The organism is Bacillus cereus group sp. MYBK227-1, assembly GCF_051916325.1.
Taxonomy (GTDB): Bacteria; Bacillota; Bacilli; order Bacillales; family Bacillaceae_G; genus Bacillus_A; species Bacillus_A cereus.
The window spans coordinates 461,374-519,044 of sequence record NZ_JBQAGK010000002.1 but is presented as its reverse complement, the minus strand read 5'-3'; the positions used below and the strand labels follow the sequence as shown (position 1 = coordinate 519,044).

The following is a 57,671-nucleotide window of genomic DNA, read 5'->3' as shown; positions in this document are numbered from 1 at the left end:
GGGTAGTGTTATCGCATAATGTTCGTTTAAATAAATGATTATGCCGGCCATTTTGATACATTATTCGATAATCCAGATCAGCTACTACGGCAGGGAAAAATTTCATTACACTCGTCTTCTTAAACCAATCTCCTCCCATAATTTTTTTCGCTGAAACATTTGAAAATTTTTGTTTTGTAATAAAATTCAGTCCATCAGAAGGAATTTTTGTTATTTTACTTCCTCCACTATTCATAATTGCTTTCATAAATGGCATTGGAACAGAGATTTTTGGTGCCCTCATATTCATACTTTCCGACATAATACTTAATAATTCAGCAATGTTTTGATCGTGCTGTTTGTCTTCAACAAGTGTATATGTTTGAATAGTCGGTTGCTCCAATCTGAAAACCTGCACAATAAACTTCGCAAGCTCATCGTTTGAAATAAGTGGTAACCTATATCCCTTACCTCCAGGAATCACTGGCATGAGCCCTCTTCGCATACTCATCACAAGCAAACCTAATCCTGCTATCTGCTCTGTACTCCCTGTTTTACTACTACCGACTACAGTTGGCGGATTAATTACAGAAAGCGGATAACCTACTGCTGATGCCTGCTGACGGATATAAAGATCTGCTAAAAATTTTGTTCTCTCATATGGATTTTTTATTTTCAAATAATTGTTTCCTTCTTTAAACACATCAATTGCAATCTTGCTATTTTTATCATCAAAGGGACTCATATAACCTACAACATGAATAAATTGTTGCAAACCCTTCAATTGATGAATACTTTTAGCTAATTCACTAATATGTTTGGCACCATTTAAAAATACGGAAGCTGCCTCTTTACTTGTCGCTTGAATATCCATGGGGCCTCCTGCGTGAGTAATCACATCCGTTTTCAATACCCTCTCCTTATCTTCAGCACTTAGACCTAAATCTATTTTCGTCAAATCACCTTCAATAAAGTGCATAACTTCCTTTTTTAAGATGCCTCTTTCTTGAAAAAGGCGTGTTGCTTTATTTTTCGACCTCACTAAAAGAAGAATTTTAACATCCTCTTTGGCTAATTCTTTTACTAATTGTTTTCCAATAAAGCCTGTTCCACCAGTTAAAAATACTGTTCTCATATAAAATCCCCCTTTTAGTACTACTTAGTACTAATTTGATGTAAAAAAAATGCTTCTTTTATCGAAGCAATTTTAAAAAATGATCTGCTGTTTTCGTGATTACAGTTGCATCCTTCAATGTTTCTGAAATAAATAACGCTCCTTCAAGATTTGTAATAAAAAGTGATGCAACCTCATCAATATTAATCGTATTTCTGAATTCTCCATTCTCTACCCCTTGTTTAAGTAATAGAGAAACTTTCTTTTGTAATCCTGTAAAAAAAAGACCTATTTTTTCTTTTATTTGCGTGGCCTGTTTAGGACTTTGAATATAAAGAGTAATAAATGGACAGCTCCCCTTATACTCCCTCGACTGAACTCCTTGTGATAATTGCTTTAAAAACAGTTGGATACGATCTTCAACTAAAAATTGGTTCTGAGAAAGTATGTCATCAATTGCAGATTGATACATTTCAATCCAATAATCAACGACCCCTTCTAATAATACTTCCTTATTAGAAAAGTGATAATACACATTAGACTTTGAAACTTTGCTTACACGTACTAATTCATCCATACTTGTATAAGCAAACCCTTTTTCTAAAAATAATGTTGCAGCTACTTCAATCACACGTTTTTGATTCATTAATTTTATCTTTGTCATAACTAGAACTATATAGTACTAATTTAAATATTGCAAGTATTTATGTTAATTTTAAAAAAAGTTCCACTAACATTGATTTTACTGCAAAAAATCTTATTTTGAATAAAGTTGAACTGAACCCCGAAATTGTTCATTCACTATCGTCTAATCGGGGGCACCATACATACCCGTCAACTTAAGAAAAAGAAATGCCCCCTGATTCAAGTTGCCTAGCGAAAAAATCACGTTTTAATAGACTTCTTTAGTATGCCTATCTTTCTATAAATTACTAGATTAGCTTGATGGCTATGGAGTAGTGACCCTATAAACAAAACCCGCCAGAAACATCTAAAATCTGCCCCGTTACCCAGCGGCTATCAGAAGAAGCAAGGAATGCTACTGCATCTGCAATATCTTCAACTTGCCCTATTCGTCCGAACACAGATGAGTTGGTAGCAAAATTTCGTATTTCCGGATCATCTAGCAATTTTGCATTGATATCTGTCTTCGTATATCCAGGCATAATTGTATTCACTGTTATACCTCTTTCTCCAAGATGTTTAGCTAGAGGCAGTGTCATCGTATTAAGCGCACCTTTACTTAAGCCGTATGCAATTGAGCCTGTAAAACCAAGTCGTACTTCAGCTGATGAAATGTTAATAATGCGACCCTCTGCTCGTATTAATGGTAATGTTTGCTGGATTAAAAAGAATGGTGCTTTCATATTTACAGACATAATTTCATCAAAAACTTCTTCTGTCGTATTTTCAATCGTTCCTTGTGTACCTATCCCTGCATTGTTTACTAAAATATCAATCTCTGATGTACCAACTTTTATTTGTAATTCATGCTTTAACTGTTCTACTAGCTTTTTGACACCATCAATTGAATTGAGTTCAGCTTCAATTAAGAACGCTTTTCCTCCATTAGATTCAATCTCACTAATCGTTTCATCTGCAGCTGTTTTATTTCGACCGTAGTGAATCGCAACTAATGCTCCATCTTTCGCCAATCTCATCGCAATCGCACGGCCAATTCCGCGACTCGCTCCTGTTACTAATGCTACTTTTCCATTAAGATTCTTCATTTTTTCCATCCTTCCTAAATTTCCGTTTGATGAATGCTATACTTATATTTTCATGCAAAAACCAATCATTTTAAATATAGATTTATAGGTAATTTAGTTCGTTCACTTATGATATTATAGTTATAATTTATGATTCACTTTAGAAAACAAAACAAGGAGGCTACACAATGCAAAACACAGTAAAACTGGATGAAATCGATCATAAAATTATGAACTTGTTGTATGAAAATGCGAGAATTTCCGTTTCAGAAATAGGACGAATTATATCCATGACGCAACCTGCTGTAAAAGAACGTATTAACAAGCTTGAAGATCAAGGAGTTATAGCGGCTTATCGAACGAAATTTGAGCCTGCAAAAATTAATAAAAACATTCAAGCATTCATCATGTTTAAAACGAGCCAATGCTCTGATTTTATTCAATTTTGTAATGCCGCTCCTGAAGTAACAGATTTATTTCGAATTAGTGGGGAATTTAATTATATGATGAAGGTCATGAGCGATTCGATGGATTCCCTCGCTGCATTTTTAGACTCCTTAATGCAATTTGGCTTGTCATCTCCTTTAATTGTTTTAAAGAGTGAGTTTGAGGAGAAATTGTCGTTCTAATAAAGGGATACGTATTACCCTCCGCTAACAGTACAAGCTTTTCCTTTATGAGAAAATCCAACAGAATCAATGATTAGTAACCAAAAAAAGAACATTGATTTTCAATGTTCTTTTTTATATCTCTACTTATTAATTAGATTGCTATTCGAAAAAAGCACCTTAATCCCCTTACCCTTGATTCCTCTGCGCCTCTCTAAATTCCTCCTTGACCTTCTCTAACAACCCTTCTTCCGTAATTAATCGATATGCCGTATTTGCTAATGCTTTTGCCGATGTAATTAATGCTTTATCTCCAAGTTCTGAACGTGCTGCTTCTCTAAATTCATTCGTATGTGCAATTAAATCATCTGGTCCGATTTTAATGTACGGATGAATTGTCGGTACAACTTGACTTACGTTTCCTGCGTCGGTTGAACCGATTCCTACTCTTTCTTTACGATTTACATCTTCACCTAATAGTTCTAGTTCTTCCGCTACGATATCGTTATATGTTTTTGTTACGAGTAGTTCATCGATTTCATTTTGGAATTGATGGATTTTTACTTTTGTTCCTGTTGCTAACGCTGCTCCCTGCGCAATGTTTTTTACTTTTTCTGTTACTTCTGCACATCTTTTTCGCGTTGCTGCACGGATGAAGAATCTTGCTGCGGCGTAGTCAGGAATAATATTAGGTGCTTTTCCGCCTTCTGTAATAACGCCATGAATTTTCACGTCTGACGGAAGTTGTTGGCGAAGTGCGTTAATACTGTTATACAGCTGAATCACCGCATCTAATGCGTTAATCCCTTCTTCAGGTGATGCTGCGGCGTGAGCTGTTTTTCCGTAAAAATGAAAATCAAGTGGATCGACTGCTAGTGAAGGACTCGTTGTTGCTGTCTTTCCGCTCGGATGAATCATAAGCGCTGCATCAATATTTTTAAATAAGCCTGCCTTTACATAACTCGATTTTGCGCTACCGTTCGGTCCTCCTTCTTCAGCTGGTGTTCCGAAAACGACAACTTCCCCGCCAATTTCTTCAAGCGTTTCTGATAATGCGATCGCTGCTGCAACGCTAATTGTGCCAATTAAATTGTGACCACACGCATGGCCAAGTCCTGGTAAAGCGTCATACTCAGCTAAAAATGCGATTGCTGGTCCTTGTTTTCCAGAGCTTTTTCGCGCGATAAATCCCGTTTCATGTCCAGCTATATTGTGCTGCAACTGAAACCCTGCACTACCTAGTAATAAACTTAACGTTCTTGATGCGTAAAACTCTTGGTTTCCAATCTCCGGATTCGCATGAATATCATGACTTGTTTCTATGTACTTTTCCTTATTTCTTTCGATACTCTCTTCAATTGTTTTTCTTTGTGACGCTACTCCTGTCGCTCCCATTTTTCTTCCTCCTTTTATTTTCACGTAAAAAAGCCTCTTTCTAAAAGATAGAAAGAGGCTTTTGTATATACAGTCAAAATGAGCTTCTTTCTTATCTTTCAAGTTACCTTGCTGGAATTGGCACAGTATTCATAACGAATCCGCTGCCGAGGTATCATAGGGCCAGTCCCTCCACCTCTCGCGATAAGAATTTTCATAAAATTATATTAAATTATTTTTTATTCTAAGTTCATTCCAAGTAAAAGTCAAGGAATTCCTATCCGAATTTACCGAATATCTAAAAATCCTTTTAATACACCAATTGTCTCAGGTGCTTGCAGTCTTGCACATACGTACGGAAATTCCGTACTACCTTCAAACATCATTTGAGATGTGAGCGGTGCGCCTGCCCAGAAGATTTCATCATCAATTACGATAAACGGGAATGCTTTATTTTGTCTTTGTAACTTTACATTTTTCAGTGGAACTGGTCCATCACTATAAACTATTATCTGTGCATTTGTACGCATTAACGCTTGCCATACTCGCTTATCCACTTGTTTTGTACTTGGAAGTGAAATAATAATTTTTCGTTTTGTGGCTAAAATATCTTTCAATAACCCTTTCGGCTCTTCAAGATTCATTTCCATAAACCAGCGTAATCGTTTCGATATTTTTCGTTCCCACAATTGTCTTGATGTCGTGCGATCATACACATCTCCGTGACGTTCTATATGAGCTGTTAATTGTGACAACGCTTGTTTTCTTGAAAGATTTTTACGCATATAATGGCAATCTGATAATTGAATGAACTTCCCTCTCGCTCTTGTCACTGCTACATTGACGAGGCGATGGTTTTTATGGTCAAAGAATAATACGCCAGGTCGTTCTTGCGGATAACTGTCAACCGTATCAAAGATCATCATATCTCTTTCAGAACCTTGGAACTTATGAACTGTCGCCGCTAAAACTGGTATGTGTTGATATTTCGTTCTCTGCAACATTTCTCTAATACACGTCGATAAAAAGCGTGACTGCGCCCTGTAAGGTGTCACAACACCAATTGATTGAATACCGTCTAACAATCCGATTAACATCATTTGCATCGCTACTAAACCAGACATAATGTTAAAACGTGAACCAGAAGCAGCATCTTTTAACGAAAAAGCTCCCATTTGGCTCGTATCAAATAAAACACTCGCTTCATTTGCAAACGGCTGCAATTGCGCAAGTTCTTTACGCTCTGAAACAAACGGATGATCGTATACTCTATTTTTATAAATAAACGAATTCGTAAACTTCGATATATCCGCATGCATACGTCTTTGTTCCTGCAACATAAATAGATTTGGGTGTGCTTCTGATTTATTAACAGACTCCACAATCCCAGCATGGTAAAACATATCTTCCCCAAGCCATTTGCGAACGAGTTCATGATTTGCCATCGCAATTGGAGGTAACTGTAAAAAGTCACCGCAAACGACGATACGTTTTCCAAGTGAAGCAGCTAATGCAATTTGCGGAACGAACGCCATACTCACCTCATCTACGACAACTAAATCAAATGTACGCTCATAAATTAGCGCATCAATGGCACATTTCGATAAAGTTGCGCCGATTACTTTCGCATTTTCAATATATTCTTTTTCTACTTCTTTAATTTTAGCCTTTTGCTTTCGAAGATCACTTTCAATCTCCTGCATACGCTTCTTATCAGAGGACGTTGCCTTATACGATAAGATTTTTTCACGAAGCTCTTGGCGTGTCTCTTCTAAATAGAGTCTTTCCTCACCCCATGATTCGTTCGTCGTTTCAACTAACTTAGATGCAAGTAACGTTTCATGATTTCGTATATGTTCATGTTGACTATAACCGTAACGAACAATTTCGCCAGGCGTCCATTTCTTTTTCTTCTCAATTTGCTTCGTTACTTCACTCATTAATACGTCTACTGCCGCATTACTATGAGCTAACACAAGTACCGATTTTCCTTTTTGATAATGGGCCGAAATAATACGTGATAAATTGTAAGACTTCCCTGTTCCCGGCGGTCCCCATACGTACGTTGTCGGATTATAAAACGCGCGATATGCCAGTTCATTTTTTGGATTTTTCATCTTCTCAATATGTTTCGGGCTGCTCGTCCCATCAACAAGACGCTTTATACGATTACGTTTCAGCTTATCTTTACGTGCTTCTTTCAATCGCTCTTGCAGTTGCTCTAAAAGTTGCCACGGTTCACTGTATAAAACCGCTTCTCTTATTTCACCTTGTATATAATCATTTAATTTCAGTTCTATTTCTAATCCATGTACAGATAATACTTCTCCTGTCGCTTCCTCACCATCGAACTCAATTCGAATCGGTGAACCTTCAGGTAAGCTTACTTCCGAAATAAGCTGAAATACGTATACTGTACTTTCATAATCTGTATATAAAAAACGACCATTCATGATAGAAATTTTACTACCACCTATCGTTTTCCAATGTTTAATTTCATATGCTAATGCATAATGCCACTCTTTCATCGTTTCCGATAATGAAGGAGTTTGAGTAGTTGTATTCATCGTATAATCTCCTTCCTTCTCCCCAAACATACTTTCTCACTATACCATATAACACGCTAAAATTTGTAAGGTTTTTATCTTGCTTATTTTCTTAATTTTCAATAATATATTGTATATAATTTTCAGAAAGAAGGAATCTACATGCCAGTTAGAAGAATAGAACACGTTGGACTTATGGTTGCAAACTTAGAAGCATCTATCTCATTTTATGAAGAAGTAGTCGGCTTACAGCTCCTTAAACGTATGGGGCACCCGAACCCAGACTTAAAACTCGCTTTTTTAGGTGTGGAAGAATCGAAAGAAACGATACTCGAATTAATTGAAGGCTACAACTCTTCCCTTCCGGCAGAAGGAAAAGTACATCACATTTGCTTTAAAGTGGATTCATTAGAGGATGAAATCGAAAGACTAAAGAAACACGCAGTAACCTTTTTACTAGGAGATGAAATCGAAACATTACCAGATGGAACACGTTACATATTCTTCGCTGGCCCTGATGGGGAGTGGATTGAGTTTTTTGAGACGGAGAGATAGAGTGAAACTTTAGTCAGCCCACAATAAACGGGATAATAACTTTATGATCCACATAAGGAGTAGAAACTGATGAATATAGTTTTTTGGGTACTTATACTATTTCCACTTCTTAATATAATCCTGTTAAAGAGGTGGAATATAAGTCCCATTAATCTCATGGGGGTATTTGGTAATTTAAAAATGCTGTTTACTTATAGCACTTTTACGAATGCAAAAATAGCCAAAATACGCAAGCAGTTTCGCATAAAAACTTGCATATTTTAGGCTGTTTAATTGTACTCCTTATTTTGTTAAAGTTACCCGTCGGTTCAATTCCAAAGATCTCAGCTGACGATTAACTCAAGTACCGATTTCGGATGACCCTCATGTGATGAAGTTCGTGTTCTGTATCCGTTACACTATCTGTAGCAACAGTTGCTATCTCATTTTCTTCAACACTTGACAAGGTAACACCTTCTTTTCAAATTCAAAGAAAAGTTTTTATTTTTCAGCATAAAGCATTATAACTCAACTGTTTTCATACAAAATTTTATGCAAAAAAAGAAAAGCGAGGCTCCTTCATATCCCCGCTACATCAATGATGTATAAAATCCTATATAAGAGATACATAGACCAAAAAACAAGATCCCCTGTACATACAAGGATTCTATGAAATTATTTGCTATCGATAATGGGACGTTATGTTAACTATATACGAATATCATATTCATCCAAAATTGCCCTTATTGATGGTACAATTAAAGTCTTGGAGGGGGATTATGGGAATTATTTTATATTTTGCATTTTATTTTGGAGTACTGTTTCTTATAATTGGTACTGCATTAGTTTTATTTATTATGGCTGCATTACCAAAAATCTGGAGTAAAAATCTATCATTCGTAATGATCGGTTTAGGGATAAATATACTTACTATTCCGTTGTCTTTTTTTATAGGTGGGATGGCAACAGATTCTCCTGATAGTACTAGGTTAGATTTTTGGAAAGGATTTTTCTTTATTCAAAAAATACCGCTCTTTTTACTGAGTTTTTTATTATTTTTAACTGTGGTGTTGTGGTTTATTCGTAAGAACAAGAAAAAAGTAAACATATAGAATTTCAAAACGACTTCCAATAACAAGAATTATGTAAATAAGCTGTCCATGTGGACAGCTTATTGTTTTTTTTGCTTAGCGTGCAAAATTCGAGTCTTGTTGGCGGTACCCCATCGCTATCAAGCTAAGTTCATACAACATCAAAGTCATTACAGCTCCATGAGTGCCTAATACTACTTTCCTTTTAAACATATAATTACATTTCTATTATTTATTTTACCACTTGTACAGATGCTGGTTTCCACCCTTGATTCTCTACCCAATCAATATTAACCTTATATTTTTTATTACTTTGTTTATCTCGTACATTACCGTAGGCTTTATTATTACCATTATTTCCAATAAAATCGAAAATCAATTGGCTCTCTGGAACATCAACAGCATAAGAGATTGCTTTTTTCATCTCACTCCAATCTACTGTTCCTTCTTTAAATTTCATATCAGGTTTTGCTCCTTGCTCTGTACCAATTGGCTTCCATGAAGGATTAGTTTGAGGATCCTTTTCTTGAGATACCGTTTTTTCTTCCTCTTTATTTTCAGTTCCGTTCGTTTTTACCGATTTTTCTACTTTTTGTTTCCCTTCTAACTGTGCTGCTTCTTTATCTTCGCTTTTCTTTTCTTCTATCTTTGCTATTTCTTTATCTTCAGTTTTCTTCTCTTCTATCTTTGTTGCTTCTTTATCTTCAGTTTTCTTCTCTTCTATCTTTGCTGTTTCTTTATCTTCAGTTTTCTTCTCTTCTATCTTTGTTACTTTCTTTTCTTGAGCAATTGCTTTCGTTGATGTATTAGAAGGGGTAAACAATTGGTATGTCACTATACCAACTGTCACTAATACCAAAGTAAATGCAATATTAAAAATTGCCTTTTGACGACGATTCTGTTGTTTTTCTTGAAATCTGCTTACTTGTCCCATTCTTCAAACCTCCGTGTTTACTTTCTTCTCTACTCTTTATGTATTATCCCTAAAATTCTTAATATTTTTATTAAACAATAGAAATAAACTACACTTTCCATACAGGATTTCATATCATAATAAAATTTGTGTTTTTTCAAGTATCTGACATATGTTATTCAAAATAGTTTAATACATTAAAAATTGATAAGCTTCTGCACTTAAGAAACCTTCAATTTTATTCAAAGGTGATTCCAATTACGTCCACATTAGATCTCCTGTAGAAAGCTTTTTAACAATTAAACCTCTTCTTCCCTTATTAATAATTTTAAAATTAAATTTCCCTCTATAGTATAATAAAGATGTTTCGTTTTCTAATGGGGTATGTCGTAAAATCAAAAGAGATTTTATCTCTTTTACCTTCTTTTCAGAGTAAAGTTCACCACTAGGAAATTCTATTATTCCTAATGTAATCTTTAATTCGCTCTCATCAAAAGCCCACTCTTTATTAAGTTCTCTTATCTTTTGTATAAAGCTTCTTTTAGTTTGTCCTATATAGAGCAATGTTACATTCTTAGCATATACTCTAGAGATTGCAAATATCCCCTTCTTAGAAGCTTCTTCCCTATTATAAAAGTCATTTATACTATACATGCCATACCACTTAATATGTACTGTTTCTATGAATCTCACCTCGTTTTTAGACAATATTATAATTTCTTAATGTTCAAATTATTATGGATACATATGCTTGATTACTTGAATTATAAATTGTGCTTTTCAATAATACATTTTATTATTACTAATTTCAATAATGAAGAAAAAATACAATATTATAGTTTAATTACAAAGCTGTATAAAAACAAAGTGATGTCGTGCCACATATTTTCTTTTTTTACAATTTCAAACTATCGTGAACAAAATTTTAAAATTTATGGAATAAAAATATAATGTGTATGTACATACATTTCTATTAATTGAAGAAAAAGAGTAGAAATTTAATCTCTCTACCCTGTTAAAATTATTCAACTCCCAAAAAACTGTACATCTTCTAGAGATACTAATTTTCTAGTTTTGATGTTTTTATAGTGCTTGAGCGTGATATTATTCAAGTTTTTTCATTGATAATGCATAAATACAAACAAAACCAGTAATACATCTTTTCTGTACCGTACTGGTTTTGTTTAAGATCATCTTAAATTATAGCTAGTTCACCGAGATTGCAAATTCCGATTTCGGTGCCCCAGCGAATACGATTGTTCCGTTCTTCGGAAGTTCCACCTTGTTATTGCCACTCACAATGGTGAAGTTGACGCAAACTCCCTTCTCATCATACACCGCAAATGAACCATTTGATGGCAGCGTCACGGTCATCCTTTTGTCTGTTGCCGCTTGTGGAATTGTAAACCATTTCGCATGTCCATTTGCTCCCAGCGTAACTTTGGATGATTGGCCTACATCAATTGGTTTTACATTAGATTCACTTACGTATAACAATCCTGCCATCTCCATATATTCATTGCCGCCTTCTGTATAGAAATGCGTTTCCGTCGTATCACGACCATTCATCACGGGTACTTGGATCTGATGCACCGCGGTGTTCGGACCTGTAATTTTTCTGCCATCCCAATAGCCTGCTGGGCCTTCCTTGCGAGTAATTTGAGTACTAAGATGTTTCGACTGAACAAGATATTGAATAGAACTAAATTTCTCGTTTACACGATAAAACTTGACACCTTCCCTCTTTGCCCATGCAGCAGCGGTTTTCTTCGAAAGCACGTTGTCTTCTAGTTTCTCAGCTAAATAGTGGGTCATCACACTTTGCCCTAAACCTGGATAAGATTTATATGCGCTCTCCTTCAAATAAGTTCTTCCATTCTTCTCGGTTACGAAGTTGAGCTTGGAAGTACCCCCCTCATTAATAAAGCTGCCATCAGCAGTATATACATATTTTTCTTCTGGATTAGATGGTAAGAATAGTTCACCGTTCTTCGTAATTTCAATTTTGAAATGAGTTTCGCTATTGCCATAAAATCCTGCTTTCTTTGCTACGCCTTGAGGCATTTTGACTTTGACCGGCTTACCAAAGGATTTGTTCGGCTTGATTTCCTTAATAGTACCTTTTTCTTTAAGCGTAGCGAGCAGCAATTCAGTTGCCATTAGCTGATTTGTAGAGCTCCGTCCACCAGATGTCAATACAGCCGCTGCTATTTTCTGTTCCGGAAGCACGACTAATATAGCATGTTGCAATGCCGTATCGCTTCCCTTACCCAAAGCTTTGATCCCATATTCACTGAATGGGTATAGTTTCACACTATCCCAGCCAAGACCATAGTTAAAAATATTCTCGCCAGCCCCCGGCCACATTCCTTTTTTATATTCCTCTTGCTCCATTGCCTTAACTACCTTATCAGAGAGGATTCCTTTTCCCTGTCCCATAAATAGTTGTGAGAATCGCACCATATCTTCTGCCGTGGAAGATATACCTCCCGTACCAATAACATTCACCGATTCAATTGGAAGTTGCCCTTGGTACGCCGGGTAATATAGTCCAGCCCGATTTTCATCCCTCCATTTGTCCTGCGGCGTTTTCGTATGATTCATCTTTAAAGGCTCTGTAAAGTTTTGATGTAGAAATTCAGTAAAGCTCATACCACTAACTCTTTCCACCAAAATTTCGGCCAGCGTAAAACCATCGTTACAGTATACCGAGAAAGCACCAAGATCCGCCTTCAAGTTTTGATTTGACAATTGCTGTAACAAGGTATCATGGGCATAGGTATCATTATCGTTAAATAAAAATGCATTACCTAACGTAGAACCTTGCAATCCAGAGGAGTGATTCAATAACATACGCGGTGTAATACGTTTGTATCGACCGTCTTTCATCTTAAAATCAGGAACATAGCGGACAACAGGAGCATCCAAATCGACTTTTCCTTCATCGACCAATTTCATTACAGCCGCTGTTGCATACATTTTACTAACTGAACCAATCCCGTATAAAGTATCTTTGGTTAGCGGCTTTTCCCCTTCCATATCGTTCTTGCCAGCCTGACCCGACAAAATAAGTTTTCCATTATCAATTAGTGCATACTGCACGCTAGCTGCCCCATGGGACTTCGTAAGTAGCTCCGCCTTCTCTGCTGCAATCTTCTTCAGTTCCTGACTAGCTACTTCTTCACCAGTTACAACAGTAGTCTTACTTTCAGAAAATGCTTTCGCTCCGGTTGGTAGAATCATAGTTACCGCTAATGCAGTGGCTAACACACCAGTTAGCTTATTTTTCATCACGGAATTACCTCCTTAAATAATTGATCGTTTTCATCATTCATTTGTTTAACTATGAAACTATGATAAATTTTACCCGTTTTTACTTTTAGACTACTTGCTAAATTCAGCAAGTAAAATATTTTTAAAAGGATCAGGAGTATCAGCTTTAAGGCTGTTCAAATTGACTGCCAATGTATGCTTGCCTCCAAGTGTGCCTCCAGCAAAAGTTAAAAAGCCAGGAATGGTTCCTCCATGCCCCCATATCGATTCACTGTTTGAAAGCTTCATTTTGAAAATTCCAAGCCCGGAATCACCAAGCTCATCTACTCCTGTAGGGACTGTTGTAAGCATTTGCTTTAGTTGCTGTTCTTTCAATAACTTGCCCCCAAGTAAATAAGAAAAGAATTTGTTTAAATCATCAGCTGTAGAAATCATATCTCCGGCCGAGCTCCCCATACTTGGGTTATAATAAGTAACATCTTTTGGCTCACTTGCTCCGTCTAATTGGATATATCCACGGGCATGCTTGGTTCCTGGAATGACGCTTGAATTTCCAGGTAAGAATGTATTCGCTAATTCAAGTGGTTCAATAATTCGATTTTCAATCTCTTCCGCATAGCTGTTCCCAGTTACTTTTTCAATAAGAATTCCTAGTAATACATATCCTGTATTTGAATACGACCAGCTCTTTCCTGGAGCAAAATCTGGAGGCATGGATATTCCCATCTTTACTAATCCTTCAGCAGTATAAGATTTTTTTGTATCCATCATATTAAAATCCTTTGACCTTGTGTAATTAGCGATACCACTTGTGTGATTCAATAATTGCCGGATAGTAATCTGTTTATCATCATATCCATTTCCTTGAATGACACCAGGTATCCATTTTTCAATAGAATCGTCTAGATTTAAGCGGTTTTCTCCTGCTAATTGAAGTATAACTGTTGCAGTGAACGTCTTTGTCACGCTGCCAATTCGAAAACGAAAATCTCTTTTCATTGGTTTCTTAGTACTCAGATCAGCTACACCAGCCGCATAACTCCATGTTTTTCCACTCTCAGAAGTTTTAGCAAGTATCCCTGGATATCCTAGTTTCAATGTATCCCGCATTGCCTCTTTGACGGAATTATGATCTCTTTGGGTGCTTGTTTGTAACGAACTAGATACATTTTGAATGGACTCCGCTTTTACACTTGAGGTTGGAGTTGTATAAAACAGGGAACCTCCAGTTATTAAAAGGGCTAAACCTGTACATGTAATTTGGCGATGCTTTTTCATCAAAATATTCCTCTCCCCTATTCATATTGTATAAATGGTTATTTGCTGTTTGGAACTAATCACACAGCTTTCTTCTTACCCCACTGCAAAAGGACGATATTGAATCTGTAATGTCTCTTTTCCTCCAAACAAGTCTTATTAATTGATTTGTTTTTTATAGAAATATATAGTATTTTTCTCCTCTCACTCTTCTTTACATTTTCATCTTACACAAGGAAAATCTCTTTTTTCTTACCTCTTCCTTACAAATTCCTTACGTTCAAAATTACTTTTATAATTGATTATTTTTTATACGAGCCCCCTCACCATCAATTTAAGAATTAAAAAAGAGGGGATTATCCCCCTCCTTTTTACGCTTACTCCAACTTTCGAAATTATTTAATATACCCACGATTCAGTTCCGTTAACTTTTCATTGATGTTAAAAATTTTCACTCTAATATCTTTTACACCAGCTGCTTCAAGTCTGCTCTTGTGCATTTCCGCGTATTTTTCAGCATCTTGTTTTTCTTCAAATACATAAATGCCTCCAGCTTCTTTTGTTTCTTCATTCTCAGTCCATATTTTCCAATGGAATCCTTCTTCTTCGTTAATACTTTTTGCTAAATCCCAAAATCCTTTTTCCATTTCTTCACCAAAAGGACCTTCAAACGGAAAATCAACTTGTAATAAATATGCCATTTTCACTCACTCCTATTTTTAATATAAAATTCTTGCCATTCTTTTACTGATTATGATTCGAATGATAGTAATGTCTAAATCCATATTGCTATTATTATTCAAGCACTAATTGGAGAATCCCCCTATTTGTAACATAATCACAAAACGATAGTAACTTGAACGCATAAAGTGAAAGTTTAATAGTTTTCAGTTATGTTTAAAAAATGTGATACAAACTTATCCCTAAACTAAGGACAAACAAAACAAGTGCAGGTATTGCTTTCTTAAAGGGATCTCTCGCTAATACAATTAGAGTTAATGCGGCTGCAAGCATCGTACCGCCTAATAACAATCCTGCCCATAAAGCTACTACCGGAATCCAAATTCCTATCAACATTCCAATCGCTCCTACAATCTCAAAAGCTCCAGTTAAGAAATTAAAAAACGAAGGTAAACCAAATCGTTTGAATTCATCTGCCATTTTCCCGGATATAATTTTCGTTCCTGTCATTAAAAAGAACAGAAACAACACTACTTTTACAATATTGATGAAAATTAAAATAGTAATCACACCTTTCTTATTATTTAATAAAAACTCAGTATTATTCAGGTAGTAGTCACTACCTTTACCCTATTTCCTGAGATTACCCGTATGGAAGTCGCTTCAATTTACATTACCCTTTTCCATATTAAAGGGCTAGAAATTACATGCTATAGCATGTATAATACAAAAAAATTTGACTGGTACTAAGCAAAAAAGTGACCCTGAATCAGATATCATACAAAATAAAGTTATCTTCCCATTCTTCCAAATGAAAATTATATGCTACAGCATATATAATACCTAAAACAAAGTTTGTTCCTTATGAATAGCATAGCATCAATAAGGAACAAATATTAATAGCGTGTATCATACAATTTGTTTAATAACGATTGTAATACTTTAATTTCTTCCTCGCTCAAATTACTCGTAACGAAATGGTGAGCGTCTTTCACTACAGGCAAGATTGTTTTCTTTAACTCGTCACCTTTTTCAGTTAAAAAAAGGTTATGTGAACGCCTATCTTGGTCATTCAAAGCCTTCCTTACAATCCCTTTTCTCTCCATTGACTGTATCATTCTAACAACAGTAGTTTGATCTTTATCAATAGCTTCCGCCAACTCTTTTTGAGTAGTGCTCCTTTGGCTACAAAGAACACTAATAATCCCCCACTGCTCTGGCGTAACTCCATAAGGCTTTAATTTCTTCGTAAAATAATTGGTCATTTTCACATCAGTACGATGAACAAGATAGCCTATTAAATCATGTAAGTTCATATATCACCTCTATAAATTAAGATATAAAAGGATATAGCATACCAGTCAATCATTCACAATGAATGTATTTGTTTCACCATATATATGCTATGGCACATATAATAAAGTAGATTATTTTAATTGTCAAATGATTTACCTATTATTTTTCGAAAACAAAATCGCCCCCCCTTAGATTATAGAAGGAATGACTAATTTGACGTATTTCTCTGGCGATTTCTCCCTTATCATTTTATGATATGCTAATAACATTTGATAAAATATGGTATCTACAAATAGTCAAACACCTTTAAAGATACCTCATCCAGTTCTTGCTATTACAAGATAAACAGCATATAATCAGTTAACCACCCACATTAGCAACGAAAACATAAAGAAAAGGCATTCCAAATATGAAACACCTTCTTTCGTTTTATAAAACCATCCACTTAAATCTATTTTACAAATATAACATTCAACACGCTGAAATCTTCTATTTAACGTAATCACTCATTTAACTAAAAAACTTAGTTAATTGCACAATGCTCTTCTCACTTTTCTTGCAAAATTTAGTGGATCATCAACGTCCTCGATATTAACGTAAATCAAATTTGGATCATCACATAACCACTCATTGTGTATAGACGAAACGATTATTCCTTGTTTAATAATTGTCGCCACAAATTCAGTGACTTCTTTTTGTAAGAGTGCTACTCGGCCTAGGCATAATGCCCGTCCAGTTTTATTGTCTCGTGATTCGAATGAAAAAGAAGTGGTTACTCTAAAACGTTTCCCCAAGATTGTTGCTCGTATTTCATCCCTGTTTATTGTTGCCACGCATTTCCCACCGGCGAATCCTTCTTGTCCACCTATGATTCTTGCAAACTGTTGACAAATTAATTCATCATTAAACGCCATACCTTTAATCATTCCCCCTTTTACTGTTAGGTTATGAATGAATACATAGGTCTGAAACGGTAATGAATCTAATGTATTATAAAAAAATGATGACAATCTACCGAGAGCTATTAGCTCAATTATTCTTGATCGTATGAATTGTTATCAGAGTTTAAATGGTGCAGAATTTTCATTTTATGTTTAATGGGCATCGGAGACTGAAAGCAAAACTCAGCTATTATATGATAAGACATTTTTAAAAAGCATAAAAAAGACACCCTAAGGTGCTATCCTCCGACTTGAGAATCTTATCTATGTATGGAGAAATTTAGAAAAGACAAATACAAAAGAGAAAATTCTAACTATAATTTATAGAACTCTTATGCCATGAATTACTTACATATTTCCTTATTTACCAAAAGAAGAATCTCAGTTACATTATTTTCTGAACAGTCTCGTTAAAGCCATCCCAAGAAATCCAATGCCCATTCCTATTAGCCATCCAGTTTGGGCATTACCTAACATAGATCCCACTCCTCCACCAAGAAACATACAGCCAACGAATACTAATCCTCCAATTCCCCAATTTGGCCGTTCCATAATTCAATCACATCCTTTCAATAAAACATATGCGATTAGCTCCCTCAACTTTCTTCTATAGGATAGTTCATTATTTTGCTTAAGTTTAGCGCTTCAAGGAATTCATAAGATGTGAAGCTTGAGCCATTTATATAGATTGTAGAAGTATGAAGATTTTCCACATTTTAAAATAGTAAAGTATAAACATGAAAAAACTCCAAACAAATTTTGTTCGGAGTTTTTTCAAATACGCGATATTTATTTAATCTTCATTATCAATTTCTATTGTACCTGTCCTTGCACTAACTTTTAAAATATTTAACAGATTATCAGGTGTCTTGATTTCCACTTCATATTCAAATTTTGATTGTGCTAAGTTGTCATCTTCTAATTCGAATTCTTTTTTCACATTAATAATTTCTCCATTTGTATGAGCTAAAGAAATTTCACGAACTTGTTTCTCTGTGTAGTTTTCATTCTTTTTTGCATAATTGTAACCCATGCCATAATATCCACTAATAATAGCAATACCACTTACTAAAATAGCAATTACACTTATCATTATTTTCTTTTTATATTTTAACATTTTCATCCACTCCTTAATGATTAATCATCTATTCCAAATCTTGCTTCAAGTGCATTTTCTGCTTGCTCTAATTGATCTTCCAGTATATCGTGTTCTTTTTCTTGCGTTTGATATTGTTCAACAGTTATCGTTCCAGCGTGATAATCTGCTTCTAGCTGATTATCAGATAGATCTATCTTGTCATCCAGTTGGTCAATTTCTTTTTTTACTGCTAAGTACGTATTTAGGTTTTCTTCTTTTGCTCCAACTGGTTTCGTGTTATTTGCCTTTTCTACAATAGATGTGACTTCGTTTTTGAAATCTTGTGTTTGCTTCGTATCATTCGTAGCAGGCCCTATTTTGCTTGGTTCTTGTTGTAATTGAGCAACTTCTTTTTGTAATTTATCATTTTCCACTTTCAGTTGTTGTACTTCTGTATTGTTATCAGCTTGAGTAGAACAAGCTGTTAACAATACACAAGACATTGCTCCAATCAGCATCCATTTTCCCATTCTGTTTTCCTCCCTTTACATGTGCACCTTATCCTTGCCTTTATATTACTCAACAAACATTAAAGGAAGATTAATGTACAAAAAAATAAAGTGAAGGCTTTTACAAGTGGCCCGACTCCCCCCTCGCATTCGCCGAATTTTGAGGGAGGAGTCTTACTACCCGTTAATACGGGATAAAATGATATAATTAACTAGTTTCTAATCTTTCTTTAATGTTTCGGAATTATAGTGATACATATTAATAAGAAGAAAAGGAGAATGTTAATGCGAGTTCTTATTGTCGAAGATGAACAAGACTTACAAAATATATTGGTAAAACGATTAAATGCAGAACATTATAGTGTCGATGCATGTGGGAATGGTGAAGATGCCCTGGATTATATAAACATGGCTACCTACGATTTGATTGTACTTGACATTATGATTCCAGGAATAGATGGTTTACAAGTATTACAAAGATTACGCGCGGACAATAATACAACTCCTGTCTTGCTTCTTACAGCTAAAGATACAATTGATGATCGTGTAACAGGACTCGACTTAGGTGCGGATGATTATTTAGTAAAGCCGTTTGCTTTTGACGAACTGTTAGCAAGAATTCGAGTGTTAATGCGAAGAAAAACAGGAAATACATCTAATGTGTTTGAAATCGCTGACCTAGTGGTAGATTGCAATATGCATAAAGTAACAAGAGGAGACCAAGTTATCACTCTTTCCAGTAAAGAATTTGCTATTTTAGAATATATGATTCGTAATAAAGAAGTTGTGCTGACACGAGATAAAATTGAGCAACATGTGTGGAATTACGACTATGAAGGCGGATCGAATATTATTGATGTTTACGTCCGCTATCTTCGCAAAAAAATTGATAGCCAGTTTGAAACGAAGTTAATTCATACAGTACGAGGAACTGGTTACGTATTGCGAGTAGAATCATGAAAAGACTATCAATAAAAATGAGAGTAACTCTGTGGTATACGGGGCTAATTGTAATTATTATGGCACTCGTATTAGCTTTTATTTTAACTTCTTCAGATAAAGTTTTGCTTTTTAATATGAAAGATCAATTGAAGAACACAGTAAAAGAAAGCATGGAAGATATCGAATATAAGCATGGGCAGTTAAAGATTGACGATGATTTTGAAACCTTAGAAGATGGAGTAAATATAAGCATTTATAGTAAACAAGGTGAGCTGTTGGTAGGACATAGTCCAACAAGCTTTAATAAAAAGATATCGCTTAAATCCGATGAAATACAAACCATTAAAGACGGCAATAAAGAATGGATAGTATATGATTTTCTCCATAATGCAGGCGGCGATGAGCAAGTCTGGGTTCGTGGAATAATGACTATGAACCAATTATCCTCAACGATGAATACGCTTATCGTGGTAACAATCATCTCATTCCCATTACTTATTCTTATTGCGGCATTCGGAGGATATTTTATTACGCAAAGGGCGTTTCGACCTGTGCAACAAATGAGTGATTCCGCCAGTAAAATTGGTGATGGTAAAGACCTTTCGAAGAGAATTAATTTACAAGGTTCACCGAAAGACGAAATGTATCATTTAGCACAAACCTTTGACAAAATGTTTGAGCGATTGGAGACATCATTCGAAAGTGAAAAACAATTTACATCTGACGCATCTCATGAATTAAGAACGCCAACATCTGTTATTATTTCACAATGCGAATACGCTTTATCGCAGAGGAATAACCCGAAAGAAATGGAAGAATCGTTAGAAGTAATTTTAAAGCAATCACGTAAAATGTCCGCTCTAATCTCACAACTCTTATTATTAGCAAGAGCTGACCAAGGAAATCATAATACTTTCCAATTTGAATGTATCAATATGAGTGAATTAACGGAAATCGTTGTAGAAGAACTTTCATTAATGGTTCAAGAAAATTCGATTGAAATAACAACTAATATAGAGGAAGACCTATTTATTAAAGCCGATCAAACATTGATGATGCGTTTATTAATGAATTTACTAACGAATGCGATTGCTTATAGCAAAGCGAGCGGAACTGTGCATATGCAACTATTCCGTGATGAAACCAACATAATAGGTACAGTCTCCGATAATGGCATCGGCATCAGCGAGCAACATATTACTAAAATATGGGACCGCTTCTATCGAGTTGACGCAGCACGAACATCTTCAAACATCGGAAACACAGGTTTAGGATTGTCGATGGTAAAATGGATTGTCGAACTACATGGAGGAGAAATTACGGTTGAAAGTAAATTAGGAGAAGGCAGTACTTTTACATTTAAACTACCAATTGAAAAAAGAGCATAATTTATACGTGTCTGTCGCTTCAGAATAAAGATTGATTCAAAGGCTCTCTACAATCCTTATGTAAAAATAACTGACGCATTTTAAACATCATCGATTTTATCATTTTGGACAACCTATTCTGTTAAATTAATATACATGCGAAAAAACTATCAAAATAAAACCCCAGAAATCCAATGGTCTCTGGGGCTTCATTATATATTTAGCTCTTTTTGCTTTTTGTTTTGTTTATGTCTATAGAGCAATTTACGACTTATTAGAGAAATCACTAATAAGGTCAGAATTAATAAGATAAGTTGCATAAATGATAAATCAAAATATTTAGCACCTGTAACGATTAAAAGTGTAGAAATCGTGCCTTTTACAACGAAAAAAATAATAACCCATAATCCGCCTTTTTTCCAGTTCATTTTATATTACCCTTTCCTACGTTTAAATTCTTAAAATATTTAATGATAGTTCGTAAATATGACAACTTAATAGAAATCTATTATATTAACAAAAAATTCATGTCTAATTAAATGCGACGATTCTATATTAAGTGAAAATGATATTCATTGTCAATTTTATTGATTATTTGAATACTTATTCTTAATCTCTTTCTACTTTGTTTCTTATAAGCAATACACTTTTGTATTCAAACAAAAACACCTCCATTGCATTTGCACACTTAGTATGCGAATGCAAGAGGTGTTTTTTCATATACCATCAGATAAGATTTCCTGCTTTGTTTATTTCTTGATACGTAGCTATTTTCTAGTACACGATAACTGGATCATACGTGTTCAAACTATCATATACAGTTTTTGCAACATTAGGAAGAAGGTTCACACACCCACCTGATCCACCTGTTAAATAAGCGTTATTTCCCCAGTCTTTTCGCCAGCCGGCATCGTGGAATCCTTGACCGCTATTTGTGAATGGAACCCAGTAATCTACTTTAACCGCATAATCAGCTTTCCCTACTGCGCTACCTCTTAGCGTGTATGGTGTTCGTTTGTATAGAACGTACCAAACGCCTGGTGATGTATCTTCACCCGTGCTATGTTTACCCGTTACTACATTTGTTGTAACGACTAATTTTCCATCTTTGTAAATCCAAATTTGTTGCTCTGCAATTGAAACTTCCGCATACGTGTCTCCGATGCCATTATTCGCTGTTGTTTTATAACCGATACCTTCCTTCTCCCAACCATTTCCGTGAATGTTAGAAGCAGAAAGCGACTTTTCGCCTTTCTCAAAGGCTTGTTGAACTTGTTTAGTTTCTTTTTCAACATCTAGTGCCCAGCCGTAGCCTTGCCCTTTTACTGATATGACTGAACCAGAATGCGTTTTAAATGAGAAATCTTTATTTAATGTTGATTTGGCATTATTAATTTCAGTAATTTTCTTCTTAATGTCGCTCGCGTCAATTGTAACTTTCATATCCTTTGACATAGAAGCATTTTGAATTAAATCTTTTGCTTTTAAAGGATAAACTTCATTCTGCACTTTATACTCAACAGACTGCCCAAGAAGATTCTGTAGTGCTTTCTCCTCTTTTTTGACAATCGGATCGTCTTCTTTAATAGGTTTTATGTATGCAGACTTCAGATGAATTTCGCTTTTATATTTTTGCTTATCGTAATCTTTCAGTAGACTAGTAACGTCATACTGTTTTCCTTCAACACTTTTCGAAATAACAATTTTCCCTTGTTCTAGCTTCGCCATAGCATCTTGAGGCGCTTTTAATTTCTCATTCATAGAGATGAGCTTTTCTTCTACAAGTTTTTTCATCGTTTCACTACGATACTGATCTGCCTTCTCTGGTAGCAATGAATAATTTTCTCCCTTTGAGGAAGGGAAAAATGTCCACTGACTTTTTAATAGTTTCTTAACTTGAGGCAAATCTTTTTCCGTAAGTTCCGTTTTTGTATCTTTTTCATCTAAAATTTGTTGTTGATCAACATAGACTTTGTTTGCTAGTCCAGATGTCTTTAATTTCTGTATTGCCTGATCAGCGCTCAGACCACCAACTTTTGTGTCATTAATTGTAACATTCGAATTGAAGTGAGTTGCCTGATAATAACTCATTCCCCCAATAAGAAGTGCAATTACACCAATACCCGCTGCGATAAACTTCCAATTTGTATAACGTTTGTTTGATCTTACTCGTTTTTGATCAATTTCTTCAACTGATTCATTTGTTGTATTGTTGTTCATCAATCTTTCCCCCGTATGCATTAACGTCAAACGATTTTCAACTAAAATCATAGACTAGTGTACCTTATTTTTCCTAAAATTTCATTATTTCCGACCACATTTTATCGCAATTTAATGATTTAATTTAGATTTTTTAATAGTACGATGCATTGAACAGCCCTTTACAAGTCATAAAGTGAAACTTAAATTAACCGTCACACCAAGAGATTTAGCTTAATATTCTAGGGGGAAATTTTTCTCTTTACGTAAAATACGAATTATATTATCCATTTTTATGAACATCAATCCCTAATTTTGTCAAAAAATAAACGATAGTCCTTCTACATTTTTGATAAAAGGACTATCGTTTTTCAGTTAGAGTATTTGTATAATCGTTTAACTTTTTATTTCCTGAAGGTCAAACGTGATGAAGATGATGAAATTTCATCTCCAAGACTTTAAATGAAAACATTATGTTTTTTTATGGCAACCAAGTTTATTTTCTTAGCTTGATGACGATGGGATATCACAGCATGTCCAGCAGCCTAAGATTAAGTAAGAGTCCGTTCAACTAGATTTTTTCTAATATTTTTAGGAGCATCTTATTTCAGCCTCGTCATATTACACTAACTGAATTTAAAACACATCCGTATGCTATTTAGTAAAATTTACGATTCGAGACATAATTATTGCAGTAGCCAAGATAATAATAGCGGTTATCAAACCAGATTCTCCAATCCAAATCTCAGTTTGATCTCCTGTACTTGCACGTGCGAAAGGTCCTTGAATAATGGCATTCCAAGTAGTATGAATGATAACCGAAGGCCAAACGCTACCTGTGATAAGTCGTAAATAAGCTGTAATATAACTGAATGGCACAATACAAAAATAGATGCCAAGTACTGAAAGTAGGGCAGATGTTCCCTCTACATATAGACCAGCAATAACAATTGGAACATGCCACGTTGCCCAAATTAATCCGCTAATAAGGATTGGGCGTGAAAACTCTGCATCGATTAGTCTTGTAAGCATATAACCTCGCCAACCCATTTCTTCTCCCATAACTGGAATTAAGTTAAGCAAGCTACCTAAAACTCCGCTCAATACTACTATAAAAATGAAACTTAATGGTATCGGTAGATACTGAAATCCAAGTATATTGTAAATAGGTTCTAGCATACCACCTTGCGGGGGCTGAAACCTCGCAATTCCGCTCAACCAGGCGATAGAATAAGTAATTCCACAAATAATCATAGGTATTAGCAGAGCAAAACCAATCCCCTTCCATATCTTTAAGTTACCGAGACTAAAAGATACATCTTTAAACCCTTCTTTCAATATTATGCGAGTCAAAATAGAAGAAAATGCCGGGGTAAACATATATACCACAATAAGCGGCATACTTTTAGTAATCATTACTAGTACATTTAGGATAATAGAAGTAATAGTTAAGATACTTAGAAAAAGTTGAAGTCCTATTTTAGCACGATGGATTTTATCTTTATTGTGGAACGATTTTGCGTGTAATAACATTGTAATCCGCCCTTCCCCTTTATTCATTTGTTTATCAAATTTACTTCCTGTCATTTCAACAGCTACAACTTAGAATAAAAATATTTTGACATACAGATTATTCATCTTTAAAATCCCTCCCAAATTCATAATCTAGTCTTACTTGCGATTCAACAATTTAATTATTATTTATAAACTGTCATAGCCGATAGTACAAAAGTGTAATGATTAACCTATGACTTGTGTCAATTAATCTTATGACAATATGTAACTAGAAAATATGATATGGAATAAATAACAATTAAATTAAGGCAATTGATTCGTGCAAGTACATGAATCAATCTTGTTTATAAAAATAATTCAATTGAGGTGGGCAAAAATGAATAAGAAAAGAATGATTGCAATGGTTAGTACAGCTTTATTAGTCACAGGATGCGCGGAAGTAGGAAACGCTCAAACTGTAGCAGTCGAAAATTCAGGTCAATCAGTCCAAAAAAATATAGTTAAATCAATACAATCACAGGCTAACCCATTAAAAACGATAGAGCCGTCAAAACCATTTGAAGATTTAAAACCACTTAAGAAAATGATTGGGAACGCGCAATATGTAGGATTAGGAGAGAATACTCATGGAAGCTCTGAAATTTTTACTATGAAGTTTCGCCTTGTGAAATATTTGGTTACTGAAATGGGTTTTACGAATTTTGCAATGGAAGAAGATTGGGGAAACGGCTTAAAACTAAATGAATATATCCAAACAGGAAAAGGAAACCCTAGGGAATTTTTAAAATTGTTATATCCTACTGATGAAATTATAGCCATGATTGAGTGGATGAAAGATTATAATGCTGATCCATCCAATAAAAAAAAGATCCAATTTATTGGGCTCGACTTAAAGGCGTTGGACCAAGGTAGCTTTAATAAAGTAATTGATTATGTAAGGCTGCATCGACCAGATTTGCTGGCAGAAGTAGAAGAAAATTATAAAGAATTGTCTTCTTTTACTGGAAGTATACAGGAATATATGAAACTTGCTCCTGAAAGAAAAGAGAAGTTTAAAGCAAACGCTGAGAGAGTAGCCCGATTACTAAAAGATGAGAATGAGCAAGCCAACACAGAAATAATTCCATCCGAGTACATCTGGGCGAAAGCAACGGCAAGTGCAATAGAGAAATTTACCACAATGCTACTCCCTAACGACTATCCAAGTATAATAAAACTACATGAACAATACTTGGCCGATCATGCAATGTGGGTACAAGAGACATTTGGTGGTAAAACGATGGTATGGGCACACAATATTCATATAGCTAAAGGAATTATCGATGAGAAATTATACCCTTATGTTGCGGGGCAGTTTTTGAAGGAACGTTTAGACAATAATTATGTCACAATTGGTAGTACAACTACGGAGGGGAATTTTACCTTATACAGCGAATATGATCCTTCCACTGGAGGTAAGATTACAACCGACACTATTCCACAAGATGTAAAAAGTTTCAATTATACTCTCGGAAAAGTGCCATATAAAATGTTTTTATTGGATAACCGTCACCTTAAAGGACAAGCAGAAAAATGGGTTAAAGCAAAAAGACCATTACTAAGTATAGGGGGACAAATCCTCCCGAACAGTTCGGTGTATTTTGATACTTCATTGCTTGAGCAATTTGATATTATTTTTCATATTCGAAAAACAAGTCCATCTCATATTAAATAAAAGTACAAAGCAATCCCGTTCTTGCAGATGTAAGAACGGGATTGTTTTGTGGGAATTAATAAAGTGAAACTTTAATCAGCAGGTTTTTGTTCATCCCCCACTGATTATTAGCCTTCACCAATCGTGCGTTTACCGGCAGCCCTCCCCCCACCTAACGCTGAATTTTGAGGTGGGAGTCTTACTGCCCAGTAAATAGCGGGATAAAAGCATCTTTTTAACCAGATGTAAGCTGCTCTCCCCTTTTTAACATCATTTAGAACTGTCATATGACACTTTTACACTAGTGAGAATGACAAAAAAAGCAGTATGATTCGGTTATTACATAGATAGGAGCGATGAACTTTATGAAATCAAGATTCATCCAGAATGGTTATTTTTTATTGCTAACTTTCGGTACAGGATTGTTTTATTTTTGTTTTTATATAATAGCTCTGCTATTTAGTTTAACCCTTTCATTTACTGTTGTTGGGATTCCATTAATTATGCGCGTACTACAAGACTACCACACCCTTTATCCAATTCGAGCGCATACAGACGAAAATTTATACAGATATTTCAACAGACTCTTACGATAGAAGTATAACAATGGATACATCGAACTGGTCTCAGGTGAAATTAGTGCTAACAGATCGTCGCACTTGGTGTGCTGTCTATTGGTTAATGCAGAAATTTGCGATTGGCATTTTCAGTCTCATTAGTGCAATCATTTTTTATGTAATGCCACTTATGTTCCTGTTGGCACCACTACTGTATCGATACATCGATATGAATATTATATTTATACAAATAGATACTTTTGCCAAGTCACTCTTTGTAATGTTTATGGGTATAGTATTTACCGCCATAAGTATTAGAATAGTCGATGGTTTGACAAAGAAAATTGGGGGCTATACACGTAGTATGATTCGGCAACTAAATCAATAGAAGTTTGCAGTCTGTGAGTAGTATCGTAGTTTTAAATTAAAAAGTATAATAAGGCAGGAAGGATTAAATTATAATATAGGAAGTAAAATGGTAGGCTATTTAGGGGGTAAAGGACTTGTTAGATATGGTTAAGTATTGGTTTTGGTATGATTGGATTATGTTAGGGGTACGCCTACTTGCTAGTGTGTCTATCATTCTAGCTACATTAAATTTTCAGGATGGTTTAACATTACCACTTTGGATTATTATTCTTTGGGAAATTATTGCCTTCTCTGTTCCATGGGTAGCCTTACTATTCAATTATAAATATTATTTGTTCACAGAAATACTGCTGTATGGTGGACTATGTATATATTTAACCTCATTATTTCCAGGGGCTTACAACACATTTCTTATATCAGTGTTTCTAATTGCTGCGAATAGTAAGCATTTGTCCTATTATTGGACAGCTCCAATAACAGTTTTTGCAACAAATGGAATTTTCTATGCGGTTGCGCCAAGTAATAGCTATTGGGTTATGGTCACCTATTATGGATTCGCATATGTAATGGGCTTCGCTTTTCATTTATTAATCGTCAATCATAAACAAAATGAATCAATTCGTAAACAAAACGCGGTACTTGAGCAATATATGTCTCAGATTGAACGCATTACACTGGCGGAAGAACGAAACAGACTGTCGAGTGAGCTTCATGATACAGTTGGTCACGCTTATACATCTATTATTATGGGGATGGAAACGTTGCGCACCGAACTTGCTACTGAAATGGGTATACAGAGGCTAGATTCTCTGCTTGAAATGGGACGTAAAAGCATCGAGGACGTGAGAGGTTACCTACATCAAATGGAGTCTCCTTGCCAATCACCTTCCTTAATTCAATCTCTCCAAAATCTTGGAGCCGAATTTCAGGAGCACGCTCAGGTTAATGTAAGTTTTCGGGCATACGGAGAGGAATATGAAATGTCTCGGCAAGCGAAGATAGCGTTCATTCGTTGCTTACAAGAGTCCCTTACGAATGCAGTACGTCATGGTCAAGGAACTGAAATTATAGTTTCATTGCAGTTTGAACAACAATATACGAGATTAGAAGTTCAAGATAATGGAAAAGGAAATGTAGAATGGCAGGAAGGCTTCGGTCTGAATGCAATGAAAGAACGAGCAATGAATTTGCAAGGTCAATTGTCTGTATATACAAAGCCAGATGAAGGAATGCTTGTTACATGTACCATACCGCGACAAACTGAAATAAAAGATGGACTTATTCGTTTGTTAATTGTAGACGACCAGCCGTTTGTTCGGGAAAGTTTGAGGACACTACTCGATAGATATGAAGATTTAAATGTAGTCGGTTTGGCCGAGGATGGCAATGAAGCCATCGATTTGTGTGGGCGCCTTCAACCCCATGTTATACTTATGGATTTAGATATGCAGCACATGGATGGAGTCGAAGCAACCAAAAAGATTAAGCAACAATGGCCACATATCCGCATATTGATTTTTACCACTTTTCAGGATACCGAACAGGCGTTGGAATCGCTTCGCAACGGTGCGGATGGCTTTTTACTCAAATCCATTGAAACATTGGAGCTAGCTAATACGATCCGACTTATTCACAAAGGTGGGACACTGATTGATCAGGGAATGTCTCACAAAATATTTGAGAAATTTGATGAGCAAAAAGAGACACCACAATCAAAAGCAACCGCTTATGAGCTAACAGCTAGGGAGATAGAAATATTGCAACTAGTAGCCAAGGGACTTCGATACACTACCATAGCATCAAGGTTATATTTATCGAATGGTACGGTCAGAAATTATGCTTCCACAGCTTATACAAAGCTAGGAGTCCGCAACAAAGAAGAAGCTGTTCAAAAAGCTCTAGAAATTGGAATTATTGAATAAAAAAACGTTTTTTGTTTCTTTACAGCAAGGTAAAATGTAGTTACAAGGTACAGTAGAAGATAAAGTGAAACTTTAATCAGTGGGGTTTGTTCATCCCCCACTGATTATGAGCCCTCACCAATCGTGCTGCCCGTTAATGCGGGATAAACAACATCATTACATTAATCTTTTTTAGGGAGTACAATTCCTTTAAATAATTGAACAGTAATCCAGTAATACATCGAGTAAATTACTACAAAAATAACAAGTGGTAACCAAATGCGAGAGTACGGATCGATTACAAGAGGGCTAAACATGTTCATACCAACTAATATATGAGTAATCCCTACAATTGCTGGGAATAAGAATATGAAGAATAACTCTTTATAAATCGATTTTGTTAATAACTCTCGGCGAACACCAATTTTATGAAGCATTTGATAACGTGTTACATCTTTTGATGCTCCCGACAGAACTTTAAACATTAAGCAGCTTGCCATCATTGCTAAAAATGCAATTCCAACGAAGAAACCCATAAACATTAGTCCGCTGGCAAAATCATGACTCATAATATATGTTTGATACTTACTACCCAATTCTTCCGCTTTCACATTTTTATATTTTGCTATCTGTAATTCATCAAGTTTTTTCCATTCTTTTATGTATGATCCAAAATCATCTGTTTTCCCCATAAACACAATACTTTCTTTCCCCTTCAATCCATTGTATATGTTATAATCTACAATTTTTATTTCATAATCAGGATATAAATAATTGGGCTGGATCGTTCTGAAAACCTGAATCCATTGTTTTGTGTCTGTCTCTCCTTCAGCCCGTTTTATTGAAAATGCACCAATTGGTATTTCCTCTGAAGCTTTCTCTATTTTCATACCTTGCAAGAAAGGGCGATTTTTCTCTACATCTTCTTTAAGATAATAAACATATCTATCATCAACTTTGTAATGATATTCAAGTTTTTCTTGAAATAAGATACTACCCAAAATTGTCTTTTCTTCCACTGTTGGATTATGAATGACTGAATCGTAAATTTGTATTTGATCTGTAATTTTTAGGATGTTGTTTTTAAATGCCATACCACAAGCAATTCCACCAGCACCAAGAGCCACTAAAATTGCTACTGTTGCAAGCACATTTGTTAGACTATTAATGCGGAAATTTAATTGTGCAAAAGTAAAAGCATTGAGGCCTTTTTCACTACGTTTTTTATTACTCTTTAGCTTGTTAATCATAACTGGAAGAAGTGATCCAAATATAAGGTAAGTACCAACAGTTGCTGAGATTAATCCAACAGCCATTAATCCCAAAACAATTAGCGAATTTGCATATGATATATAAATAAGTGATGCATAACCAATACCCAATAAAAGAATACCAAGGAATGCAACTACAACTGTCATTTTTCCTTTTATGGCAACACGTTCTGTTTGTTCATCAGCATGTACAAGTTGCAGTACAGAAATACGAGATAATTTAATACTATTCATAATTGCAGATAATACAAAGAGTGCAAAGAAGAAGATGCAAGTAATAGCTATAGATGGCAGATAAAATGCTTTATAACCTTCGCCAGCAAACTCGAGTTGTTTCATTAATAGCTGACCGATACCTTCTGCAAGTCCTACACCAATTGTAATTCCAATCAAAAGAGAGGTGGCACCTAATATGATTGTTTCAATGAACATAAGTAAGGTAACTTTATGCTTTTTTGCTCCTAACATCATATACATACCAAATTCTTTTTGACGAAGAGCTGATAAGAAAGAGTTTGCATATAAAATATAGAAAAATGTGATAATCGCTAACAAAACGGAACCAATTTTAAAGACAGCCACAATATCCCTAATAGAAGAGTTAGATTCAAGGAACGTTTTATTGGATGCTAGCGTTTGAAACATATAAAAAGTTGAAATAGAGACAATAAGACCAACAAGTAAAACAATGTAATCTTGCAACTTACTTTTTAGGCCTGACATAGAAAGCTTAAATAACATGATTGAACTTCCTTCCTTACGCTTTTTGTGTGCCTAAGTTTGCAAGCACATCTAAAATTTCTTTATAGAATTCTTCACGGGTACTATCGCGATGAATTTCTTTATATAACTCACCATCTTGAATGAATAAAATACGTTGACAGTAACTTGCGCTGTAAGGATCATGCGTAACCATCATAATGGATACACCTTGCTCTTTATTTAAGCTTGTCATGGCATTAAGTAAACTCGTTGCATTTTTAGAATCTAGAGCTCCAGTCGGCTCATCTCCCAAAATAATTTCTGGTTCATGAACTAACGCACGTGCTGCTGCGGAACGTTGCTTTTGTCCACCAGATACTTCAGAAGGATATTTTTGAAGTATCGCTGTAATGCCTAACATATCAGCTACTTTTTCTACTTTCTTTCCAATATTACGAGATGAAACACCTTGAAGTGAAAGTGGGAGTGCGATATTTTCATAGATAGATAAATTCTCCAATAAGTTAAAGTCTTGGAAAATGAATCCTAACTTTTGTGAACGAAAATCAGAAAGTTCCCCCTGCTTCATCCTCGTAATATCCGTTCCTGCAATTTCAACAACGCCGCCTGTCGCTTTATCTAACGTTGAAATTACATTTAATAATGTTGTTTTACCAGAACCAGAAGGCCCCATAATACCAACAAACTCTCCCTCTTGAATTGAGAATGATACACCTTTTAATGCGTGTGATTGATTCTCACCTTTTTTACCGTACAATTTTTGAATGTTTTTTACATCTACAACTGGCTTTATCATTTATATCCTCCTACATTTTTTTATTTCATTACAATAAGCTACTAAATTTGTTTACTACTAACAAAATAGACATGTTTCCTCCACACTTAAGCTACAATGAAATCTTTCCTTTTATCTTCTTTGCTCACCTCATCACTTTGAATACACCCATGATAAACTATGAAAATTAGGAAACACCCCGTAAAATCCTTAAGATTTCTTAAGTTTTAAAAAAAGCTTATGGAACCTGTAGTTCCATAAGCTTTCTATCTAATTGAATGTTCAACAATAAAAGACATCCAACCATCTTTATATTCTGCATGTATATTACCATGATGAAGTTCAACAATTCTTTTTGAAATAGCAAGTCCCAGTCCATTTCCCTGGTCATCTTTTCTTGCCTTGTCCCCCCTGAAAAACCTTTCAAACAATTTATTTGGATCGCTAACAGGCGGTTTCTCGACTTTATTTGATACTTTCAACATTGCCTTGTTACCTATTAGTTCAAGACATATAGATAATTCGGATGGTTTCATGCTGTACTTTATCGCATTCATAAAAAGATTTTCATAAACACGTACCATTTTTTCTACATCTATGAAGATAGGTATTGTTTCTTGCGTAATTGATTTTTGAACGATTAAACTTTCCTTTTCAAATATAGGTATGTATTCTCCAACTATTTGTTCCAACAAACCTGATAAATCAACTTCATTAAGGTTTAACTTAGCATCTATACCTGATAAACGAGTATACTCAAACAGCTCATCAATTAAATATTTCAGTCTCTGTGACTTTGAATACGTGGTTTCAAGGTATTCCTGTAATTGTATGTTACTGTTGTATTGCCCTCTTTTTAATAAATCTATATAGCCAATAATAGATGTTAAAGGTGTGCGTAAATCATGGGATACATTGGTGATAAGTTCATTTTTTGTACGTTCTAATTGTCTTTCTTGTTCAAATGTATTCTCCAATTCCTTGGACATATAGTTGATATTTTGAGCAAGTTGGGTCAATTCGTCCTTCCCCTTAATCCCAATTGTTAAACCCAGTTTTCCATTTGCAATATCATTCACATTTTCCGAAATGAGCTTCAAATATACTATTTTCTTTCGAACCAATAGCAAAAAGATTACTATAAAGTTTAAGATTGCGAACGTAAATAAGAACAACATTGCGAGTCTCACTTCAAACATGCCAAAATCTTCGTGTTTTATAAAAAATGGATCTATGACGTATTGCACAATGAGGATTGTTAAACCAAATGAAATAAAAAAACTAATTGCAACAGCACCAAGAAGTTTTATAATAATCTTATTTCTGAAACTAACATTCTTCATATTTTATACCCAATTCCCCAAACAGTTTTAATATAAATGGGATGTTTAGAATCTTCTTCAATTTTGTCTCTTATTTTTGTAATATGCACCATGACGGTATTATCTGATTTATAAAAAACCTCTTTCCAAACTGCTTCATATATTTTTGCTACACTCAGGACAATCCCTTTGTTACGGGCGAGTAGTTCGAGAATAGCAAACTCTTTTGGAGTTAACCTTGTTTCTTTTCCCCTTACCCATACTTGACGAGTATCTGTATTCACGGTTAAGTCACCAATTTCTAGAATACTTTTATTATGTTCTATGGACGTATTGTATTTTTTAAACCTTCTTAATTGGGATTTTACCCTAGCAATTAATTCTAGTGGGTTAAACGGTTTTGATAAATAATCGTCTGCACCAGAGGCTAGGCCCTGAATTTTGTCTATATCCTCAGATTTTGCAGATAGCATAATGATAGGCATATTGCGATCTTCCCTAATTTTCATACATGCTTCAATGCCATCCATATTCGGTATCATAATATCTAAAATAATCAAATCAAATTCCTTTTCTTCTAACAGTTGTAAAGCTTGTATAGCATCTTCTACCTTTTGAGTTTTTAGGCCTTCATTTTCCAGATATACAGAGATAAGATTTCTAATCTCTTTATCATCATCAACAATAAGAATTTTTGACTCCATATTATTCCTCCACATTAAATGCAATAAGTATCCAATAAAGCATATATTTGTTGTTACTTAGTTAATAAACTTAATAGAGATGGTTTCTATCTTCTTTCTTTACTTAAGACGATCTTTTGTAAAATACACAAAAAGACCGTCACAGTATTGTGACTGAAAAACAAGAAAATTTCAATAACTAATACTATTATTATTTATTTTTAGCTTTTAAGACACCCAGCGCTATTTTGGTTGCTTCTGCAATAAGCTTATCATCGTATTTAGCATCCTCTTTATCATGATTAGAAAGTATCGCAAGAACAATTGGCTTTTTATTTGGTGGCCAAATAATTGCGATATCATTTCTGGTTCCATAAGATCCTGATCCAGTCTTATCAGCTACTTCCCATCCTCCTGGAACTCCAGCACGAATTAAGTTGTCTCCCGTAGTATTCCTTTTCATCCAATCTATTAATAAATCCCGTTTCTCAGTTGAAAGTACATCTCCTAGCGCAAAAGCCTGAAGACTAGTAGCTAATGCCTTTGGGGTACTAGTATCATGTACGTCTCCTGGATGCACTTCGTTTAACTCTGGTTCAAAACGTTCAGGATTTGTAACGGTATCTCCTATTTCTCTCAGTGATTTTTTGAATTCACTAGGTCCACCTAATTGTTTAAGAATAAGATTTTGGGCAGTATTATCACTATATCGAAGGGAAGCATCTGCAAGCTCTTTCAGAGTCATACCCCTATCAACATACTTTTCTGTAATTGGATTGTAATTAACAAGATCTTCACGAGTATACAAAACTCTTTGATTTAGATCTTCTATTGATTTCTTTTGTAAAAGTACTCCCACAGCTAAAGCTTTGTGGGTAGATGCGTATGCAAACCGTTTATCTGATTGATACGTAACGGTTTGATTCGTATCAGTGTCCAATGCATAAATACCGAGTTTAGCATCAAATTCTTTTTCAAGTTTAGCAAAAGAATCATTACCAGTAGTTTCTTGTTTGGTTTGATTTGTTTGTTTCGTTTGTTTCGTTTGTTTTGTTTGTTTTGTTTGTTTAGGTAATTCAGACTGAGTATTGCCATCGGAACAGCCTATAAGCGTTGCACACGAAAGAAATACTACAGGTACCATCTTTTTGTAATGTAAAATGTTAAAAAACTTGTTTAAGACTATCATATATTTTCAACCTCTTTCAAGAATATATAGTTTTTCTAGGTGTTATACATATCGATACAATTAAAGAGTGTATCGGATATCACTCTTCTTGCATCTCACTTTTCATAAAATGATTGAACTATCATGAACACCTGTTTTATACGTATACTTAATAGACAACCTAAGTAACAAGTTTGTTCCATTTTTATCAGTAGTCGTATCTAGAAACCTAAAAGAGTCCATTTAGAAGATTTAAATGGACTCTTTCACTCATATAATACTATCTATTGTTAAACAAATAAGATTAAATACATTTAAATTTTCTTGTTTTATCTACTAAACTGTTTAGGCATTTCTTTAACGTGCTTATCATCATCACGCCAATCATAGGTTTCTTTCTGCGAAACATCTAAAGTTTGATCTCCAATTCTAACAATATTCTTATTTACCCATTCAATATATGGATCGGTATCTGGATAATTCCAATATATATTTTTCTCTGAATCTGTATCAAGGTTAACTAATTCACCCCTAACAGCATCCGCACTTAATGATCCTGCATTATGAAAATAAGTCTTGATGAGATATTTTCCATCTGGAGATTTCACTGTTCGAATTAATTCCCCTTTTGGAACACCTTGCAAACTAAAAAGTTTCCAATATCCAAATCCAATTATAATTACTAACATAGTAAGTATAGTTAGTAATACTTTTCTTTTCGTTTTTTTAATTTCACCTTTTGTATTTATAATACTCATTCAACTCCATTCCATAATATATCAAAAATAAAAATCCTCCGTTAATGCGGGATAAACATGAAAATTCCCCTTTAAGAAAAAAATAAAAAATCAGACAGTATACTTGAATTGCTCTTCGCAAGAGAATATACTAATAAAGCAGGCTATGACGTTCCTTCCTTCTAACTTCTTTGGCGAAATAGGGATGTTACTTTCCTGCTAAACACATAGGCTATGACAATTCTTCCTTCTTTGTAGAAATTTCAAATTGTTTTAGAGTTGTCAATTTCCTATGAAAATAATTAGACTATAAAACCTCTTTCTTCTTTGGGTTTGAATAAACTTTAGTTTATCAACCATTGATGTAGAGGTTTTCTTTTCTTAATTAACAAATTACCACTTAACAACTAAATGTTATACCCCTAATTTTTCACTAAAAAATAGCTTTATACCCTCAGTGCATTTCTCTACAATTAGTGTGTTTATGCATGTAAAAATAAAAATCTACCACTGAAAGGAGGACAGTCGGACTATTCCCCTCTTTTATAAGGAGTGAATAATCGGCGTTCTCATGAAAAATTCTATTTACATAAGAAGAAGTTTGAAAGTAATTATAAAAAGAGAAGAAAATAAACTACCGAACATGTATTTAGCCACTGCTTTAAAAAACTTGGAAAGTTTAGGATTTACTTTTTCTGAGCCTTTAATAGAAGAGTTGCAAACACTTTCGGTTGGTGCATTCACATCGTTTTACAAAGAGTTGGTAAAACATTTAAAAGAAATGGTTGGTGCACATATTCAGTTTACTCCTATGTATCCAAACTTTCCGCAACAAATGATGGATTTAAGTGACGCTGATTTATACATCAATGCCGTTATTCATTATGTGACGTTGCGCCTACCTGTATCAAAAGTAGAAGAACGACTTCCTCTTTTAGATAGCGTTGATTTGAAAGTGATTGACTTAGGAAGTGAAGAAGATTTCAATCAAATGATTTCTCAATTGATTCGTGCAAACAGCTCTATTTCCTCAACTGATAAGACAGATGTAGAATGGGCTATTACACACACTGAAGATGTTTCCTGTTTTCTACCTAATGTAATTCCCCATAAGGAAAATATGTCTTTTATAATTGGGGTTTTATTAATAAACAGAAAAATATCAGCCGATGCTGCTGCAAAGTATTTTAAAACAGCAACTGATGTTCTTCGCCTTGCAGTTGCTTTATCTGAAGGTGATGTGAGTTTAGCATCCTCCGTTCGATTCAAGAAGTTTAACCGAGTAGAAAGACGCTTCCTTTTAGGATTGTTAGAGCAATGCGGAAACATTACCGAAGATATGATTCGATACAAAAAACGTTGGATTCGTTTAGGTGAAATTCTTCATCCAGCAGAATATCATACTCGTTTCCCAAAAACCCACCGAGCATTTGAGATGCTTCGCAACAACATTAAAGTTGAAACATTTAATGGAAAAATAGAAGCAGCTTTGTTGAATCGTGATATCATGACAGCGAAAAATCTTTTAAAAACTCGCCCGGGGGAATTTGCCAGACGCTTGGATCATTTAATCCGTTTATGTAGTGATACGTCAACAGATGTTTTCAATATTCTCGAAGAGTTTCTAAGTATAATAGGAAATGTTTCTACTCCTGTATTACTTCAACTCACGGCTCATTTTAAGCATCGAAATGATAAAAATGAATTTCGCACCTTTTTTCCAAAGGGAAATGTAGCAAAAGCTATAGGTATTGAAAATACACTTCCATTTATCTCAGAGGATATTTGTTTAATGATTGTAAAAATGTGTGAAGATACTTTAAAAAATCGCTTCGCAGAACTTCCAAGTCTCGGAAAAGTATTTTTGGATGAACAGTTAAAAAATCACTTAGTTCCCTTCTCTCAACGTTCAGCCAGCAAAGCGCTTCGCACATTATCTCGAGGAAGTAAAGTAGATTTGCCAGAAGGAGATACGATTCGTTTTTTCCTATGGTGGAAAGAAGGCTATGTGAATGGACAACATACAGGACGTGTTGACATTGATTTGTCTGCTGCAATGTACGACGAAGATTGGCAATACAAAGAACATGTATCCTTCACGAACTTACGTTCAAAAAATTTCAAAGCCTACCATAGCGGAGATATTACTTCTGCACCAAAGGGAGCATCTGAATTCATTGATTTCGATATTCCGTCTGTGCTGAAATATGGTGGACGCTATGTAGTTATGACTTTGCTTTCTTACACAGACCAACCATATAAAGATTTACCAGAATGCTTTACTGGTTGGATGGTTCGTCAATATCCTGGTTCAGGTGAAGTATTTGAACCTTCTACTGTTCAAGACAAAGTGGATATTACTGCCGACACCCAAATCTCTATTCCAGTTATTTTAGACTTAAAGGAACGAAAATTGATTTGGACAGATTTGTCTCTTACAAGAGATCTAACTTATGATAATACCATCGAAGCTAATCAAAAAGGTATGATACTAGTTGGAAAGGCTTTAACTAATTTAGTTAAACCGAATTTATATGACTTGTTCCGATTACATATTGAAGCTAGAGGTGAACTCGTTCAAGACATCGAAGAAGCAGAAACTATTTTCTCTTTGAATAAAGGGATTACTCCTTTCGATATCGAAAAAATAATATCTGATTTTATAGCTGACTCAAAAGGCTAACTACATTACAAACATTGATAATGTGTGGAAAATATCGATGTATAATGTCTATGTGAAACAGGACCTGATAGATGTATATCAGGTCCTGTTTTTTATTTAGTAGATACTAAATAATCTGGTTAATCACTATTCATCTAAATACACTATACTAATAAAGTGAAATTTATTCGAAAGAAGTTCATTAGTTAATATGTATCTAATTAAGAAACATTCATATACCAGCCCAAACATCTTTTCCATATCGCCCTTCATCTTGCACACGATCCAACCAATTTCTTGCTTCTTGTTCACTGACTTCATGAATTTCTTGATATGCTTGACAAAGGGTATCTTCTACATCCGGAGCCATTTTACTTCCATCACCACATATATAAAGATGAGCTCCATTATCTAATAACGAAATTAAATTGATTCTATCTTGTTTTATCAAATGCTGTACATATGTTTTTGGATGTCCCTCTAAACGAGAAAAAGCTGTGTGTAAAGAGATTAATCCATCTCTTTCATCATTTTCTAGTTCTGTACGATAAAGATAATCTTTTTCAGGATGATGACAACCAAAATATAGATGCGCTTGTCCTAAGTTCATACCTTTTTGCTTTTGAACACGACGCGCTTGCAAGAATCCACGGAATGGTGCAATTCCAGTACCTGGCCCAACCATAATAATTGGTGTTTCTGGATCTTTAGGTAATTCAAAGTTTGATTGTGGCGTTCGAATGAAACAGATAATCTCATCTTTATTATGACGCTGAGCTAAGTAATTAGAAGCGACTCCTTCATATGTCCCTTCCCCACTCCATGCAGGTGCATTAACAACACCGACCGTAATGCTCAGACGATTGTGTGCAACGAGTGGAGAGCTTGAAATAGAATAGTAACGCGGTTTGAGCGCAGGAAGAAGTTCTAAAAAGCGTTCAAATCGGATTTCACAAGCCTCATACTTTTCAAGAAGGTCCAACATTGAAATCCGTTTCTTTAATATTTGTTCATGATAAACTCCTTCTTCTAATAATGCTTCCAATTCTTTTTTATGAGGAGGACATGCTGTGAATGTTACCATTTCTCGTATTTGTGCTCGAGTGGCAGCTTCTTGAACTTCAACACTATAACTAAGAAGGTCCAATAAACTAACAGGACTGTCTAAAGGTATGTGATTTATACTTCGTCCACTTGCACTCAGTATAACTTGATCCTTCCCATTTAATCCAAAACGTTTTAAAATTCGGTTGATATTTTTCTCGCTATTAACTGGCAACACTCCAAGGTGGTCTCCTTCTTTATATGTAGCGCCTTCTGGCAAAGATACCTCGATATGTCGTGTACTTCTATCACTGCTGGATGATTGGAGTTCACGATTTTCTAGTATAGATGCATAAACTGCTTCATATGTTCGTGCAAGAGGAGATCCTCCAAGACGACTGACAAATTGCAGACTCAAAGTACTGCGCTCTTTTTCCATATTTTTGTTGAGCTCCAATCCAAATGCCTTCATCGCATCAGACCACATGTTTTGTTTCCATTGCTCAAGCTGTTCCTCGAAATCACCACTTGCATCTGCTTCTCCGCGTTTAGAAAATCTTGTTGCTCCTTTTTGAGCCATTTGCTCATCAATGTATCTTGGAATCCGTTGGTAGGTACTAGCCCAATTATGATCTCCACAACCAAAAACTGCGTATTGAACCCCTTTTAGCTCATCTGGTTTTAGTTCCTCCAACCATTGCACAAACTGCCCTGCATTACTTGGCGGTTTTCCATTATAAGAAGAAGTCACAATAAGTACCGCTCCTTCTTTTGGCAAACTTCCAATTCGATCGTTAAGAGCTACCACTTCCGTTTGAACTCCTTCTAAACTAGCTGTATCTGCTAATTCTCTTGCAATACCTTCTGCTACACCTGTATCCGAGCCATACAGAACAAGAAGTGAAAGATTATCGGCCCCAATAATAGAAGGTGCCTTCTGGACGTGCTGCTTAATTTCATCGTTTTTCAGCTTGTCCTCTGTAGATGCAAGAACAGTAGGATGACTAATAGTTTGTTTTCGGGGTAGAATCCTAATCTTAAAATCACCGGGCTTTAGCGTTAATGTTTGTTTTACGTCCAGCTGATAGTTTTGATAATCAATTAATTCAAAATGTTGAAGAAGCATTCCCATTACAAGAGTGGCTTCATGAAGTGCAAATTGCATACCGATACATGCTCTCTGGCCATTTCCAAATGGCTTATAAGCATGATGAGGAACCTTATCTAGCTCTTCAAATCGTTCAGGTTGGAATTCTTCCACATTGTCTCCCCATGCATCTTTATCCCTATGTAGCTGTGGAATAAGAACAGAAATACGATCTTCTCCTTTCTTAATTGGGTATTTCCCGCCAATCACTGTATCTTCTTTTGCATAGAGACTGAATGCTGGAGCGGTAGGCCATAGACGTAGCGATTCATTTAAAATCATCCGTATATACTTCAGTTTCATAACTTGTTGGTATGTTGGAGTAGGATCTGTCAAAACACGGTCTACTTCTTCATAGGCTTTTTTCAACTTATCCGGATTCTTTAATAAAAAGTAAATTGCAAAAGATAACAATCCACTTGTTGTCTCATGCCCAGCTATTAAAAAAGTAATAATTTGGAAACGAATGTTTTCATCATCTAATTTTTCACCAGTTTCCGGATCCTGCACATTTAACATACGGGAAAGTAAATCATTTTCTTCCTGATTCCCATTACTTTTACGTTCAGCAATAATATTATCTACTAAAGAAAACATAGATTGAATATCATGCTGAAATTGACGTTTCGTTCTCCACATGAGTTTATCTTCTATATCCAGCCTCTGTAATTGGTGCATCGCCTCATCTAGAGCACGGGTCATGCTAGTAATAAAAGGATGAGGTGTCTCACGATAAAAGCTATTGAAGCGGTAATTAAAACCACATAGACCAATTGTATCTAACGTAAGGCGAGTCATATCCTCCGGAACATCTACGTTTTCATTCGGATTAAGTCGTGCCCATTTTTGAACGAGTTGTACAGCAATATCGACCATCATGGCATGGTAATCTTTCATTGCCCGTTGACTGAATGTAGGCATCAAAATATTATGAGCTTTTTTCCAGTTAGGCTCGTGAGTCTCGCTAGTAAATAATCCGTCTCCAGCAAAGGCACGAACTTTTGCTAAAGCACCCTCTATACTTTTATCGAACCGTGTTTCGTCACAAACTTCTGCTACCAATTCATGTCCAGAAACGACAATGATGGTATCACTTAAAGTTTGAATTTGAAAAATGGGACCATACTCTTCCGCTATCTTGATAAAGGATAGGGTCGGTTTATCTTTATCGATTAATGGGAGATTACCCAGCGGTCCATATGTTTTCGGCTGAGGAATGGCAGATACTTTTTTTTCCATTAAAAACACCCTTTCAAAAAAGCATGAAATAAAGATATGTAATTGATTACCTTATTTTATCTTTTCCCTAACTATTCATGATTATGATATTGCGTATAAGCTTGGCAATTAGATTTATAACTTGTAGAAAAATACTAAATTAAAATGAAGCGAATAAATATAGTTGGAGCCTTTTAATGTTGGTATTAAAAGATAATCTAAACTTGTAATGTTTATGAGAAATTGCAAACGGATCTCATCTCTTGTATTTGTTCATAAAAATGATTATTTTGATTCATTTTCTTCTAAAACATCCCAAAATAGAGAAGTTGACGAGCTTAAGATTGTAGTATTTGAAAAATCAGTGGTTTAGTTAAACCAATACAATAAGCAATATACCGTGTTACTAATGAAAGAGGACCTGATATGAACATCAGGTCCTCTTTCACTATATAATTATGTCACTGCTTCTTTCAGTTCTTTTCCCATTTTAAATACCGGCGCCTTAGTAGCAAAAATTTGTATTTCTTTATAGTTTATCTAATCAGCAAACAACTTGTAGGAATCATTATCTAACGTTTTATTCTTCTCTACCGATTTAACTTCTCGACGGCTTCCGCACTTGTGTCTACACGTTTAACGAAAAAAACTAATAATAGTGCAACAACATTCATGCCAAGCGCTACATAGAATGAATATTGAATTCCGGATAATAAAGCCTTCTGAGTTACTATTGCCTTCGTAGTTTCTGTGAAGGTTGTTGGATCTATATGAGACATTAAACTTTCAGCTTTTGTTTTTGTTACAGAGTTCATAATCGTAACAAGAATAGCAGTACCAATGGAACCGGACACTTGTTGAGCTGTATTATTAACAGCTGTACCGTGCGGATTTAAGCGAGTTGGCAATTGATTAAGACCATTTGTCATAAGTGGCATCATCACCATCGCCATCCCAAACATCCGCAGTGTATAAATAAGAATAATATGTGTATGACTAGAGTCAATTTGCAGACTTGCCAACATATAAGTTGAAACAGCTGTAATGGAAAGCCCTACTATGCCAAGAATCCGAGGACCATATTTATCAAATAGTTTACCTGTAATTGGTGACATAATCCCCATTATTACCGCACCTGGAAGCATCATCAGCCCAGAGCTCAGCGGCGAAATACCACGGACGTTTTGTACATAAGCTGGTGTTAAAATCATACCCGAAAACATGGCCACCGCGTTAACAATTGCAATTACAGACGCAAGTGCAAACATTGGGTACTTGTAAACACGTAAATCCAATAACGGCTCATCCATTTTTAATTGACGGATAATGAAAGCAATTAAGGCAATAGCGCCTATGATTAAGGCTGTTAAGACAACTTTATTCGTCCAGCCATCGGAGCTTGCAGAACTGAATCCATATAACAGACCGCCAAAACCGACAGAAGATAATAGTAATGAGAGATAATCAAGTTTTGCATTTTTGTTTTGTTTCATGACATTCTCAGATTTCCAAATCCCTAACAGTAAGCTAATGATTGCTAACGGTAAAATCATTTCAAACAGCAAACGCCAGTCATAATACTCTACAATATAACCTGATAGTGTCGGTCCAATTGCTGGAGCTGTAATCATAACTAGTCCAAAAATCCCCATTGCTGTTCCCCTTTTTTCTCTCGGAAAGCTTACTAGCATAATATTCATTAACAAAGGTCCCATAACTGAAGAGCCTGCCGCTTGAACCATCCGACCAGTAAGTAATAAACCAAAATTCGGTGCTACAGCCGCTAAGGCAGTACCAAGAATAAAAATCACCATAGATGTAATAAATAGGCTCCTATTTGAAAAACGCGTTATTAAAAATGCTGAGGCCGGAATTAATATACCACTTACAAGCATATACCCTGTAGAAAGCCACTGGATCGTTGAATAATCTTGAATGTTTAAATCTTTCATTATTGATGGCAAGGCTACATTTAAAAGGGAGTTATTTAGAAATGAAACAAATGCCCCAATAAAAAGGATTACAAGCATTAAATATGGTGGTTTTCTTTTATGTAATGTTTCACTCATATATTTAATTGCCCCTTCATTATAAATTTCATTGATTCGTTTAAATCGTTTACATATTTGCACAAGAAAACATTACCCTTGCAGTATTTTGCCAAACTCTTCGAATGGATATTCTCTTTTTAGCAATTCCACTTGCTCAACATACCATTTTAAAATCTTTTTGTTGATGAAACCTTTATAAAAACGTTTGTTAACGGAATTTAAATTAGGCTGAAATACAAAAAGAAGCAACTGAAAATACCCTTCTAAAATAAATTGAAACTTTAAATCAATGGAAATTTTACAGGCAGTGAGAAAAATCAACAAGACCACGCACCCATTCCTTTAAATACAGGCTTGTAGATCTAGTTATGTAACCATCCCAAAAAAGGAATATTACATAGGCTAAGTCTAACATTACATTTTTAAAGTGAGGGGAATTAGTGTATGCACCAATATTGGTATTTGAAGTCACAGGGAAACGGGGAACAATATAATAACCAAATTTCATTATATTCACAGCCCGAAATAACTAAATCTGAGGTAATGAATGATTTGAAGCTTCCTGAGAATTGGAGTTACCGAGTTTATCCAGTTAGTTGGGATTCATCAGCCAATTATACGGGGTTCAATCCCCAACCTCCTCCCTTCTCTTTGGGGCAGCAGCCAATTAATTATGCAGGGATAATACCACAAGGTCACCCTGCTAATTGGACTCCATTACCAGGGCATGCAGGTTTTAATTTTCAAAAACCTCCCTTCCCCTGGGCGCAACCATTCAATCATACAGGGATGTTCGCACAAGGTCATCTTGCAGCTTTACTATCGCCGCCAGCCAAGCCTTTTCATTTCAATACCAATAACTCGGGTGTTTTTGGAAACCCTCCAGGATGGGGTGGTCCGTGGGCCCCAATGGGATGGGGAAATAACGGAGGTAACGGTCAGCTAGGACTGCTTGGAAACTTACTTACAGCAGGAAAAGGCACCATGAGTGGAATAGGAATGATCAGTAGTTTAATCGGGATGGGGAAGTTCTTCTTTTAGTTAATTAGAACAGGAGAATGTGGCTGTAGCTTTAATCAGCCACATTTAAGGACAGTAATCTCCCACCTAACTTCCTAGCATAGCATTCGCGGAAATTTTAGGTGGATATGTATTGTTACAAGTTACTGTTTTACTTTGAGTACTCCTTTACTTTCTTATCAAGTGCCTTACTATAAGCATCTTTGTTTTCCTGTGATAACTCATAAACTGCTTTTTTCCAATGCTCTCCGTCTACACCTGATAAAAATTCAGTACCTTTCATTGCAGCTTCTTGAATCTTCTGTTTATCTTCTTTACCAGCATCCTTAATTAACTTCGTTGCTTTTCTTGCCTCTGTTACCCCTTCTTGTATGGATTTGTGAATGTCTTTGTATGTATCAGGTACTTTTATGTGTTCCATATTATCTAAAATTTTATCTATTTCGTTTGATGTTTTTAAAACAGCTTTTGCTTTTTCTTTATCCTTTAAGGATTCTCCTAAGTTTAGTAATAGTTCATCCTTCTTAAATTGGAACTCTACCACTTGCTCACATATGTAGTACGGATACTGTTGTTCGGAAAGTATTGTTATTGCTTTACTAGTTTGCTCAGTCTTATGAGTAGAATCTTTATCTCCTACCTCGCATCCGACTAACAGCATAAATGGAACTGCTAACGTTACTAGTTTCTTTGCTCTCATTATGTATTCTCCTTGTGGAAATTATTGTAAGTAATTAACATATCAAACTATAACATACATTACATTATGGTTCACTTCCATTACGCTTTTAAAATGTAAAATAAGAATACACCCCATAAGCCACAAATAAGATTAATAGAATAGAAATGCCGAGTACCGTATATATAATCCATTTTAAATTTGAATTCATATCATCCTCCTACCTCTCAATAATTCCAGTATATAACAAAAAAGCATTGGATACCCAATGCTTTTTACACTTACGCAAATAAAGAAGTATTCGCATATAAAGCTGGTGAACCACCTGAATGTACGAATAAAATATTGTCTTCCTTATTAAAATTACCTTTTCTAATTAAGTCGATTAATCCCGCTACTGCCTTACCTGTATACACTGGATCAAGTAAAATACCTTCTGTTTTCGCAAGTAACTGAACTGCCTCTACCATTTCCGGCGTTGGTAACGCATAGCCTGGTCCTACATATTCATCAAAGCACGTAACAGCGTCGCGCGAGATAAAGTTTGGAATACCAACATGTGCTGAAGTTTCATCTACAAGTTTTGCTACTTTCTCTTCTTGCTCAGCTTTTCCTCTACTTACATTAATCCCGATTACAGGAATATGGCTTTGTGTTCCAGAAAAACCAGTAATTAAACCAGCATGCATACCGCCGCTACCACTTACACAAACAACTGAACTGAAATCAATTCCTTGCTCAAATGATTGCGCCATAATTTCTTGCGCACAAGCAACGTATCCCATAGCGCCTGTAGGGTTTGATCCACCAACTGGAATTACATATGGTGTATTTCCTTTTTCACTTACTTCTTTTGCTACTTTATGCATTTCTTCCATCAGGTCTGCTCCGTTCGGTACAACAATGACGTTTTCAGCACCTAATAAGTGATATAAGAAATAGTTTCCGTTAAAGTCTCTCTTCTCTTCTGGCTCAAGCCCTTCCTCTAATACAAGAATACATTTCATTTTTTCTTTTACCGCAGCAGCAAGTGTCAGGCGGCAATGATTTGACTGAATACCACCAGCTGTAATTAACGTATCTGCACCATTTTCCTGTGCATCTGCAACTAGAAATTCTAACTTTCTCGTCTTATTGCCACCGGCTGTTAAACCAAGTAAATCATCTCGTTTAAAATAAATAGTCGGACCACCAAGTGCTTCAGAAAAATTGTTTAACTTTTCAATTGGTGTATATGATTCTGTATATTTTTTTCTCGGGAATTTAGCTAAATTCATTGTAACGCTCCTTTTGTACTTCTTTCACAATATATGTAACGTTACTATTATTACACGTAAAAATGGTGAAGTCATCTTTCTGGGTTAAAAATGTATTAGAATTTCATTTTGATAAGTAAAACCGTATTAATGATTTTAACTCAATTACGGTACATGAAATTTATATCAACGATTTTTTAAATATATCGTTCATTACTTACAATATATCAACGATTTTTCAAATATATCGATCGTAACTTGCAGTATATCAACGATTTTCTTAATATATCGATCTATCGACAAAAAACGACAGACAGGCAACCCCTTTCTCATCAACAAAAAAAGAGCCCACACATTCAAATGCAGACTCCCTCCAATCACTTATTTACCGAAAAACGAAGTAACTGCGTTAATCCCGGCTCTAAATTCATTTCACCTTTATGGCGTACGTATACGACTTTATCTCCATCTAATTTCGGAGGATTTGCTTTACTATACGTATGCCACTTATTCGTTCCTTCTATAGAATACTCCATATATTCAGTTGCTCCGACAATTATATTTTTACTATCATCTGCCGTTACATTTGGTGCCATCTGCGCAATTTTTGAATCACTAATTAATAACTTCTTTATATCCTTATCACGTTTGTAATCGTAAGCTGTCACAATTACATCGTTACCATATGCTTTCACTTGTAACCCTTGTTTAAATGAATAGCCATCTGGAGCAGTTTTCTCTCCTCCATTTGGTCCTGCTGACATCCAGCCTGTTTCAATCCCGCCCGTATTTACAACAGTGAAACCTTTTTCATCTCCGCCTGCAATTTTCTTTTTACCAGCCCAGTCCGGTAAGTTTAAATCCCAATGCGTATGACTCGTAAAGAAAACGACCTGCGGATAGTCTTTTAATATATCGTACAATTTATCAACGTTTAAATAGTCTTGTAAATATGGTGATTGTCTTGACCCAGACACAGTATCAGGTAAAACGTGATGAGAGAAAATGAAAATTGGTTTATTTTTATCTTTTTGGCTGTACTCTTCTAAATTTTGTTTTAACCAACCTAATTGCTCATCACTCATATATACTTCGTCCCACATTTTTGAATCGTGGTATTCCATATATTTTTCCGTTCCTAAAAATAGAAACGGATAACCGTCTAATTCTTTTTTATGATATACCTTTTCTTGTCCACTAAATTTCAGATAGCGGTTAAATAAAGTTTCCTCATTTACACCATTTGGCCATGTACTTTGAGAGAGTTTTCCATCTGCTGTCCATTTACCAGCATAAAACTCATGATTCCCAACAGTAGACCATACATTTTCTGGATGCTTATTTTTATTTAACACACGCTTTACATCATCATATTGTGACTGTTGTCCAGTCGGCGTTATATCCCCATTCATAATAAGCGCTCTAGAAAGTGGCGTCACTTTGTTCATATCTTTTAGCACATGATCAAAATCCCCTAAATCACCTTGAATATCACTAATAACATTAAAAGTTGTAGCTGATTTTCGGGCTTGCTCTTTCCCTTCCGCATGCACTGAAAACGTCGGTAATAATGCCGCCATAACTGCTAACGAAGCAACTGTCTTTTTCATACAAATTCTCCCCCTAATAATAGAAAGTACAAACTGACATGTTCTGTTTTCTCTTAGGTGCTTGTCCAATTCACATTATAGGGGGTGATTGTAAAGATTGATGGAGTAAAAATTTAAGTTTTTTTTAAGAGATTTTGTTGTTTTTTGCACTCCACAATTCGCGATTCACGCCAATCTAGCTTTCTAGTCTTTTACATTACATAAATGTAAATGAATATAATGAATCTCTTAGTTTAATATGTTGTCTTTTTAATCTCTGTTATATAACCGCCACAAAATATGCTATCTTTTCAAGTTCTCTTTCTTTAATAAACGTTACTCCTCTTTTAATTCGCCTTAAAATTGTAAAGTGGCTTAATAATATGTTTAATATCAATTGTTTCTTTTGTATTCTCAATAATTTCTTCCATTGGCTTATATACCATTGGCGCTTCATCTAAAGTACTTTCTGCAACAGATGTAGTCCAAACCTCTGTCATTGTATTTTGAAAATCCTCTAAGTTAAGTACTTCTTTCGCCTTCTTACGGCTCATAATACGTCCTGCTCCATGAGGGCCAGAAAAGTTCCAATCTGGATTTCCTTTACCAAATGCAATGATAGAACCGTCTCTCATATTAATTGGAATGATTACTCGTTCATCTTTCTGAGCTGAAATAGCACCTTTTCTTAGAATCATATTGTCCATATCGATGTAGTTATGGATTGTAGTGAATTGATCTGTTACTTTCCAATCCATTTTAGTGACGATTTCATCAATCATTGCTTTACGATTTAACTCCGCATATTTTTGAGCAATTTTCATATCATTCATGTAATCTTTAAATCCTTGTCCTTCTAAATAAGCTAATTCTTTGCGAATCACCGGTTTCTTAATTCCACGTAAAGCTTCATGTATTTCTTGTTGTCTACCTTCTTTCGTTAAACGTTCAATAATTTCTTCTTTAATAGATTTAACGTTTATAAGTTGCTCGTAAGCAAAGTTTTGATAATACTCTGCTACCTGTTTCCCTAAATTACGCGAACCACTATGAATGACAATGTATACATTTCCTTTATCATCCTCATTCAGTTCGACAAAATGATTGCCCCCTCCAAGCGTACCAATACTTTTTTGAGCACGTTGCAATGTAAACGGGGCTCTTACACTATCAAAATCAATCATTTCTGAAAATCTATGTTCCTTATCTCGAATACGAAAACCACTTGGGACAAATTTGCGTATCGTTTCGTCTAAGTGATCGAAGTTGATTTCCTCTTTTTTCTTATTAATCATAACAACTTCCATGCCACAACCAATATCGTACTTACCTCTCAGTTTCCTGAAAGAGTGGACTATACCTTCTCTACAGTCATCGAGATATGCAGTCTCTACTGTAGGCTCACCGTATTAATTATTCCTCTTCAATTCAAAATGGATGAGGAATAATTCTGTACCTTAGTCTGCTAACATCGTACAAGTCTCTGAACCATTCGATTATGTCACCATAACCACTGGCTGCTGATTGCCCTCGCCTTTTATCGTTAGGGTTTCCAGTCAATTGAGTGAGTAGTTTAAAGTCTGAGCCGCTTAGTTAACCCCGACTAAATTAGGAACAATCTTATCTTGAATTGTCATTGTTGTCCCAATCGTACAACCTGCGCCCGCATGTGTATCTGGCATAATACGGATCTTGCTATCCTTTACGAATTGTTGGTTACAAAGATCAATAATTTGACCTGCTGCAGTTTTTTCTACATTTGTAGTAAACACTTTTGCTTCATTGTATTTCCCTTGTAATTTCAACATCTTCTATTTCCCCTTTCCTTTAGTTTCTACAAAAAATCAATTCATACATATTATATAAATATATTTCCCACCACTACATCTCATTTCCTTTTTTATAAAGAAAGACACAGAGATTCCTCTCCATGCCTGTTAATTTCCTACCTCTTCACCGCATACACATAATGTACCGTCTCGAAAGCTTTCAAATAATCATTTCTTCCGGCAAAATATAATGTATTTATATCCTCTGGTGATAAGTGCTCATAAATGAGTAAACCTGAATTCTCTAACAATACTTCCATTTCGCGATAAGAATAACATGACTTCATCGGTTCTCCGCCTACCACTGCCATTTTTACCATATTTTCAACTCGGTTAGACAACCCTTTTTCCGTAAATAAGTTTTCATCGGGATAATCGAAAACGATAGAACTCCCTACTGGAACTATCTCAAACAAGCACTCTATTAAACTAGCAAGTTCCTCTTTCGTTAAATAGTACGTAACACCTAAAAGGCTAAAGAAAGTCTTTTTATGTTCAAATCCTTCATTGCGTAACTGTTCATAGGAAAATCCTTTCGTAAAATCCATTGAAACAAAATGAAGGTTATTTGGAACTTCAAGTTCTACTTCTTTTATTCTTTCCTTCTTAAACGCCTGCGTAGAAGGATGATCCACTTCAAATATTTCTATTTTATTTTCTAATTCTCGGTGTCTAAAACTGAACGTATCTAAGCCTGCACCGAGTATGACGTATTGTTTCGCTCCTAATGTAATTTCATGTAGTAATACTCTTTCACAATATGCCGCACGTGCTAAAGGTGTTGGTGATAACTGAACTTGCGTAATCCATTTTAATATTTCTTTTGGATTGTCTTGAAACTGCTCTGCAATGTCTGTATTGAAGAAATGTATTCCTTGAACCATATTCGTTTCAAGATTAATTCGTTCTTTTGGCGAAATGAACTCTTTAGCTACATAATCATCAAAGATTTTCGGATTATCAAATTCACTATGATATGCCCTGCTGAAAGCTGATACTAACGACGTTACACTTGCTTCACCTTGTTTCACGCACATACACTCTCCTTCATTTTCACAACAAAAATAGGGTTCCCCTGGCCAGGAGAACCCTATTATACACCTTATTTTTACATTGGTAAATTATAGCATAAATAAGTTTTTTTGTCAAGTTTTCAGCCTGCTACGCTCCAACAATTTTTGTAATCTCTAGCAGGAAGACTTCGATCTACACCGAATATTCCAGTTCATAACAATACAAATGGAGGGCGTCATGAAAAGATTAGTCATCATTACAGTTGGAAAAACACACAGTGGAAAAACTACATTTGCAAGAGCATTAGAAAAAGAGTTACCCCACTCTTTCGTTATGGATCAAGATAATCAAGCTGAATTTATTAACACGCATTATGAAAAATTACAGCCGGCTGAAGGTGCTAATACATTTAAGCACGGTCTTTCAAAATTCATTGTTGATTATGCGAAAGAACATTCAAATTTACACCTTATTATTTGTAATTCCAATCGCAGTAAAAACGGAAGATTCTATTTACTAAACGAATTATTTCCATAGAATGAATATGTACGCATATTAGTTCATTTTGACATTCCAGATGATGTACTTTACGAAAGAGTGGCTCGAAGCACGCGAAGTACGAATATTTTTAGAGGTGGATATTCTAGTTTCAAAGAAGTACTTGATCGACAACAAACTGAATCACTTCACGATGATGTGGTAGATCCTGTAGAAAACGAAGCTGATTATTTGTTTGTTATTCGCAATAATAAAGATGTAAGCTTTACTATAGAAGAAATTGTTCATCTAGCTAAAGGTTTATCCCCTACCCCAAATAAGAGATTATAAAAATTACATAATCATAGATTATTATGCAAATCCTTCCTCTAAGCGCCTAACATAGTATATAATAATAAGATAATCTACTTCTATATGCTCAATTTTACACAAAACAGCTCATGCATATGAAAGAAAAGAGGTACAAAAATATGAAAACAAAACAAACAATTGCTGCGTCTACACTAGCTTTAGCAATGATTGCTGGCGCGAACTCTGCTCAGGCGGAAGTAAATGATGCTACTCCTCAGCAAAGTACGGGAGATCGATTAGCTGAAATTAAGCAACATAAACAAGAGTTAGATGCGAAATTACAGCAACACAAAGAAAACGTGGATCAAACATTAAATGAACTTAACAAAGTTAAGGAAAATGTTGATACGAAGGTGAATGAACTACATGAACGTAAACAAGTTGCTGATGAAAAAATTAACGAGATTAAACAACATAAACAAGAGTTAGATGCAAAACTTCAGCAAGACAAACAAATCGCCGAAGATAAAATCGCTGAAATTAAAGAGCATAAAAAACAAGTAGAAGATAAAGTTGCTGAAGTAAAAGAGCATAAACAAAATATCGATAACAAAGTGAATGAGATTAAAGAACATAAACAAACTGTCGATGAAAAAGTGAATGAAATGAAGCAACATAAAGAGAACATTGATCAAAAGGTTAATGAACTTAAGGAAGTTAAAAAACAAGTAGATGAAAAATTAGCTGAGTTAAAGAAAGCGAAACAAACTGCTGAAGACAAACTCGCTGAACTAAAAGAAAACAAGCCGAATACTGGTAACACGTTAGAGGAACTTAAGAAAATTAAAGGCAATTTAGACAGTCTTTCCGCTAACTTAGAACTAGCTAAACAAGATGTAAAAAACAAACTAGCTGAATTACAAAAGGCTAGAGAAGATTTACTAAATAAAATTAACGAAATTAAACAATCGAAACAAACTGTTTCAGACGATTTAACAAAGAAAAAACAAGACTTAGATATTAAAATCAACGACTTTAAGCATACTGAGAAAAAAATTGACGACAAATTAGCTGAGTTACATACAACGAAGCAAAATGTTGATAACAAGATTAATGAAGTATCACAGTCCAAACAAACGCAAGCAGATAATGGTACTAAAAACAATAACGCTAAAGAACTTCCTAACGCTGGTAGCGAGCAATCAAACAATATGGCTCTAGGAATGCTATCTGTATTAGGCGGGATTTTATTACTTACTCGTAATAAAATTAAAACGTTATTCTCTAAATAAATCCATTAAAAAAAGGAAAACCGCACATACATGTACGGTTTTCCTTTTTTTATATTAACTGTCCATCTCGAAGCGTCAATATACGATCACATACATCAAGCATTCTTTCATCATGTGTAATCATAATTGCTGCTTTTTGGCTCTCTTTCACTTCACGTTTCATCATTTCAACAACTTCACGTGCGCGTTTTGAGTCTAAGCTTGCCGTTGGCTCATCCGCTAATATTAAATCTGGGTTGTTCATGAACGCACGAGCAATTGCTACCCTTTGTTTTTCCCCACCAGATAGTTGATTTGGATAATGATTTTTTCTTTCTCCTAATCCAAATGCCGCTAATAAATGATCCGCACGCTTTTCTGATTCTTGTTTACTTTCTTTTTTTAACTTAGCAATGTAAAGTAATTGTTCTTTCACATTTAAATATGGAACAAGATTTGCGAACTGGAAAATGAAGCCGATTTTTTTCAAACGAATGTCTGTCATTTCCTTTTCTGATAGCTTCGTAATATTTTGCTCACGAATGTAAATATCCCCTTTTGACGGTGATAATAGTGCACCCGCGATTGATAATAATGTACTTTTCCCTGATCCAGAAGGACCGACGATTCCGATAAACTCTCCAGCTTTCACATCAAGCGACATCGGATGAAGGGCTGTTACTTCCGTATTCCCTTCTCCGTACACTTTACTTACTTTGTCTAATTTCAATAATGAAGTCATTACATCCCGCCTCCAATTGCTTCTAATGCATCAACTTTTAATACTTGGTATAACGAAATAAGTGTTCCTAAAATACTAATTACGATAAAGATTGCTGCGTATTGTGCAATCATCGGTGTTGTTAATAAGAACGGCATACCCGCTGGTAAAATTTGTTCTAATCCTTGTACAAGAACGATACTAATTACCATCGCAACGACTGATAAGAATAACGCCTGTACGACTAAACTATTTGCTAAATACGAGTTCTTCGTACCAATTGCTTTTAATACACCTAATTGCTGTGTTTTTTGTAGTGTAATAACATAGAAGAATACACCGATTAATAACGCAGCGATCACAAGTAAGAACGCAATGATCATCGTTAAAGTTCCTTGCTCTTCTTTAAATCCTGGAATACTTTGCAGTACTTCTTTTTTATCGATAACGTGAGCATTTTTAATTTCTTTATCTGTGTTAAGTGCAATTGCACTATAATCTTTTTGGTTTGGTTGTGAAATAGATCCCCATACGTCTTCATTTACATAAACGACTGGTGTATGGCTAAACATTTGATCTTTCGTAAATCCGACGATTGTAAATTCTTTCTTTGAAACAGGATCGATAATTGTATCTCCAATATCGATTCCCTTCTCTTTAATCGATTCATCAGCAACCATCTCGTTGTTTGCTGTACCTAATTTCTCCCCTTTTACAATGTTCGGTTCTAAAAATGAATCTCGTTCGCTTGAGAAAATAGCGATATCAACCTTTTTCGAGCTATCTTTCTTTTCATATGTTGAAACTTTCACACGAAACGGAACTGCCTCTTTCTCGCCTACTTGACTTACTACGTTATCTACATCGTCTTTCTTAATTTGTGAACGAAGTAATTTATTTTCCGCATCATCTGCTAAAACGAACTTATTTGCCTCCATATTTTGAATCGATGAAGCATTATCATATGATAATCCATTTGCTAATCCTGAAATAACAAGGACTAAAAATGATAATAACACCATAATCAATCCGATTAATCCGTATCTTAATTTTGATTGTTTTAATTCACGCAGAGCTAAAAACATTTCGCTCGCTCCTTCCTCTTTCTTTCTATGCACTTATCATAAAAAAGAAATATGAACGGAATATGAACAGAAGATTACAGAGATTAAGATTAAATTTTCAGAAAGTATTGAAAATATTTGAGATCCTTGATACAATTCAGTCAAATAATATTGACCGAGTAATTTAATTTAAGGAGTTGATCATTTTGAAGCCCGTATTAACACTAACTACTTATAGCCAACTAAAAGCATTAAGCGATCCACTACGTGCCGAAATGATGATACGTCTATGCGAACGTCCTTATACTGGACAATTACTATCTGAGAAATTCGGCATTTCAAGGGCGAAAATTCATTATCATTTAAAAGAATTAGAAAAGAATGGTCTTATAGAGATCGTTTATACAGAAGAAAAGAATGGGATTATTCAAAAGTTTTATCAATCTGTCGCGAAAGGCTTCACCCCTGCTGCAGATCTATTACCTCATTTAGAAATATTAAGTAAATCAGGTCGCCAAATCTTTTTACAAATGATAGAAAGAACGAAAAGCCAAATTCTCGCTGCACCAGAAGAAGCTTTTACATTACGAAAAGAAAGCGAAGATCCTGCTGATTGGAATTACGTTTCATCTTGCTGGGAGTTTGATGCTACGCCAGAACAATTTCAAGTGTGGGTAAAAAAGTTTTATGAATTAATGGCTGAATTAAACGAAATCACAAAAGGTGCAGATAAAGATCCGAATAGTAAACCTTATTATATTTCTACTACTGCACTTCAAATCGCTGAGAGAACAATGCAGCAATTTATTAAAAAAGAAGAAAAATCGTAATACGATTTTTTTTACATAAACGGTCAAATTTATTTTACCGAATAAATTTATTATAAAGGAGTAGATAAAGTGGACATATTAAAAAACCGGAATTTCCTCTTATTATTTTTAGGGAGAATTTTTACAAACATAGGAGATAGTTTGTATTATGTAGCCGCGATGTGGCTCGTATACAAATTAAGTGGTAATCCTTTTTATTCTGGATTAGCTGGTTTTCTTACATTATTACCTTCTGCACTTCAATTTCTTACTGGTCCATTCGTTGATAGATGGTCCATTAAACACACCCTCGTCATCACACAAGTTTTGCAATGCATTCTTATTTTAATCATTCCTATTACACACTACTTCGACCTATTAACAGTCCACCTACTACTCATCATCATGCCAATCGTAGCCTTTATTGAACAATTCGCCTATCCCGCACAATCAAAAGCTTTACCACTTCTACTGCATAAAACACAATTATTAAAAGGAAATTCACTCTTTTCATTTGCGTATCAAGGCATTGACTTAATTTGTACGACGCTTTCTGGAATATTAGTAGCACTATTTGGCGCGATCACTTTATATGTAATTGACTCTTTCACATTCGCGATTACTGCCCTTTTGTTCTTTTCATTGAAAATACCAAAGCAAACCGAAACAGGTACAACACTTTCAACTAAACAATATTTCTCTGATTTAAAAGAAGGTTTTTCAATCGTCTTCCGTTCCTTAATGGGCGTATTCTTAATCGGTTCCGTTGTCGCTAATTTCTCAATTGGTATGACGATGGCCATACTCCCTTCTTTCGCTGATTCTTTAGGGGGCGTGAAATCATATGGCTTCTTCTTAGCTGCTATATCAGCAGGTAGTCTCATCGGTGCATTATTCAGTTCATGGGTTGGTAAACGTAATGTTGGCCGTGTCTCTATTATTGGCTTTGCGACTGGCGCTACCTTTTGGTTTCTCTCTACAATCGTACCGTTTCAATGGCTATCTATTCTCTTATTCGGCCTAGCTTGGATTCCAATTGGTGCAACCAACATATTATTTGCGACAATTAGCCAAATTGTAATTCCAAATCAATATATTGGCCGCATCAATTCAGTCATGCGAAGTATGAGCACAATTGCTATGCCGATCGGTTCTTTAATTGGCGGATACACTGCAAATGTATTTAGTAGCCAACTCATTTTCGCGCTCGCTAGCATCGGTATTTTATTTATTTCTCTCGTATGGCTACTTCATCCGAAATTACGAGCATTGCCAAAAGCTGATGAGATTACAGCGGATACTTTTGGAGTGCAGTTTAGGGAGGAGCGCGGGAAAGGTGCTGCTTTATAGCCAGCAAACATAACCCCGTTCTAAATTTGGGAC

At 35.1% G+C, this 57,671-nt stretch carries 47 protein-coding genes, 2 pseudogenes and 1 riboswitch (1 of these 50 running past the window's edge); of the genes and pseudogenes, 14 read left to right on the top strand and 35 right to left on the bottom strand.

All coding sequences use genetic code 11. The features are described from left to right. The 3 genes from ACTFRM_RS09730 to ACTFRM_RS09720 all read right to left on the bottom strand — a co-directional run. Window positions 1-1,114, bottom strand: the 5' portion of a protein-coding gene (locus ACTFRM_RS09730; RefSeq protein WP_440043265.1) for an alpha/beta fold hydrolase. 743 nt of this gene lie to the left of the window's left edge; the window shows 1,114 of its 1,857 coding nt (coding positions 1-1,114); its start codon is at window positions 1,112-1,114; the stop codon falls past the left edge of the window. A 58-nt stretch (window positions 1,115-1,172) separates the two neighbouring features. Next, window positions 1,173-1,739 carry a TetR/AcrR family transcriptional regulator gene (locus tag ACTFRM_RS09725; RefSeq protein ID WP_001072312.1) on the bottom strand — a complete coding sequence of 189 codons (567 nt, stop codon included), beginning with the start codon at window positions 1,737-1,739 and terminating at the stop codon, window positions 1,173-1,175. A 319-nt stretch (window positions 1,740-2,058) separates the two neighbouring features. Beyond that, complete coding sequence (locus ACTFRM_RS09720; RefSeq protein ID WP_000793421.1) at window positions 2,059-2,823, bottom strand: SDR family oxidoreductase; 765 nt, start codon at window positions 2,821-2,823, stop codon at window positions 2,059-2,061. Window positions 2,824-2,990: 167 nt separating this feature from the next. On the opposite strand from ACTFRM_RS09720, the gene ACTFRM_RS09715 reads away from it, so the two are divergent. Next, the gene (locus tag ACTFRM_RS09715) at window positions 2,991-3,431 is read left to right on the top strand and encodes an Lrp/AsnC family transcriptional regulator (RefSeq protein ID WP_001181717.1); all 441 of its coding nucleotides are present in this window, start codon (window positions 2,991-2,993) and stop codon (window positions 3,429-3,431) included. 168 nt (window positions 3,432-3,599) lie between these two features. On the opposite strand, the gene ACTFRM_RS09710 is transcribed toward ACTFRM_RS09715, so the two are convergent. After that, window positions 3,600-4,805, bottom strand: a complete 1,206-nt coding sequence (locus ACTFRM_RS09710; protein ID WP_017657516.1) for a M20 family metallopeptidase — start codon at window positions 4,803-4,805, stop codon at window positions 3,600-3,602. 88 nt (window positions 4,806-4,893) lie between these two features. Then, window positions 4,894-4,995: riboswitch (SAM riboswitch) on the bottom strand. 76 nt (window positions 4,996-5,071) lie between these two features. Next, entirely contained in the window at window positions 5,072-7,381 is a 2,310-nt protein-coding gene (locus ACTFRM_RS09705; RefSeq protein WP_002182886.1) for an AAA domain-containing protein, read from the bottom strand. A 111-nt stretch (window positions 7,382-7,492) separates the two neighbouring features. Between ACTFRM_RS09705 and ACTFRM_RS09700 the strand changes: the two genes are divergently transcribed. Together ACTFRM_RS09700 and ACTFRM_RS09695 are read left to right on the top strand one after the other, a co-directional pair. Beyond that, window positions 7,493-7,885, top strand: a complete 393-nt coding sequence (locus ACTFRM_RS09700; RefSeq protein WP_001145269.1) for a VOC family protein — start codon at window positions 7,493-7,495, stop codon at window positions 7,883-7,885. Window positions 7,886-8,643: 758 nt separating this feature from the next. Further along, window positions 8,644-8,976, top strand: coding sequence for a hypothetical protein (locus tag ACTFRM_RS09695; protein WP_000511402.1), 333 nt, complete (start codon window positions 8,644-8,646; stop codon window positions 8,974-8,976). A 211-nt stretch (window positions 8,977-9,187) separates the two neighbouring features. On the opposite strand, the gene ACTFRM_RS09690 is transcribed toward ACTFRM_RS09695, so the two are convergent. The 11 genes from ACTFRM_RS09690 to ACTFRM_RS09640 form a co-directional block, all read right to left on the bottom strand. Then, window positions 9,188-9,889 carry a DUF1510 family protein gene (locus ACTFRM_RS09690; protein WP_440020814.1) on the bottom strand — a complete coding sequence of 234 codons (702 nt, stop codon included), beginning with the start codon at window positions 9,887-9,889 and terminating at the stop codon, window positions 9,188-9,190. A gap of 237 nt (window positions 9,890-10,126) precedes the next feature. Continuing rightward, window positions 10,127-10,561 carry a hypothetical protein gene (locus tag ACTFRM_RS09685; RefSeq protein ID WP_002164503.1) on the bottom strand — a complete coding sequence of 145 codons (435 nt, stop codon included), beginning with the start codon at window positions 10,559-10,561 and terminating at the stop codon, window positions 10,127-10,129. A gap of 513 nt (window positions 10,562-11,074) precedes the next feature. Then, a complete protein-coding gene (locus ACTFRM_RS09680; protein WP_440043264.1) occupies window positions 11,075-13,159 on the bottom strand; it encodes a serine hydrolase domain-containing protein in 2,085 nt (694 codons plus the stop codon). Window positions 13,160-13,252: 93 nt separating this feature from the next. Continuing rightward, on the bottom strand, window positions 13,253-14,419 hold the full coding sequence (locus ACTFRM_RS09675; protein ID WP_088322361.1) for a serine hydrolase domain-containing protein: 1,167 nt from the start codon (window positions 14,417-14,419) through the stop codon (window positions 13,253-13,255). 374 nt (window positions 14,420-14,793) lie between these two features. Next, entirely contained in the window at window positions 14,794-15,099 is a 306-nt protein-coding gene (locus ACTFRM_RS09670; RefSeq protein ID WP_000323757.1) for a monooxygenase, read from the bottom strand. Window positions 15,100-15,295: 196 nt separating this feature from the next. After that, the gene (locus ACTFRM_RS09665; RefSeq protein ID WP_069461642.1) at window positions 15,296-15,646 is read right to left on the bottom strand and encodes a DoxX family protein; all 351 of its coding nucleotides are present in this window, start codon (window positions 15,644-15,646) and stop codon (window positions 15,296-15,298) included. A 329-nt stretch (window positions 15,647-15,975) separates the two neighbouring features. Then, the gene (locus ACTFRM_RS09660) at window positions 15,976-16,395 is read right to left on the bottom strand and encodes a MarR family winged helix-turn-helix transcriptional regulator (protein WP_001048567.1); all 420 of its coding nucleotides are present in this window, start codon (window positions 16,393-16,395) and stop codon (window positions 15,976-15,978) included. Between the two features lie 507 nt (window positions 16,396-16,902). Continuing rightward, the gene (locus ACTFRM_RS09655) at window positions 16,903-17,301 is read right to left on the bottom strand and encodes a DUF1259 domain-containing protein (RefSeq protein ID WP_000589729.1); all 399 of its coding nucleotides are present in this window, start codon (window positions 17,299-17,301) and stop codon (window positions 16,903-16,905) included. Window positions 17,302-17,706: 405 nt separating this feature from the next. Further along, window positions 17,707-17,868: a hypothetical protein gene (locus ACTFRM_RS09650; RefSeq protein ID WP_000441009.1), complete on the bottom strand. Its 162-nt coding sequence runs from the start codon at window positions 17,866-17,868 to the stop codon at window positions 17,707-17,709. A gap of 241 nt (window positions 17,869-18,109) precedes the next feature. Then, window positions 18,110-18,433: a PepSY domain-containing protein gene (locus tag ACTFRM_RS09645; RefSeq protein ID WP_000922394.1), complete on the bottom strand. Its 324-nt coding sequence runs from the start codon at window positions 18,431-18,433 to the stop codon at window positions 18,110-18,112. Between the two features lie 20 nt (window positions 18,434-18,453). After that, a complete protein-coding gene (locus ACTFRM_RS09640) occupies window positions 18,454-18,924 on the bottom strand; it encodes a hypothetical protein (RefSeq protein WP_088322360.1) in 471 nt (156 codons plus the stop codon). 264 nt (window positions 18,925-19,188) lie between these two features. Here ACTFRM_RS09640 and ACTFRM_RS09635 point away from each other — a divergent pair, with 264 nt between their 5' ends. Both ACTFRM_RS09635 and ACTFRM_RS09630 read left to right on the top strand, forming a co-directional pair. After that, complete coding sequence (locus tag ACTFRM_RS09635) at window positions 19,189-19,863, top strand: response regulator transcription factor (protein ID WP_001264526.1); 675 nt, start codon at window positions 19,189-19,191, stop codon at window positions 19,861-19,863. Further along, window positions 19,860-21,233, top strand: coding sequence for a sensor histidine kinase (locus tag ACTFRM_RS09630; RefSeq protein WP_134208275.1), 1,374 nt, complete (start codon window positions 19,860-19,862; stop codon window positions 21,231-21,233). The genes ACTFRM_RS09635 and ACTFRM_RS09630 overlap by 4 nt, the downstream gene beginning before the upstream one ends. Before the next feature lie 191 nt (window positions 21,234-21,424). Here ACTFRM_RS09630 and ACTFRM_RS09625 read toward each other — a convergent pair whose 3' ends face one another. From ACTFRM_RS09625 to ACTFRM_RS09615, 3 genes are all read right to left on the bottom strand, one after another. Continuing rightward, window positions 21,425-21,640 carry a hypothetical protein gene (locus tag ACTFRM_RS09625; protein WP_001104104.1) on the bottom strand — a complete coding sequence of 72 codons (216 nt, stop codon included), beginning with the start codon at window positions 21,638-21,640 and terminating at the stop codon, window positions 21,425-21,427. 346 nt (window positions 21,641-21,986) lie between these two features. Continuing rightward, entirely contained in the window at window positions 21,987-23,432 is a 1,446-nt protein-coding gene (locus ACTFRM_RS09620; protein ID WP_141096693.1) for a L,D-transpeptidase family protein, read from the bottom strand. 633 nt (window positions 23,433-24,065) lie between these two features. Continuing rightward, window positions 24,066-24,944 carry a CPBP family glutamic-type intramembrane protease gene (locus tag ACTFRM_RS09615; RefSeq protein WP_242292588.1) on the bottom strand — a complete coding sequence of 293 codons (879 nt, stop codon included), beginning with the start codon at window positions 24,942-24,944 and terminating at the stop codon, window positions 24,066-24,068. A gap of 358 nt (window positions 24,945-25,302) precedes the next feature. Between ACTFRM_RS09615 and ACTFRM_RS09610 the strand changes: the two genes are divergently transcribed. From ACTFRM_RS09610 to ACTFRM_RS09600, 3 genes and pseudogenes are all read left to right on the top strand, one after another. Continuing rightward, window positions 25,303-26,640, top strand: a complete 1,338-nt coding sequence (locus ACTFRM_RS09610; protein WP_440043263.1) for an erythromycin esterase family protein — start codon at window positions 25,303-25,305, stop codon at window positions 26,638-26,640. Window positions 26,641-26,984: 344 nt separating this feature from the next. Continuing rightward, window positions 26,985-27,564 (top strand): annotated as a pseudogene (locus ACTFRM_RS09605) (sensor domain-containing protein). A 115-nt stretch (window positions 27,565-27,679) separates the two neighbouring features. Further along, window positions 27,680-29,467: a response regulator gene (locus ACTFRM_RS09600; protein WP_440043261.1), complete on the top strand. Its 1,788-nt coding sequence runs from the start codon at window positions 27,680-27,682 to the stop codon at window positions 29,465-29,467. 161 nt (window positions 29,468-29,628) lie between these two features. Here the strand turns inward: ACTFRM_RS09600 and ACTFRM_RS09595 are convergent, their stop codons facing one another. The 6 genes from ACTFRM_RS09595 to ACTFRM_RS09570 form a co-directional block, all read right to left on the bottom strand. Further along, window positions 29,629-31,458, bottom strand: coding sequence for an FtsX-like permease family protein (locus ACTFRM_RS09595; protein ID WP_000897821.1), 1,830 nt, complete (start codon window positions 31,456-31,458; stop codon window positions 29,629-29,631). 16 nt (window positions 31,459-31,474) lie between these two features. Beyond that, window positions 31,475-32,236, bottom strand: a complete 762-nt coding sequence (locus ACTFRM_RS09590) for an ABC transporter ATP-binding protein (protein ID WP_440043260.1) — start codon at window positions 32,234-32,236, stop codon at window positions 31,475-31,477. 245 nt (window positions 32,237-32,481) lie between these two features. Further along, entirely contained in the window at window positions 32,482-33,558 is a 1,077-nt protein-coding gene (locus ACTFRM_RS09585; protein ID WP_000800285.1) for a HAMP domain-containing sensor histidine kinase, read from the bottom strand. Next, window positions 33,555-34,241 carry a response regulator transcription factor gene (locus tag ACTFRM_RS09580; protein ID WP_440043259.1) on the bottom strand — a complete coding sequence of 229 codons (687 nt, stop codon included), beginning with the start codon at window positions 34,239-34,241 and terminating at the stop codon, window positions 33,555-33,557. The genes ACTFRM_RS09585 and ACTFRM_RS09580 overlap by 4 nt, the downstream gene beginning before the upstream one ends. A gap of 190 nt (window positions 34,242-34,431) precedes the next feature. Continuing rightward, window positions 34,432-35,409, bottom strand: a complete 978-nt coding sequence (gene bla / locus ACTFRM_RS09575; RefSeq protein WP_000636453.1) for a class A beta-lactamase — start codon at window positions 35,407-35,409, stop codon at window positions 34,432-34,434. 308 nt (window positions 35,410-35,717) lie between these two features. Beyond that, on the bottom strand, window positions 35,718-36,146 hold the full coding sequence (locus ACTFRM_RS09570; RefSeq protein ID WP_000022543.1) for a DUF5412 domain-containing protein: 429 nt from the start codon (window positions 36,144-36,146) through the stop codon (window positions 35,718-35,720). Between the two features lie 550 nt (window positions 36,147-36,696). Between ACTFRM_RS09570 and ACTFRM_RS09565 the strand changes: the two genes are divergently transcribed. Further along, entirely contained in the window at window positions 36,697-38,808 is a 2,112-nt protein-coding gene (locus ACTFRM_RS09565) for a TerD family protein (protein ID WP_141096692.1), read from the top strand. Window positions 38,809-39,019: 211 nt separating this feature from the next. On the opposite strand, the gene cypD is transcribed toward ACTFRM_RS09565, so the two are convergent. Both cypD and ACTFRM_RS09555 read right to left on the bottom strand, forming a co-directional pair. After that, a complete protein-coding gene (gene cypD / locus ACTFRM_RS09560; RefSeq protein WP_440043258.1) occupies window positions 39,020-42,217 on the bottom strand; it encodes a bifunctional P-450/NADPH--P450 reductase in 3,198 nt (1,065 codons plus the stop codon). A 569-nt stretch (window positions 42,218-42,786) separates the two neighbouring features. Then, a complete protein-coding gene (locus ACTFRM_RS09555) occupies window positions 42,787-44,265 on the bottom strand; it encodes a DHA2 family efflux MFS transporter permease subunit (RefSeq protein WP_000005110.1) in 1,479 nt (492 codons plus the stop codon). A 426-nt stretch (window positions 44,266-44,691) separates the two neighbouring features. Between ACTFRM_RS09555 and ACTFRM_RS09550 the strand changes: the two genes are divergently transcribed. Then, a complete protein-coding gene (locus ACTFRM_RS09550) occupies window positions 44,692-45,288 on the top strand; it encodes a hypothetical protein (protein WP_000554421.1) in 597 nt (198 codons plus the stop codon). 130 nt (window positions 45,289-45,418) lie between these two features. On the opposite strand, the gene ACTFRM_RS09545 is transcribed toward ACTFRM_RS09550, so the two are convergent. The 6 genes from ACTFRM_RS09545 to ACTFRM_RS09520 form a co-directional block, all read right to left on the bottom strand. Next, a complete protein-coding gene (locus ACTFRM_RS09545; protein ID WP_001201796.1) occupies window positions 45,419-45,967 on the bottom strand; it encodes a hypothetical protein in 549 nt (182 codons plus the stop codon). Between the two features lie 260 nt (window positions 45,968-46,227). Then, on the bottom strand, window positions 46,228-47,223 hold the full coding sequence (locus tag ACTFRM_RS09540; RefSeq protein ID WP_001046615.1) for a D-cysteine desulfhydrase: 996 nt from the start codon (window positions 47,221-47,223) through the stop codon (window positions 46,228-46,230). A gap of 356 nt (window positions 47,224-47,579) precedes the next feature. Continuing rightward, window positions 47,580-48,812, bottom strand: coding sequence for a DUF4073 domain-containing protein (locus tag ACTFRM_RS09535; protein WP_440043256.1), 1,233 nt, complete (start codon window positions 48,810-48,812; stop codon window positions 47,580-47,582). Window positions 48,813-49,138: 326 nt separating this feature from the next. After that, a complete protein-coding gene (locus ACTFRM_RS09530; protein ID WP_000454383.1) occupies window positions 49,139-50,098 on the bottom strand; it encodes an RNA-splicing ligase RtcB in 960 nt (319 codons plus the stop codon). A gap of 282 nt (window positions 50,099-50,380) precedes the next feature. Beyond that, entirely contained in the window at window positions 50,381-50,599 is a 219-nt protein-coding gene (locus ACTFRM_RS09525; protein ID WP_000916241.1) for an RtcB family protein, read from the bottom strand. Window positions 50,600-50,736: 137 nt separating this feature from the next. Beyond that, window positions 50,737-51,657, bottom strand: a complete 921-nt coding sequence (locus ACTFRM_RS09520; protein ID WP_088322352.1) for a class I SAM-dependent methyltransferase — start codon at window positions 51,655-51,657, stop codon at window positions 50,737-50,739. A gap of 214 nt (window positions 51,658-51,871) precedes the next feature. Here ACTFRM_RS09520 and ACTFRM_RS09515 point away from each other — a divergent pair. Beyond that, window positions 51,872-52,462, top strand: a pseudogene (locus ACTFRM_RS09515) (AAA family ATPase). Window positions 52,463-52,602: 140 nt separating this feature from the next. Further along, a complete protein-coding gene (locus ACTFRM_RS09510) occupies window positions 52,603-53,715 on the top strand; it encodes an LPXTG cell wall anchor domain-containing protein (protein WP_025686849.1) in 1,113 nt (370 codons plus the stop codon). A 49-nt stretch (window positions 53,716-53,764) separates the two neighbouring features. Here ACTFRM_RS09510 and ACTFRM_RS09505 read toward each other — a convergent pair whose 3' ends face one another. Together ACTFRM_RS09505 and ACTFRM_RS09500 are read right to left on the bottom strand one after the other, a co-directional pair. Further along, window positions 53,765-54,436 (bottom strand): ABC transporter ATP-binding protein, encoded by a 672-nt coding sequence (locus ACTFRM_RS09505; RefSeq protein WP_000202606.1) that lies wholly within the window; start codon window positions 54,434-54,436, stop codon window positions 53,765-53,767. Continuing rightward, window positions 54,436-55,500 carry an ABC transporter permease gene (locus ACTFRM_RS09500; protein WP_000477773.1) on the bottom strand — a complete coding sequence of 355 codons (1,065 nt, stop codon included), beginning with the start codon at window positions 55,498-55,500 and terminating at the stop codon, window positions 54,436-54,438. Before ACTFRM_RS09500 ends, ACTFRM_RS09505 begins: the two co-directional genes overlap by 1 nt. A gap of 185 nt (window positions 55,501-55,685) precedes the next feature. Between ACTFRM_RS09500 and ACTFRM_RS09495 the strand changes: the two genes are divergently transcribed. Together ACTFRM_RS09495 and ACTFRM_RS09490 are read left to right on the top strand one after the other, a co-directional pair. Further along, on the top strand, window positions 55,686-56,309 hold the full coding sequence (locus ACTFRM_RS09495) for an ArsR/SmtB family transcription factor (protein WP_000805786.1): 624 nt from the start codon (window positions 55,686-55,688) through the stop codon (window positions 56,307-56,309). A 69-nt stretch (window positions 56,310-56,378) separates the two neighbouring features. After that, window positions 56,379-57,638: an MFS transporter gene (locus tag ACTFRM_RS09490; RefSeq protein ID WP_033695804.1), complete on the top strand. Its 1,260-nt coding sequence runs from the start codon at window positions 56,379-56,381 to the stop codon at window positions 57,636-57,638. Window positions 57,639-57,671: the final 33 nt, after the last annotated feature.

Bases quoted from the DNA above. Each gene is read 5' to 3' on its own strand.
- ACTFRM_RS09725 (WP_001072312.1), bottom strand. From the start codon at position 1,739: ATGAATCAAAAACGTGTGATTGAAGTAGCTGCAACATTATTTTTAGAA.
- ACTFRM_RS09720 (WP_000793421.1), bottom strand. From the start codon at position 2,823: ATGAAGAATCTTAATGGAAAAGTAGCATTAGTAACAGGAGCGAGTCGC.
- ACTFRM_RS09715 (WP_001181717.1), top strand. From the start codon at position 2,991: ATGCAAAACACAGTAAAACTGGATGAAATCGATCATAAAATTATGAAC.
- ACTFRM_RS09710 (WP_017657516.1), bottom strand. From the start codon at position 4,805: ATGGGAGCGACAGGAGTAGCGTCACAAAGAAAAACAATTGAAGAGAGT.
- ACTFRM_RS09705 (WP_002182886.1), bottom strand. From the start codon at position 7,381: ATGTTTGGGGAGAAGGAAGGAGATTATACGATGAATACAACTACTCAA.
- ACTFRM_RS09700 (WP_001145269.1), top strand. From the start codon at position 7,493: ATGCCAGTTAGAAGAATAGAACACGTTGGACTTATGGTTGCAAACTTA.
- ACTFRM_RS09695 (WP_000511402.1), top strand. From the start codon at position 8,644: ATGGGAATTATTTTATATTTTGCATTTTATTTTGGAGTACTGTTTCTT.
- ACTFRM_RS09690 (WP_440020814.1), bottom strand. From the start codon at position 9,889: ATGGGACAAGTAAGCAGATTTCAAGAAAAACAACAGAATCGTCGTCAA.
- ACTFRM_RS09680 (WP_440043264.1), bottom strand. From the start codon at position 13,159: ATGAAAAATAAGCTAACTGGTGTGTTAGCCACTGCATTAGCGGTAACT.
- ACTFRM_RS09675 (WP_088322361.1), bottom strand. From the start codon at position 14,419: ATGAAAAAGCATCGCCAAATTACATGTACAGGTTTAGCCCTTTTAATA.
- ACTFRM_RS09670 (WP_000323757.1), bottom strand. From the start codon at position 15,099: ATGGCATATTTATTACAAGTTGATTTTCCGTTTGAAGGTCCTTTTGGT.
- ACTFRM_RS09660 (WP_001048567.1), bottom strand. From the start codon at position 16,395: ATGAACTTACATGATTTAATAGGCTATCTTGTTCATCGTACTGATGTG.
- ACTFRM_RS09655 (WP_000589729.1), bottom strand. From the start codon at position 17,301: ATGATTAAAGGTATGGCGTTTAATGATGAATTAATTTGTCAACAGTTT.
- ACTFRM_RS09650 (WP_000441009.1), bottom strand. From the start codon at position 17,868: ATGGAACGGCCAAATTGGGGAATTGGAGGATTAGTATTCGTTGGCTGT.
- ACTFRM_RS09645 (WP_000922394.1), bottom strand. From the start codon at position 18,433: ATGTTAAAATATAAAAAGAAAATAATGATAAGTGTAATTGCTATTTTA.
- ACTFRM_RS09640 (WP_088322360.1), bottom strand. From the start codon at position 18,924: ATGGGAAAATGGATGCTGATTGGAGCAATGTCTTGTGTATTGTTAACA.
- ACTFRM_RS09635 (WP_001264526.1), top strand. From the start codon at position 19,189: ATGCGAGTTCTTATTGTCGAAGATGAACAAGACTTACAAAATATATTG.
- ACTFRM_RS09630 (WP_134208275.1), top strand. From the start codon at position 19,860: ATGAAAAGACTATCAATAAAAATGAGAGTAACTCTGTGGTATACGGGG.
- ACTFRM_RS09625 (WP_001104104.1), bottom strand. From the start codon at position 21,640: ATGAACTGGAAAAAAGGCGGATTATGGGTTATTATTTTTTTCGTTGTA.
- ACTFRM_RS09620 (WP_141096693.1), bottom strand. From the start codon at position 23,432: ATGAACAACAATACAACAAATGAATCAGTTGAAGAAATTGATCAAAAA.
- ACTFRM_RS09615 (WP_242292588.1), bottom strand. From the start codon at position 24,944: ATGTTATTACACGCAAAATCGTTCCACAATAAAGATAAAATCCATCGT.
- ACTFRM_RS09610 (WP_440043263.1), top strand. From the start codon at position 25,303: ATGAATAAGAAAAGAATGATTGCAATGGTTAGTACAGCTTTATTAGTC.
- ACTFRM_RS09595 (WP_000897821.1), bottom strand. From the start codon at position 31,458: ATGTTATTTAAGCTTTCTATGTCAGGCCTAAAAAGTAAGTTGCAAGAT.
- ACTFRM_RS09590 (WP_440043260.1), bottom strand. From the start codon at position 32,236: ATGATAAAGCCAGTTGTAGATGTAAAAAACATTCAAAAATTGTACGGT.
- ACTFRM_RS09585 (WP_000800285.1), bottom strand. From the start codon at position 33,558: ATGAAGAATGTTAGTTTCAGAAATAAGATTATTATAAAACTTCTTGGT.
- ACTFRM_RS09580 (WP_440043259.1), bottom strand. From the start codon at position 34,241: ATGGAGTCAAAAATTCTTATTGTTGATGATGATAAAGAGATTAGAAAT.
- bla (WP_000636453.1), bottom strand. From the start codon at position 35,409: ATGATAGTCTTAAACAAGTTTTTTAACATTTTACATTACAAAAAGATG.
- ACTFRM_RS09570 (WP_000022543.1), bottom strand. From the start codon at position 36,146: ATGAGTATTATAAATACAAAAGGTGAAATTAAAAAAACGAAAAGAAAA.
- ACTFRM_RS09565 (WP_141096692.1), top strand. From the start codon at position 36,697: ATGAAAAATTCTATTTACATAAGAAGAAGTTTGAAAGTAATTATAAAA.
- cypD (WP_440043258.1), bottom strand. From the start codon at position 42,217: ATGGAAAAAAAAGTATCTGCCATTCCTCAGCCGAAAACATATGGACCG.
- ACTFRM_RS09555 (WP_000005110.1), bottom strand. From the start codon at position 44,265: ATGAGTGAAACATTACATAAAAGAAAACCACCATATTTAATGCTTGTA.
- ACTFRM_RS09550 (WP_000554421.1), top strand. From the start codon at position 44,692: ATGCACCAATATTGGTATTTGAAGTCACAGGGAAACGGGGAACAATAT.
- ACTFRM_RS09545 (WP_001201796.1), bottom strand. From the start codon at position 45,967: ATGAGAGCAAAGAAACTAGTAACGTTAGCAGTTCCATTTATGCTGTTA.
- ACTFRM_RS09540 (WP_001046615.1), bottom strand. From the start codon at position 47,223: ATGAATTTAGCTAAATTCCCGAGAAAAAAATATACAGAATCATATACA.
- ACTFRM_RS09535 (WP_440043256.1), bottom strand. From the start codon at position 48,812: ATGAAAAAGACAGTTGCTTCGTTAGCAGTTATGGCGGCATTATTACCG.
- ACTFRM_RS09530 (WP_000454383.1), bottom strand. From the start codon at position 50,098: ATGGAAGTTGTTATGATTAATAAGAAAAAAGAGGAAATCAACTTCGAT.
- ACTFRM_RS09525 (WP_000916241.1), bottom strand. From the start codon at position 50,599: ATGTTGAAATTACAAGGGAAATACAATGAAGCAAAAGTGTTTACTACA.
- ACTFRM_RS09520 (WP_088322352.1), bottom strand. From the start codon at position 51,657: ATGTGCGTGAAACAAGGTGAAGCAAGTGTAACGTCGTTAGTATCAGCT.
- ACTFRM_RS09510 (WP_025686849.1), top strand. From the start codon at position 52,603: ATGAAAACAAAACAAACAATTGCTGCGTCTACACTAGCTTTAGCAATG.
- ACTFRM_RS09505 (WP_000202606.1), bottom strand. From the start codon at position 54,436: ATGACTTCATTATTGAAATTAGACAAAGTAAGTAAAGTGTACGGAGAA.
- ACTFRM_RS09500 (WP_000477773.1), bottom strand. From the start codon at position 55,500: ATGTTTTTAGCTCTGCGTGAATTAAAACAATCAAAATTAAGATACGGA.